This window comes from Bradyrhizobium guangdongense (genome assembly GCF_006483445.1).
Taxonomy (GTDB): Bacteria; Pseudomonadota; Alphaproteobacteria; order Rhizobiales; family Xanthobacteraceae; genus Bradyrhizobium; species Bradyrhizobium guangdongense_A.
Window position 1 is genome coordinate 1 of record NZ_PPPT01000164.1, and the last position, 56,732, is coordinate 56,732.

Here is a 56,732-nt window from a genome sequence, read left to right on the forward strand (position 1 = left end):
CGGCATCACCGTCAACGCGATCGCGCCCGGCTTCACGCTGACCGACGCCAGCCTGGGCCTGATCCCTGACGCTGCGAACTACGGCACGCAGCGCGGCGCGATCAAGCGCGCGGCCGTGCCCGACGATGTGGTCGGCGCCGCGCTGTATCTCGCTTCACCCCTGGCTGCCTTCGTGACCGGACAGACGCTCGTCGTCGACGGCGGCAAGCAATTCATCTGATGAGGAGGATTTTTCGATGATGGAGATCGAAACCCGGGTCGACCGTTTCGTACGGAATTGTTGGTATGTCGCCGGCTGGGAGGACGAGATTTCGGCCGATAGCGTGCTCGAGCGCACGCTGCTCGGCGAGTCCGTCGTGTTCTATCGCGCCGCCGACGGACACTTGGTTGCGCTCGAGAACCGCTGCTGCCATCGCGGTGCGCCCTTGCATACCGGTCGTCGCGAGGGCGACAGTTTGCGTTGCCCCTATCACGGCATGCTCTTCAATGCCGAAGGCCAGTGCACCGAGATCCCCGGGCAGGACATCGTTCCGCAGCGCGCCCGGGTGCGCAGCTTTCCGGTGGTCGCGCAGGACGAGATGATCTGGATCTGGATGGGCGATCCGGCGAAGGCCGACCCCGACAAAATCATCCGCTTCGCCTGGCACACCGACAAGGCGTGGCGCAAGAAGCGCTCCTATTTGCACTACCAGGCGCCCTACACGCTCATCGTCGACAATCTGCTCGACTTCTCGCACCTGACCTATGTTCACTCGACGACGATCGGGACACCGAGCACGGCAGCGACCCGCGCCCAGGTCGAGCCGATCGAAGGCGGGTTGAAGATCACGCGGCGCTATTACAACGACCAGATCCAGGCCAACCGCGCCAGCATCGCCACCTTCCACGGCCCGGCCGACCGCTGGCAGATCTACGAATGGTTCGCGCCATCCTTCGTGCGCCTCTACACCGGCTCGGCACCGGCCGGCACCGGCGCACATGAGGGACGGCTGGTCCCTGAGGCGATGCAGTACCGGCATTGCTCGGTGCAGACGCCGGAGACGGCGACCAGCACCCATTACTGGTTCACGCATGCGGCGAACTTCAAGACCGAGACTTCGGAAGTGATCGACGTCGTGTTCGACGGCGTCGCCCGCGCCTTCAAGGAGGACAAGGACATCATCGAGGTGCAGCAGAAGGCGTTGCAGAACGGCCAGCCGTTCCAGCCCATGATCATCGCGCATGACCAGGCGCTGGTGCTGGCGCGCCGGCTGATCCAGCGGCAGCTCGATGAGGAGGCGCTCGCGGCAAGCCAGCAGCCCGCCACATTGCAGGTTGCCGAGTGAGCTGAGGCCAAAGGATCTCTGTAATGTCGTCTCCTGAAGTGCCTGTCGCGCTTGTGCTGGATTATGGTGGCGTCATCTGCCGGACCACCTTCGAACGTCAGCCATCCATCGAGCGAAGACTCGGTCTCGCGCCCGGCACGTTGCGCTGGCGAGGTCCATTTGATCCTGAGAACGACGAGCTGTGGCGCGACATGCTCGCCGACCGCATCACCGAGCGGGAATATTGGGGCCTGCGCGCCGCCGAAGTTGGCCGCCTGATCGGCGAGGAGTGGACCAGTCCGCGCAAGCTGATGGCGCCAGCGCCAAACGATTCCGTCGACTCCACCACGCGCCCCGAAGCGCTCGCCACGGTGCGCGCGGTCCGTCAGGCCGGACGGAAGGTCGGCGTGCTCTCCAACGAGCTCGACCTGTTCAACGGGCCCGGCTTCGGTGCAAGACTTTCCGTGCTCAAGCTGATGCACGCGATCGTGGATGCCACCTATACCGGCATCATGAAGCCCGACCCGCGCGCCTATCAGGCGGCAGCGGACTCTCTGGGGACGCCGATCGAACGCTGCCTCATGGTCGACGACCAGCCGCGCAATATCAATGGCGCGCTGGCCGCAGGCATGCAGGCCGAATGGTTCGATGTTACGCGGCCGGCGGAAACCTATGCCCGCGTGCTCGCGCGGTTGGCCATTGATGCCGCGGAAAGCGTGAGCTGAACCCTCAGTTTCCCGGCGGATCAACCGATGCTCTGGAGCGCCGGAAAGGTCTCGAGCAGCCAGATGCTGACAGTGGTCACGGCCCCGGTGAGGAAGCCGATGCCGGTGACCACCATCAGCACGCCCATGGCGCGCTCGACATTGACGAGATGGCCCTTCATGCGCGCAAACAGCGCCGAGAACTGCTCCACCATGAAAGCCGCGATCAGGAAGGGAATGCCGAGGCCGGCGGAGTAGACCGCGAGCAGCCCTGCGCCCTTGGTTACCGTCGCTTCCGACGCGGCGATCGAGAGGATCGCCGCCAGGATCGGCCCGATACAGGGCGTCCAGCCGAAGGCGAAGGCGAGACCCATGATGTAGGCGCCCCATAGCCCCATGGGCTTCGGAATCGGCAGCCGCCCTTCCCGCATCAACAGGCCGATGCGCGTCAGCCCGAGGAAGTGCAGGCCCATGACGATGATGACGATGCCGGCCAGGATCGACAGCTCGGCCGACCAGGCACGGATCAGCCCGCCGATCAGCGAGGCGCTGGCGCCGAGCGCGATGAAGATGGTCGAGAAGCCCAGCACGAACAGCAACGCCGACATCATGACCGCGCGCCGCGAGGCCGCCGCCGGCTCATCGCTCTCGACATGCTCGATCGTGGCGCCGGTCAGGTAGATCAGATAGGGCGGAACCAGGGGCAGGACGCAAGGCGAGAGGAAGCTGACGAGGCCGGCAATCAGGGCCGCCGGAATCGAAACATTTTGCATGATGCAGTCGGAGCCATCTCGAGGCCCTTGAGCCCACACGCAAGGAGATGCGCGCAAGGCACGGGCCGAACGGCTCTGGTGTAACCGATGCTGGGGAATGCGCAACCGAGGGCGCGCCATGCCAGGCCCCGCCCGATGCCGCCTGTGATCACAGATGCGACATCGGGCCGCGCGCAATGCTCGCGAAGGCGAGATTGGGCGGCGTGGTTATTTCACCACGCGGAGCAGCGGACGCCGGGGCTGGTCCTGCGTCGGCTTGGCACGCGATGCGGGATCGCTGGCGACGCCCCGCAACATTTCGTCGCACAATGCCCGTAGCTCGGCATTGGCAATACCTTTGAGTTTCATTCGCAAGTCGAGGATGACGATCGACAGCAGCTCAGCCGTCTCGCGGCTATCGCTCTCGTTGAGAACCTTCCGGCACTCTTCGAGCGTCTCCAGCACCGCCTGCAATTGTTCGTCTGAATGAGACACCGGCGTTCTTTCCGTTAATTCAACCTGTAGGAAACGTTGACGATCATCCGCTCGGCCGATGATCGGGGGTGAGAATAGCACGGCGAGTCGGGGCGTTCGAACACGATTTCAGCGCGTTCCAGCCCAAAAATCGGGTTCCATTGCAAACAAGATGGTAAAACGAAACGGCCCGCGTGCGCGGCGTTCAATGTGCTTGGCGTGATCGAATGTCCTATCGACCGGGCAATGGCGACTGCTCCGGGCGGACCCGATATCTCGGCAACCGTCTCAAGGCTCGCAACGGAACGCACGCGATACCCCTCATTGCAGGCAATACATTGCCCGATTTCCAGCCCTTGGCGCACTCCGATACCTCCCAAAGCGCAGTAAGGATGGCGTTCAAAAGTCGCCGTTCCCCAACCCGCAGTGGTTGTGGTTTGCCCAAGATTCTGCCAGTTTATCTAGCCGAAAGGACTTGTATGCACCTCTTGGCGGAAAGGGGCGTTCCTCTGGAGGAACGCCAGAAGGCGATCCTCAGCGGCCTCTCGGATTGGGATGCGGCCAGGATATTCCTTGAGGTCGTGCGTTGCGGCAGCTTCCGTTCGGCCGCGGAGCGCCTTTCCCTCTCTATTAACGCCGTCCGCCGGAAGATCGACGATTTCGAGCGTCAGATCGGCGCCACGCTTTTCACCCGCGACGTCCACGGCACCCATCTCACCGATGAGGGCGCGCTCGTCGTCTCCGCGGTGGAGCGCATGGAGGCCGCCACCTTCGACGTGATGCGCGCCAGCGATTCGGTTGCGAACGCGCTCTCCGGCGAAGTCCGCGTCGCCATCACGGAAGGGCTGGGTACGTTCTGGCTCGCCCCGCGCATGGTCGAATTCCAGCAGGCCTATCCGCACATCCTGGTCGACCTGCATTGCGCGATGCGCTCGGCCGACGTCTCGCGCCACGAGGCCGACGTCGCGATCCATCTGTCGCGCCCCTCCGCGCTCGACATCAAGCTGGTGCGGCTCGGCCGCATGCACCTGATGTTCTGGGCCGCCGAGAAGTACATCGAGAAACACGGCGCGCCGCGCACGGCGCTCGAGCTGATCAAGCACCGCCTGGTGCTGCAGTTCGCCGACCAGATCGCTGCCAAAGAGACATTTGAGAGCTTCTTCCCGGGCGTTGCGGAGCGTGACCTTCTGGTCATGAAGACCAACGTCTCAAGCGCAAACTATTGGGCTGTCGCGAACGGCGCCGGAATCGGCGTGTTCCCGAGTTACGCGATCGCGCTTGGCGGGAAGTTGGTGCCACTGGAAGTCGAGCTGAACAGACCGCTGGATATCTGGCTGTCCTACCATCCCGGTAGCGGCCGGATTCCGCGCGTGCGGCACATGATTGACTGGCTGATCGAAGCCTTCAATCCAGCGCGCTTCCCGTGGTTCAAGGATGAATTCGTGCACCCGCGCGATTTCAAGGAAGTGTATATGGGCGAACCCCTGACCCAGCTCTTCGGGGGATTTTCAACCGAAGAACGGCGAGAACAAGTATGAAAACAGCGGCAAAGAGAATGAAGCAGCGCAGTGCCGGCAAGCCGGACATTGAGCTTGGCAAACGGATCAGGTTGCGGCGCGTCGAGATGAAGATCTCGCAGGCTGAGCTTGGCGAGAAACTCGGCGTCAGCTTCCAGCAGGTCCAGAAGTACGAAAAGGGCGTCAATCGCGTCGGCGCGGCTCGTCTGCAGCAGATCGCGTCCGCGCTCGATGTTCCCGTCACCTTCTTCTACGACGGCGACAACAAGGCCCGCGAGGTCGAGAGCCTCCTGTTCCTCGACAGTGCCTTCAGCCTTCGCCTGCTGCGCGCCTACAGCAAGATCAAGGACCAGACGGTCCAGCGCCAGCTCGTGTCGTTGATGGAATCGATCGCGGCCAACGAGGCCTGAGCCGATCGACGATCGGGGCCGCTTGACGGCCAATGTTCAATCGGCCGCGTCGCGGGGGCGCGGCCGGATTGGACAGCAGCTTGCCGCGCGCCCAGCCGCGCGGTTTTGCTTTTTCAGGGGCCCCCAACGTCCCGTTTCTTGGCTCCTCGTCGCGATTTTCGCGAACCCATCCAACCTCTTGCGCGACCTAATCGAGACGCCCCTGGCCGTGCGCTGAGGGCGCTCGCCGACATGCCGTGTTTAATCGGACCGCAACCGTCGTGAACTAGCTTCCGGCCGATTTGCGATTCGCAGAGGGGAAGACCAGAACCATGTTGATGCGCCACGCTGTCCTCGTTGCCGTCGGCCTGTTTGCAAGCGGCCCGGCCCTTGCCGATACCGAAAGCCAGACCACGGGACAGGCCAACCCCAAGCCCGCGACTGCGGCGCCGGCCGGCGCAAGCCCACCGCATCCGCCCGTGCCGACGGCCGCGACAACGCCGGGGTCGACCCCGGAATCCCGATCGGCCGCAGCACTCGCCTTGTCGCACGAACCGACCTTCGACGAAGGCTCGGCCCAGCGCATCAGGGACGCCGCCCTCAGCTACGCCGACCTCGCGGTGCGCGGCGGCTGGCCGACGATCCCGAGCGACGCAAAATTCACGCAGGGCACGCTGGGTCCCAGTGACGAATTGCTGCGCAAGCGTCTCATCATGTCCGGCGACCTCGCCCACGACAAGCCGAGCGGCGCCTTCGATCAGGACCTCGCCGAAGCGGTCAAGCGTTTCCAGGTCCGTCATGGCCTGGCCGCAACCGGCACGATGACGCCGCGCACGATCGCAGCGATGAACGTCTCCGTGCAGAAGCGCATCCGCCAGCTTGAGGCCTCGCTGGAGCGGCTGCAGCACATGAACTTCGCCTTCGGCCCGCGCTACGTCGTGGTCAACATCCCCGCCACCTTTGCCGAGGCGATCGAGAACGACGTCGTGGTGCGGCGCTATCGCGTAATCGTCGGCAAGACCGAAAAACCGTCACCGACGCTGACCGCCGACATCACCAGCGTCGTGCTCAACCCGACCTGGACGGTGCCCGCCTCGATCGCCAAGGCCGAGATTTCCGCGCATATGCGCAAGGACCCCGGCTATCTCCAGCGCATGCACATGGAAGTGCTCGATTCCCACGACAAGCCGATCGATCCGCATTCGGTCGACTGGTCCGGCACGCATACGCCCAACTTCACGGTGCGTCAGCAGAACGGCACCTGGAACGCGCTCGGCGCGGTCAAGATCGACATGCCGAACTCCTATTCGGTCTACATGCACGACACCAACATGCGGAACCTGTTCAGCAACGACTATCGCTTCGACTCCCATGGCTGCTCGCGCGTCGACAATGTCAGGGATCTCGCCGCCTGGCTCTTGAAGGACCAGCCGCAATGGAGCCGCGCTGCGATCGACGCTGCGATCGCCGGCGGGCAGCACCAGGAGGTTCGCGTCAGCAAGAAGATTCCGGTGGCCTGGATCTACCTCACGGCCTGGATGACCAAGGACCAGACGGTGCAGTTCCGCAACGACGTCTATAACCAGGACGAACAGTTGCTGGAGGCGACCGCCGAGGAAGCCGCCTTCTTCAGCAATGCCGCGAACCATCCGCTCTCAGCGCATATGGTTCAGTAAGGCATTTGCGCCAGATCGACGCCATGCAATCGCGGCACTGAGCTCAGCGCTTCGCCACGGTTGACGTTCGCATCGGGACGGCCACACAGTGCGCGCCAGCGAGGCGAGGTGCGCGATGTCAGACGTTTCCAATGAGACTTCATTCGCCGACGGCAAGATTCTGAAGGCCGTTTCCGACGGCGTCGGCACGGTCACATTCAACAATCCCGACAAGCGCAACGCAATGTCGCTGGAGATGTGGGAGGGATTTGGCCAGGCGCTGACGAGCTTGCGCGACGACGATGCGGTGCGCGTGGTCGTGCTGCGCGGCGCCGGCGGCAAGGCTTTTGTCTCGGGCGCCGACATCAGCCAGTTCGAAAAGACCCGCCACAACGCGGAGGCCTCCGAAGAGTATTCAAGGCGGAGCGAAGCCCAGCGCGCGCTGCTCGCCAATTATCCAAAGCCGACGATCGCCTGCATCCAGGGCTTTTGCCTCGGCGGCGGCATGCAGGTGGCGATGCTCACGGATATCCGCATCGCATCCGCCAGCAGCCAGTTCGGCATCCCCGCGGCAAAACTCGGCATCGCCTATGGCTATGACGGCCTGCGCCATCTGGTATCGCTGGTCGGCCCGTCCTGGGCGCGGCTCCTGATGTACACGGGCATGCGCATTGATGCCGCCGAAGCGCTGCGCATCGGGCTCGTCGAGCGCGTGATCCCCGACGACGAGCTCTGGGGCGCAGTGATGGAGATCGCGCACACCATCTCCGAGAACGCACCGCTCGCGATCAAGGCCGCGAAGATCACCATTGCGCAGGTGCTGAAGGACGAGAGCCAGCGCGACATGGCTGCGATCAAGGCGATCGGCGCCGCCTGCATGGACTCCGCCGATTTCCGCGAGGGACGGCAGGCCTTTATGGAGAAGCGCAAGCCGCAGTTTAAGGGGCAGTGATCCCCGTCATTGCGAGCGTAGCGAAGCAATCCAGACTGCCTCCGCGGAACGATTCCGGATTGCTTCGCTGCGCTCGCATTGACGAAACGGAAATAGCTGAGGCTACAAGGCCGCGAGCACGGCCTTGGTAATCCCAGCAGTGCCGTCGCTGCCGCCAAACTCCATCGGTTTCATGCCGCTGGCATAGGCCTTGTCCACCGCGCGATCGATACGTTCGCCGGCTTCAGCGGCACCTTCGAGCCCGTGCTTGTCCGCGAGCCAGTCCAGCATCATCGCCGCCGACAGGATCATGCCGGTGGGATTGGCCTTGCCCTGCCCCATGATGTCTGGCGCTGTGCCGTGGCAGGGCTGGAACACGGCGTATTTGTCGCCGATGTCGGCCGAGGGCGCCATGCCGAGGCCGCCGATCAGGCTCGCGGTGATGTCGGAGACGATGTCGCCGAACATGTTCTCCATCACCATCACGTCAAAGTCCCAGGGACGCTTCACCAGCATCGCCGAGCAGGCATCGACATAGAGCCGGTCGGTCTTCACGTCGGGATGCTTCCTGGCGATCTCGTCAAAGATGCCGCGGAAGAACGCGAAGGCCTTGAACACGTTTGCCTTGTCGACGCAGGCCAGTGCGCCAGGCTTGCCGCGCGCCTTGCGCCGCTCGGCGAGACGGAACGAGAATTCGAACAGCCGCTCGGAGGTCTTGCGCGTGATCACCATCGTCTCGCGCGCGTCCTCATGCGTAACGACGCCCTTGCCCATCGAGGCGAACAGGCCTTCGGTGGATTCCCGGATCACGACCATGTCGATGCCGCGCTTGTCGGCGCCGACGATCGGGCTCGGCACGCCGGGAATGAGACGCGCCGGCCGCACGCCGGCATAGAGATCGAAGATGAAGCGCAGCTCGATCTGCGGCGCGATCTCGGTATTGTCGGGGTAACGCACCGACGGCAGGCCGCAGGCCCCGAGCAGGATCGCATCCGCCTCCTCGCACAGCCTGATCGTCGTATCAGGCATCGACTTGCCCGTCGCGAGATAATTGTTGGCCCCGGCCGGCGCCTCGGTGAAGCGGAAGCTGAGGCCCGATTTCGTCTCGATCCTGCGCAGTACCTCCAGCGCCGGCGCCATGACCTCGGGACCGATGCCGTCACCGGCGAGCACGGCAATGTGGAAGGCGTTGTTTGCGGACATGGGAATTCCTGGCGAAGAACGGAGCCAAACTGTCATTGCGAGCGAAGCGAAGCAATCCAGAAATGCATCCGCGGAAACAGTCTGGATTGCTTCGTCGCTTCGCTCCTCGCAATGACGAGTTAAGGCGTCAGCACCGAGCGCCCGACCACGGCGCCCTTCTGCAATTCCAGCAGCGCGTCGTTGGCCTTGTTGAGCGGCAGCGGCGTGACGGGGATCGGCGGGATTTTCTTGGCGCGGACGAGATCGAGCAGCTCCTGCGTCTCGCGCAGATTGCCGACATAGCTGCCCTGGATCGTCACCGCCTTGATCGGGATCAGCGGCAACGCCCAGGTCGCGCCGCCGCCGAACAGGCCGACGATCACGAGCTTGCCGCCCTTGGTCAGGCAGTCAAAGCCGAGTTGCGTGGTGGCGGGATTGCCGACGAGGTCGATGACGGCGCGAATCGGCCCGCCGGCCTTATTCGCGAGCTGCTCCAGCGCGTCCGGCGCCTTGCCGTCGACGGTCGCGAGTGCGCCCGCCTTCTCGGCCGCTTCGCGCTTGCGGGAATCGATGTCGACGACGATGGCGCCCTTGCCGCCCATCGCCTTCAGGAGCGACAGCGCCATCAGGCCGAGGCCGCCGGCGCCAAAGATCACGATCGGCGTGTTGAAGTGCTGCTCGACCTTCTTCAGCGCGCTGTAGGTGGTGACGCCGGAGCAGGCATAGGGCGCGGCCGACGCGGGATCGAGGCCTTTGAGGTTGAGCAGATAGCGTGGATGCGGCACCAGCATGTGATCGGCATAGCCGCCGTCGCAATAGACGCCGAGCGAGCGCGGTGTCAGGCACATGTTCTCGTCGCCGCCGCGGCAGGTCTCGCATTTGCCGCAGCCGATCCAGGGATAGACCAGGCCGACGTCACCGAGTTTCAGTTCGCCCTGGTCGGACGGCTTGACGTCGGGCCCGAACGCCAAAACTTCGCCGACCGTCTCATGGCCCATGGTCAGCGGCAGGGCGATGCCGCGGTCTTTCAGCGACAGCGGCTTGCGGCCGTGACCGAGATCGTAGCCGCCTTCCCAGATGTGGAGGTCGCTGTGGCAGACGCCGGCCGCCTTGACCTTGATCAGCACCTGGGTGCCCGACGGCTGCGGCGTGGCCTCGTCGAACTCCTGCAGCGGCGCCTTGAAATCGGCGACCTTGAAACTCTTCATGAGCGTTCTCCCGCATGTTTTTTGTTGTCGCCCACGAGCATGCCATGCCGCCGGGGGCGAGACAAATGCGGGCCTGTCTTAGTTTAGACCAGCGGATGATGGCAAGCCACGAGCTGGCCGGGCACGACCTCACGCAATTCCGGCATCTCGGCGCTGCAACGCTGGTCGGCACGCGGACAGCGGGTGCGGAAGCGACAGCCCGAGGGCGGCGCAATCGGCGATGGCGGCTCGCCGGTCGCCACACTTTCCGCGGGCCGCACGTCGGGATCGGGGACCGGGATCGCCTCCAGCAGCAGCGCCGTATAGGGATGCGCGGGCTTCGCGAACAATTGCTCTGATGGCGCGACCTCGCAGAGCCGCCCGAGATACATCACCGCGACGCGGTCGCTGACGGCTTTGACCACCGCGAGGTCGTGGGCGATGAACAGCAGCGTCAGGCCGAAGCGCGCTTTCATCTCCTCCAGCAAATTGAGGATCTGCGCGCGGATGGAAACGTCGAGCGCCGAGACCGGCTCGTCGCAGACGATGAATTCGGGATTGAGCACGAGTGCGCGCGCGATGCAGATACGCTGGCACTGGCCGCCGGAAAATTCATGCGGCAGGCGCCCGACCACGAGTTCCGGATCGAGGCCGACCGCGCTCAGCACCTCCCAGACGACCTGCTTGCGCTTCTCGGGATCCTTGACGCCGGCGATGATCAGCGGCTCGGCGACGATGTCGCCGATGCGGCGGCGCGGATTGAGCGAGGCGATCGGATCCTGGAAGATGAGCTGCACGCGCTGGCGCATTTTTCGCAGCGTCTCGCCCTGCATCGCCGTGAGATCGTGACCGTCGAACAGCACGCTGCCGGATTTGGGCCGCCGCAATTGCAGCACGGCGCGGCCGAGGGTCGACTTGCCGCAGCCGGATTCGCCGACGAGACCAAGCGTCTCGCCGCGCGCGACCTCGAGGCTGACGCCCGACACGGCGTGAACGGTCCGGTTACCGAGGCCGTATTCGACGACGAGATCGTCCACCTTCAACAGCGGCCCATCGGATTGCGTGTGTGCAGGAACCTGCATCATGCGCCGATCCCCTCTGCCATCCGGATCGGATGGAAGCAGGCGTAGAAATGTCCTGCGGTCTCGGCGGCCGAAAGGTCGGGCTTGGCCTGATGGCAGCGGCCGGCGGCATAGCGGCAGCGCGGCGCAAAGGAGCAGCCGGGCACGGGCCGCGTCGGATCCGGCGGCCGGCCGGAGATCGCCGGCAATGGCGTATGCGGCGCAGTCTCGAGTTTCGGGATCGCCGCCAGCAGCGCCTCGGTGTAGGGCATGTGCATCCGCTTGAACAAGGCCGGCGTCGGCGCGCGCTCGACGACGCGGCCCGCATACATCACCGCGACCTCGTCGGCGCGCCCGGCGACGACGCCGAGATCGTGCGTAATCAGGATCATCGCCATGTGGCGGCGGCGCTGCTCGCGCGCCAAGAGATCGAGGATCTGCGCCTGGATCGTCACGTCGAGCGCCGTGGTCGGCTCGTCCGCAATGAGAAGCTTCGGCTCGCAGGACAGCGCAATCGCGATCGCGATGCGCTGGCGCATGCCGCCGGAACATTGATGCGGATATTGCGTCAGCCGCTGCTCCGGCGCGGGAATGCCGACCGCCGTCAACAGCTCGATGCTGCGCTTCTTCGCGGCCGCTGCGTCGAGCTCGAGATGCTCCTGGATCGTCTCCATCAACTGCGTGCCGATGGTCAGCACCGGGTTGAGCGACGTCATGGGATCCTGGAACACGACCGCGAGATCGCGCCCGCGCAATTTGCGCAGGCTTTCAGGTTCGAGCCGCGCCAGGTCCTGGCCGGCGAACATCACGCGTCCGCTAAGTCTTGCCTTCTTCGGCAGCAGTTGCAGGATCGCGCGCGACAGCATGGTCTTGCCGCAGCCGGATTCGCCGACTACCCCGAGCGTGCGCCCGGCCTCCAGCGTGAGGTTGACGCGGTCGACGGCGCGCAAATTTCCGCGCGGCGTCGGCAATTCGACCGCGACGTCCTGGATCGACAGCAAGGCCCCGCTCACAATGCCCCCTGACGCGGATCGGTGAGCGCCCGCAAGGTGTCGCCGACCAGGTTGAAGGCCAGCACGGTGACGAACATCGCAAAGGCCGGCAGGAAGGCGAGCCGCGGTGCGACCTCCAGGCTCTCGCGCCCCTCCCCGATCATGCTGCCCCAGCTCGCCATCGGCGGCGGCACTCCTAGCCCGAGGAAGGACAGCGAGCCTTCCACCACGATGGTGACGGCAACGCCAAGCAGGAAGAACGCGAACAGCGGCAGGAATACGTTTGGCAACAGCTCGCGCAGCAGAATGCGGGCATGCGTGGCGCCGAGTGCTTCGGCCGCGATGACGAATTCCCGTCGCGCCAAGGTCAGCGTCGCCGCACGCGACACCCGCATAAAGGCGGGGATGCCGAGAAAGCCGAGGATGAAGGTGAGGTTGGGAATCGACTGGCCGAGATAGGCGACCACGGCGAGCGCAAAGATCAGCGGCGGAAAGGCCAGCAGCACGTCCATGCTGCCAACGACCAGCGTCTCGAAGCGGCCGCGGAAATAGCCGGCGAGCAAGCCGAGCGCGCCGCCGACGGTGAGGCCAATCAGCGGCGCGCACAGGCCGACCGTCAGCGACACCCGCGCGCCAAAAATCAGCCGCGCCAGCTCGTCGCGGCCGAGCCCGTCGGTGCCGAGCCAATGCTCGGTCGAGAACCAGGCGCGGCGTTCCAGCATGTCCATGTCGACCGGGTTCTGCAGCGGCAGGATCGGCGCGAGGATCGCGAGCGCAAAGATGATCACGATCCAGCAGATCGCAAACCAGAACAGGAATCCGAGCCTGCGCTTCTTCTGCAGCGGCTGTTCGACCTCTTCGGGCAGCGAGAGTTCAAGCGTGGCCATGGCGAATCCTGGGATCGAGGACCGCATAGAGCATGTCGACGATGAAGTTCATGATCACGAAGCCGGAGGCGACCAGCAGCACCACGCCCTGCAGGATGATGAGGTCGCGGGTGTAGATCGCACCGACCAGCAGACGGCCGATGCCCGGCAGCGCAAAGATCGATTCCACGATCAGCGCACCGCCGATCAGGCGGCCGATATTGATGCCTGTGATCGTTACCAGCGTCAGCGACGACGGCTTGAGCGCGTGCACGAACAGGATGCGTGAGGGTTTCAGCCCCTTGGCCTTCGCCAGCGAGATGTAATCCTCCTGCAGCGTCGCGATCATGTCGGAGCGCAGCACGCGCATGATCCCCGGCCATTCCGCCAGCGCCAACGTCAGCGCGGGCAGCACGAAGAAGCGCAGGTTCGCGGCGGGGTCCTCGGTCAGGGGCACGTAGCCCGTGGCCGGCAGCCAGTGCAGCTCGACCGCGAACAGATAGATCAAGAGGATCGCGGAGAGGAAGGACGGCACCGACAGCATCGCAAACGCGCCGCCCGTCATGAAGCGGTCGAACGCGCCGCCGGCGCGCGCCGCGCAGGCGATCGCCAGCGGCACGCCGATCGCAAGCCCGATGATCTCGGCGAGCAGCATCAGCTCGATCGAAACCGGGATGCGTTCGGCAACCGCCTGCAGCACGGTCTGCCCGGTGCGGAAGGAGCGGCCGAGATCGCCCTGCACGACCTGGCCGAGCCAGCTCAGATAGCGCCACCACATCGGCTGATCGAGCCCCATGTCATGGCGAAGCGCGGCGACCTTTTCCGGCGTCGCCTGGTCACCCAGGATGACATAGGCGAGATCGCCCGGCAGCAGCGAGGCGATCAGGAATGTCAGCAACGAGACGGCGGCCAGCACGGGTATGAGATAGAGCAGCCGCCGCACCACGAAGTTGAGCATCGTGCCTTAGTCCAGCCAGGCGTAGGAGACATCGAGCACGCCATTGTACATTTTCGAAACGCCCTTCAGCTTGGTCGACGAGATCGAATAATAGGTGTTCTGGAACGTCCAGAACCAGATCGCCTCCTTGTTGATCAGGCGGCTGATGGCGCAGTAGTCCTCGGTGCGCTTGGCGACATCGGCGGTCGAGCGCGAGTGCTCGAGCAGGGCATCGAGCTCCGGGTTGGCGTAGTTGGCAAGCGCGACCGGGCTGCCGGACTTGAAATTGGCATACATCTGCGGATCGGGATCGGCGAGATCGACGATGCGCCACGGCGTCACCTGGAATTGACGCATGAAGGCGCGCGGCACGACGGTGGCCTGGTCGATCTGCTCGATCTCCATGTTGACGCCGACCCGCTTCCAGAACTGCTGCAGCACCTGGCCGACGGTACGGCCGCGCGGTGTTGCCGTGACGATCATCTTGAACTCGACCGGCTTGCCGTAATCCTTGAGCAGCGCCTTGGCCTTCTCGGGGTCTTCGGGCAACGCGCCATCGTCCTTGCACTTGACCCAGGAACCGTCGCCGTAAGGGTTGCTCGCGGGCTTTGCGAGACCATTGGTGATCGCCTGCGACATCTTCTTGCGGTCGAGTGCCATCACCAGCGCCTGGCGCACGCGGACATCGTCGAGCGGCGGCGATTTGGTGTTCATGGCATAGACCTGCGCGCCGGAGCCGGTATAGGCGTTGACGAACAGCTTGGAGTCCTTCTGCGCCTTCTGGATGTTGTCGGCGTCGTATTCGTCGTCCCAGATGATGTCGGCCTCGCCCGATTGCAGCGAGGCGAAGCGCGACTGCGCATCCGGCAGCGGCTTCAGGGTGATGCGGTCGAGATAGGGTTTGCCCTTATCCCAATAGTCCGGATTTTTTTCCAGGATCATGCGGTCGCCCGCGGTCCAGGATTTCAGGACATAGGGTCCGGTGCCGACCGGGTTGCGGTTATAGTCGTCGCCCTTGGTCTTCCACGCCGTCGGCGAGTGCATGACGTTGTTGGAGCTCTGGATGGTCTGCGTCCCCGGGAAGTTCACCGAGGGGGCGCTGAAATTGTAGACCAGTGTGAGATCGTCGACGGCCTGCGCGCTGATGATGGTGGAAATGTAGAAGGCGCAACGGCACTTGTTGGCAGGATCCTTCTGGCGATCAAAGTTCTCCTTGGCCGCCTGCGCATTGAACGGCGTGCCGTCGTGGAATTTGACGCCGGGCCGCAGCTTGAAGGTCCAGGTCTTGAAGTCGTCGGAATGCGTCCAGGACAGCGCGAGCTTCGGCTTCAGCTCGCCCTTCTCGTCGAGCGCGACCAGCGTGTCGAAGATCGATGCGGCCGCGGTGTTGGCCGAGGTGTCGTAGACGCCGACCTTGAGCGGATCGAAGCCGGGAATATCCAGCTCCTGGCCGACGGTGATGCTGCCGCCCGATTTCTGGGCCTGCGCGGGCTGAACCAGCACGCCAAGCGCAAATGCCGTGACAAGGAAAATCGGCGCGAGCCCGCGCGCTGCGGCAGCCGCATTCGTCATGGTGTCCTCCCGAAGTCGTCGTCCGATGTTTCGGATCGCTCGTGACTTCCGGCGAGATTGGCGAGATTCACCGGCGACGGCAAGAGGAACACGCGCACGAGATGAAACGCCGCAGCCTCGTTCGCTGTGCGGAATAAACCTAGCCCGAGGCAGCCTTGGCCGACACGTCGTCCGCGAGGCCCGCCTCCTGCAACAGATCCTGCGTATGCTCGCCGAGCACCGACATATGCCGGCCCGCACTGACATCGGCACCCGACATCCGGAACGGCACGTTCAGCACCTGGAAAGTACCTCCGCCATCCCTGACGTCGGTCAGCGCCTTCCGATGCGACAATTGCGGATCGCTCAGCGCCTCCGCGACGGTCCGGTAGGCCGATGCCGGCACGCCCTCGGCATCGAGCGCGGCGAGACACGCCTTGGTCGTCAGCGGTTTCGACCAGGCTTCGACCCCGTCCATCATGTCGCCCCAGTTCACGCGGCGCACGGCATAGGTGACGAAGCGCGGATCGGCGATCCATTCGGGCCGCTCGATCGCCTTCATCAGGCTCTGAAAGCTCTTCTCGCTGGAGATGGTGATCATGACATAGCCGTCGGCCGTCTCGGTCGGCCCGAACATCGGCCGCGGCGGCGGCGGCACCTCGAACTGTGCGTTCTGCAACTCGCTCAGCGTCAGCGACAGCATCGACTCCAGCATGGAAACGTCGATGTGCTGGCCAAGGCCCGTGACGGAGCGCTGATAGAGCGCCGATGCGATCGCGCCAAAACCATAGGTGCCGGTGACGACGTCGGCGTGATAGATGCCGCAATAGTCGGGCCGGTGGCGGCCGGGCTGATAGGCCAGATGCGCCATGTCGTAGCCGGAGGCGGCGTGGATCACCGGCGCATAGGCCGGCAGCTCGGATGACGGGCCGGTCTGGCCGTAGCCGGAGATCGAGCAATAGATCAGCCGCGGATTGAGCGGGCGGAGGCTGTCGTAATCGAGCCGCAGCCGCTGCATCACGCCGGGACGGAAGTTCTCGACCAGAATGTCCGATGTCGCGGCCAGCCGGCGGATGGCCTCGTTGCCCGCCTTCGATTTCAAGTCGAGCACCACGCTCTTCTTGCCGACATTGAGCTGGCCGAAGGCCGTGCTGCAGCCGTTGCGCAGCGGCGGCCGGGTTCGCATCGTCTCGCCCTCCTCGGTCTCGACCTTGATCACCTCCGCGCCCATGTCGGCGAGCATCCGCGAGCAATGGGGGCCGGCGATGGTGGTCGAAAAATCCAGCACCCGGAGCCCGGCAAAGGCCTTTGCCATCGCGCCGTCGTGCTTATCTGAAGCTTGCATCCCCGCCCCTGTCCTTCGCGTCTCTTTTTGGAACCACGCCTGCTCTGGCTTGTTGATGCGCCGACCCTAGAGGGCGGCGGCCCGACAGGAAAGTCTTTACCGGGACGGGAGCTTCCCGGGGATGCCTTGTACTTTACTGATAACTGGACCCGATCTTGCATAGCAGCAAATCGGGCGGGGCAGAGGGCAGCTGTTCTTGAGGGTCTTGTTCGTCACGACCGAGATGGACGACTTCGTCCGCGTGGGCGGACTTGGCGCTGTTTCCGCTGCGCTCCCTCGAGCCCTTCGTCCCTTCGCCGATATCCGGATCATGCTGCCCGGCTATCGCGACATCATCGAACAACTGACGCATCTTCAGATCGTTGGCCGCTGCCCGGCGTTTGCGGAGATGCCGGCCTGCACGCTCGGCCGTGCCGCAACCCGCGACGGCATGCCGGTCTATGTGCTGCTGTGCTCGCAGCTCTATGATCGTCCCGGCAATCCCTATGGCGATGAATCCGGACGCGACTGGCCCGACAACGACATCCGCTTCGCGCGCTTTGCCTCGGCAGCCGCTGAGCTTGCTGCGGGCAATCTGGACAAGAATTGGGCAGCAGACCTGATCCATGCCAATGACTGGCAGGCCTCGCTCGTGCCGGCCTATCTCGCCTGGCGCGGCTCGAAGCTGCCGTCGATCCTGACCATCCACAATCTCGCCTATCAGGGCCTCTTCCCGAAGGAATCGCTGCGGCGGATCGGCGCACCGGAAAGCTCATTCCACATCGACGGCATCGAGTTCTACGACCAGCTCTCCTTCCTCAAGGCCGGCCTGATCTACGCCTCGCATCTGACCACCGTCAGCGGCACCTATGCGCGCGAGATCACGACGGAAGAATTCGGCTGCGGTCTCGAAGGCCTGCTCCGCGTGCGCTCGGACGCATCCGAGCTGACCGGCATCCTGAACGGTATCGACGAGAGCTGGGATCCGCGCTCCTGCGCCCAGCTCGCGCAACAATTCGGCGCCGGCGATTGGGCCGGCAAGCGCGCCAACGCCGACTATGTGCGCAAGCAATTCGGGCTCGCGGTGTCGCGCGGGCCGATGTTCGGCATCGTCGCCCGTCTCGTGCATCAAAAGGGCATCGATCTTGTCCTGTCCGCGGCCGACGAGATCATCGACGCCGGCGGACAGATCGTGGTCACCGGCTCCGGCGAGCCGGCGCTGGAGCAGGCGCTGATCGACGCGCATCGCAGGCGGCCTGACGCCATCGGCGTTGCGATCGGCTTCAACGAGGCCCAGGCGCGGCGCATCTTTGCCGGCAGCGACTTTACCCTGATGCCGTCGCGCTTCGAGCCGTGCGGCTTGAGCCAGATGTATGCGCAGCGCTTCGGCTCGCTGCCGATCGGCCATCAGACCGGAGGGCTGGCCGAAACCATCACCGACGGCGAGACCGGATTCCTGTTCAAGCAGCCGTCACGGGACGCGCTGCTCGGCGGCATCCGCCGCGCCTTCTCGACCTTCATCGCCCAAGACCGCCTCGACACCATGCGCCGCAGCGCCATGTCGCGGTCGTTCTCATGGGATATTTCGGCGTCCTGCTACAACGCGCTGTACCGCAAGATCGCATCGGCTTAAGCGACCCGAGATGGTTTGGAGCCACCGTCGGCACTCTATCGCCCGTCACCCTGAGGCGGCCGCTTCTTCAGCGGCCCTCGAAGGGCGACGGCCCTGCTGCAGCAGCGGGGCCGTGCATCCTTCGAGGCTCTCTATGCGCCGCTTCGCGCCGCACGGCTCGCACCTCCAGCGACAACGGCTTCGCCGTTGCGCGGGGATGACGGTCGTGCCGTCGTAGCCCGGATGAGCGAAGCGACATCCGGGACTCTGCGGTTGCCGTTCTATCGACCGTCACCCTGAGGCGGCCGCTTCTTCAGCGGCCCTCGAAGGGCGACGGCCCGGCTGCAGCAGCGGGGCCGTGCATCCTTCGAGGCTCTCCATGCGCCGCTTCGCGCCGCACGGCTCGCACCTCCAGCGACAACGGCTTCGCCGTTGCGCGGGGATGACGGTCGTGCCGTCGTAGCCCGGATGAGCGAAGCGACATCCGGGACTCTGCGGTTGCCGTCCCGGATATCGCGGAGCCTGTCATCGGGCGGCGCTTTGCGCCGACCCGTTGGCTCACCCGGGCTACGAAGCTTCTAGCCCGGCGATTCCTCGCGCGTCAGCGCGAGCGACAACGACCGGATGGCCGGTGCGGCCAGCAGCACGATCGGCGACATCGCGATCCACGAAATCACCCAGGACACGAACCAGTGCCACAGGAAGTGGCCGCTCGCCAGCGACGGGACGCTCGCGATGCCGGCGGCGACAAAGGACGTCAGTCCCGACTGGATGACGCCAAAGACGAAATGGCTGTAACGGCGCGGGATGGCGAACATCGGGACCTCGATCCGGCGCGTGACGGGCCATACGACAAGCTCCCCTGCCCGCTTCAACGCGGGCAAGCCGAAAAATCAGATACGCACACTCGTGACCGAAATGGCCTTCTCGCCATGCCAGTCGATGCGCATGGCCTCGCGGACCAGCGCGCCGACCCCCGGCGTGTGCCGCCTGCCGCGAACGGTCACCAGGTTGACGTCGCGCCAAAATGCCGGCTCGCGCGTCGGGATCGCCACCAGCAGTGGATCGGTGACCGCATATTCGGGCATGAAGCCAAAGCCCAGCCCCGAACGCACCAGCGCCTGGATCCAGTCGTCGCGGTCGCTGCGATAGACGGTCTCGATCTCGACCCCTTGCTCCTCAAAAAAGCGGTCCGCATAGCCGTTGAATTCGCAGCTGCTACGGTTGAGGTAGCGCAGGCCGTGCAGCTCGCCCAGCCGCAGGGTCCTCCGCCGCGCCAGCGGATCGCCGGACGGCAGCACGATCATCATCCGCTCGCGAAACAGGGGCATGGTGTGCAGCCGGCTGTTCGGCGTCTCGCCCGGGATGCAATAGATCGCGACGTCGAGGCCGCCTTCGAGCAGCTCCTTGTCGATCTTGCGCGCGCTCGAATCCCTGATCTCGACCTCGATCCGGCCGTCGCGCTCGCGCACCGAGTTCAAGAGCTCGATCAGCATGGTCGGCGCGATCGTGCACATCACGCCAAGGCGCAGCTTGGTGTGTCCGTCGGCCTTGAAGCTCTCGGCGATCCGGCGCGCGTTGCGCGCCTCGTCATAGACCTGTTGCAGGTGCGGAAGAACGATCCGGCCGAGCTCGGACAGGCGCACATTCGGCCGTTCACGATGGAACAGCTCGCCGCCAAGTTCGTATTCGAGCTGCTTCATCGCGCGCGTCAGCGACGGTTGCGTGACGTTGCACTCGTCCGCCGCCCGGGTGAAGTTCAATCGCTTGGCAAGCGCCAGGAAATAGCGCACCTGGTGCATTTCCATGGCCAGATTCCTTCTTCGCCTCGGCGTCCGAAGGCGGTCGTCGTCACTCCGCCGCCATCGGAATTTCATCCCCGTGTTCGTGCAGCACCACGCCCGCGAGCGGATCGAACTCCCCCTCCCACGGTTTTCGCGCCAGCACCGACCGCGTATGCGCGTAGCCGGCGTCCCAGCGGCGCATGATGCCGGAGGGGCTGAAGTCGATGTCCTTGGTGTGGGTCTCGTGGTCGAGCTGCGGCGCGAGCAGCCGCACCACATGCATCCGCGTCGGGCAGCCATAGCTCGTCAATTCGCGCACGGCGGGATTGCTGCGCTCGCTCTCGGGCAGGCGCGCCGCCAACTGGTTGATGACGTGTCGCAGCCGATGCGCCTGCTCCTGCCGCGCGATCTGGCTGGCGATCCGGCTGGAATATTGCACGTCCTTGTGACGGTTCAGTACCTCCGCCATCGTGGTCGGCTCGGCGCCCAGGGGATTCCACAGATGCACGGCAAAGATCAGCGAGTTCTTGCGCGGATTGTCGTCGAACACGGCTTCCGTCGGCGTGTTGGAGAGAATCCCGCCGTCCCAATAGAGCTCGCCGTCGATGCGCACCGCGGGAAAGGCCGGCGGCAGCGCGCCCGAGGCCATCACGTGCTTCACCGTCAATTCACCGTCGCGGCTGTCGAAATAGCGCATCTGGCTCGAGCGCACATGCGCGGCACCGACCGTGAGCCGCGGCGTGCAGCGGTTGACCAGGTTGAAGTCGACCAGCTCGTTCAGCGTCTTCTCCAGCGGCGCGGTGGAGTAGAAGCCCGCATGATCGGCGCCGAGCGGATAGGAATCCCCGGCATGAGCCAGCGGATTGGGCCGGAAGAAGCCGGGAATGCCGCTGGTGATCGTCGACCAGTAGCTGAGCTTTTCGTTGAAGCCGGGGAATGCGGTGCGGAAGCTCCAGGCCGGGTTCTGCTCCATGCGCTTCCAAAACTCCTGCAGGCGCGCGAGCCGATGCTGCGGCTCATTGCCCGCGATCAGGCTGGCATTGATGGCGCCGATCGAGGTGCCGATGATCCAGTCCGGCTCGATGCCGGCCTCGTGCAGCGCCTGGTAGACGCCGGCCTGGTAGGAGCCGAGCGCGCCGCCGCCCTGCAGCACCAGCACGACCTGGCCTGGCAGGCTTTTGGACCTGATGCTCTCTGTATTGCCCTGCATGCCGTTCATGTCACGCTCCTGATGAGCTTCGATTGGTCGGATATTCGTCAGCCGCCGCGATTTGTTACGCCGGCCCATGTCAATGCGCGGTCCAGCCGCCGTCGACCGGCAGCGCGATGCCGGTGATCGAGGCTCCCGTTTCGGTCGAGAGGAACACCGTGAGTGCACCGAGCTCTTCGACCGTGGCAAAGCGCTTGTTGGGCTGCTGCGCCAGCAGCACGTCGCGGATCACCTGGTCGCGCGAAATGCCGTGCGCCTTGGCCTGGCCGTCGATCTGCGCCTCGACCAGCGGCGTGTAGACATAGCCAGGACAGATCGCGTTGCAGGTGATGTTCTCCTCGGCCGTCTCCAGCGCCGTCACCTTGGTGAGGCCGACGATGCCGTGCTTGGCGGCGACATAGGCTGCCTTGAACGGCGATGCGACGAGGCCATGGGCGGACGCAATGTTGATGACGCGCCCAAAACCGTTCTGGCGCATGGCCGGCAGGGCGAGCCGGGTGGTGTGGAAGGCCGAGCTCAGATTGATCGCGAGGATCTGGTCCCACTTCTCGACCGGAAACTGCTCGAGCGGCGCGACATGCTGGATGCCGGCATTGTTGACGAGGATGTCGAGCCGGCCGGACTGCGCCACGGTCGCCGCGATCATCTCGGCGATCGAACTTGGCCGCGTCATATCGGCCGGCGAAAAGCTCGCCTTGACGCCGAATTCGCTGGCGATCTGCTCGCGGACCCTGCCGATCTCGCTGGCAACGCCGAGGCCGTTCAGCACCACGTCGGCGCCGGCCGCCGCCAGCGCCCGCGCAATGCCGAGCCCGATGCCGCTGGTCGAGCCGGTGACGAGGGCGACCTTGCCGGCGAGCGCAGGCACGGCAGGCGACGTTTGCGGTTTGACGGGAATATTCATGGCAACTCCTCCAAATGCGAGGGCGGCCTGATGACCTACCCCTGGCTTTGGCGGACTGTGAGCGATGGCCTTGCGATACGGAAATGCCGGCTGGCTTCCGAAACGATACGTGGTCGCTATAGCTGCCGGGATGTCTTTCCCCGCGCCGATCGGCTAGGTTGCGGGTCGATCCTGCCCGGAGCCGATCCATGGAAATGCACCAGGTCCGTTACTTCCTCGCGGTCGCGCAACTCCTCAACTTCACGCGCGCCGCAGAGGACTGCAACGTGACGCAGCCGTCGCTGACGCGCGCGATCAAGCAGCTTGAGGCCGAGCTTGGCGGCGATCTGTTTCGCCGCGAACGGCCGGCCGCCCAACTGACCGAGCTCGGCCAGCGTATGCACCCGCTGCTGAAGCAGTGCTACGAGGCCGCCGCCGGCGCGCGCTCGCTCGCCTCGTCTTTTAGGAGCGGCGAAGTCGGCGCGCTGCGGATTGCGCTCACCCACGCCATCGATCTTTCGCTGCTCATCCCGCATCTCAACCAAATCCGGCGGCAGTTCAACCGGCTCGAATTCCGCTTTCTGCGCGGCAGCAGCCGCGAGGTGGCCGAATATCTGAAGAAGGGCGAGGCCGAGCTCGGCATCGCGGCCGAGATCGACGAAGCCTGGGAGCGGCTCGACGTCTGGCCGCTGTTCACCGAAGGCTTTGAGCTCGTGGTCGGCAAGGACCATCGGCTCGCAGGCCAGGACACGGTCGAGTTCGACGATCTCAGGTCGGAGCAATTGCTCAGCCGCGCCTATTGCGAACATTCGAAACGCATCTCGGCGAGCCTGCGCGAGCATGGCGTCGACATCGATCACAGCCACGAGATTTCCAGCGAGCGCGACCTGATCGAGCTGGTGGAAGCCGACATCGGCATCGCCATGGTGCCGCACACCTCGCCCCTGCCGGACGGCGTGAAGCGGACCACTGTGGCCGGCCTCGACACCCGCCGCACCGTCAACCTCTACGGCGTCGCCGGCCGCCAGCGCACCGCGGTCGCCAACGCCGTCATGCGCATGCTGCGCGGCGCCGACTGGCGCGAGATCGCGGGGTAGTTCTTTCTTCCTTCTCCCCTTGTGGGAGAAGGTGGCGCGAAGCGCCGGATGAGGGGTCTCTGTCCGCGAAAACCGACTGCAAGATGACTCGTGGAGAGAGACCCCTCACCCGGCTTCGCTTTCGCGAAGCCACCCTCTCCCACAAGGGGAGAGGGTGAAGCGGCGCAAGATGCTAACTCTCCCGTCCCGCCTTCTCCAGCGCCTCGAGCAAATCATCGATCTCCATCCGCTTGCGGAAATCGGGATCGACGAACCTCGCCTTCACCACTCCGTCGCGGCCGACGACGAACACCGCGGGGATCGGCAGCATCCAGCCGTCATTGCCGTGGAATTTGGCCATGTCCTGATAGGACAACAGCCCCTGGATCTCGGAGCCGAGCCAGATCGCCAGATTGAGCGACAGCGCATAGCCGTTGTCGAGATCGGTCAGCACCGGAAACGGCGCGCCGGAATCGTCCCTGAATTTCCCGGTGAACTCCTGCGTCTCCGGCATGATCGCGACGATCTGCGCGCCCATCGCATCGATCCGGTCCTTGGCCTGGATCACCGCGCGGACGTTGAGGCGGCAATAGGGACACCAGTGCCCGCGAAAAAACATCACCGCGACCGGTCCACGCTTGAGCAGCGTCGGCAGCGCGACCAGCCGCCCCTCCTCGTCGGGCAGCATGAAGGGCGGCATCATTTCGCCCGGACGCGGCGCGTTCTCGCCGCCGCCGTTCTGGGCGAGACGCTCGACCAGGCGATCGACCGCATCGCCGTAGGCCGGAAAAATCTCGCGGCCCGCGCTCGCATAGGCACGGAGCTGCTCGTTCAGCGTGCCCTCCATGTCGCGGCAGCGCTGGAAGGCTGATTTGAGCCGTTCGGCGTCGGCTGGTGTCAATGACGTCATCTTCCGCTCCGGCACCATGATCTAGAGAGACTATTTTGCGTTCCGGCCGCCCTGCAAGGGGCGATCGTCACACGACGGCGTGTTTCATCGGCATCGAACGCCGGATCCGTTGCAAGCGGAAATGCCCTTCCACAATCGGTTCGATAGCTGCCGCCTATCGCGTCACCATAGCGCAGGGCTATCGAATTCAGAGCCGCTTCGCATTTCTCCTCTTGGCGCGTTGCGTCCATCCTGCCGCCATCGAGAATTCCACATCGACAGGAGATCATCATGACCCGCCTCATCGTCCGGCGCCTTGCCAACCTCGCCGCCCCGCTCGTGCTGATGTGCCTCGTGCTGTCGGCCGCGACGTCGATCGCCCGCGCCGACAGCGACGACGGCATCGTGCGCGTCAAGAGCGCGGTGCCGATGGCCGACGCGATCAGCCGCATCAAGGCCGACATCGCCGCCAAGGGCATCAAGTTCTTCTCCGAGATCGACCAGTCGAAGCTCGCCGCAGATGCCGGCGTCAAGCTGCGGCCCTCGACGCTGCTCGTCTTCGGCAATCCGCCGCTCGGCACCCAGTTCATCACCGCCAACCCCAATGCCGGGCTGGACTGGCCGGTGCGCCTGCTGCTGACGCAGGACGACAATGGCGACGTCTGGGCTGTCTGGACCGACTTCGACTGGATCGCAAAGCGCCACAACATCACCAACCGCGAGGCGCAGTTCAAGATGGCGACGACGGTGGTCAGGTCCATCACGTCCACCATTACCGCCAAGTAGCACCACGATCATGGCGCGCGAGAGATATGACGTCGTCATCCTCGGCGGAGGCAATGCCGGCATCGGCGTGACCGGCCCTGTCAGGCGCGCCGGCCTTTCGGTCGCAATGATCGAGGCGCGGGATCTCGGCGGCACCTGTCCCAACCGCGGGTGCACGCCGAAGAAGGTCCTGGTCGCCGCCGGACAGGCCCTCCACGACATCGAGCGTGCCGCGGTCCACCACATCGCCGTTGAAATGCCCCGGCTCGACTGGGCCGCGCTGATCGACCGCGAGCGGGACATGATCAAGGACATCCCCGCCAATCTCGCCCGCGCCATGGCGCGGCGGGAGGTCGACGTCATCAAGGGATACGGCACCTTCGTCGCGCCCGACACGATCAGGGTCGGCGACCGCCTGCTGGAAGCCCGCCATATCGTCATCGCCACGGGATCGAAGCCGCGCCCGTTGCCGATTCCAGGCGCCGAGCACATGATCACCTCGGACGAGGTGCTGCGCCAGCGTGAGCTGCCGGCCTCGGTGATCTTCGTCGGCGGCGGCGTGATCTCGCTGGAATTCGGCCACGTCTACGCACGCGCCGGCGCTGCCGTGACCGTTCTCGAGGCGCTGCCGCAGCTCCTGCCCGCGATGGACACGGATGCCGTCGCCAGATTGCGGGCGGAGAGCGAGCGCATCGGGATCAGGATCAACACCGGCGTCAGCGTCCACCGCATCGAGCCGACGGGCCGGCGATTGCGCGTGACCTTCACCGAGGGCGGCGTCGAACGGACCGTCGAGGCCGACCGGGTCGTCAACGGCGCCGGGCGCGTCGCTGATATCGACAGCCTCGATCTCGCAGCAGGTCGCGTCGAACATTCCAACGGCCGTGTCGCGGTCGATCGCTATCTGCGCTCGACATCCAACCCCCAGGTTCACGTCTGCGGCGACGCCGTCCCGAACTCTCCGCAATTGTCGCCGATCGCGACCTATGAGGGCGACATCGTCGGACGCAACATCGTCTCGGGGCCAAAAGTCTCGCCCGACTATGCCGGCATGGCGACGTCGGTCTACACCGTGCCGGCGCTGGCTGCCGTCGGGCTCACCGAGTCGGTGGCACGCGAGAGCGGCGCCACGATCGACGTCCATGTCAACGACATGCAGGACTGGTTCTCGACGCGCTCCTACGCCGAAACCGTCGCGTGGTCGAAGATCGTCGTCGATCGGCACAGCGACTTCATCCTCGGTGCACACTTCGTCGGTCACGCCGCGCAGGAGCTCATCAACATCTTCGGCCTTGCGATCAAGTTCGGCATCACGGCCAGCCAGATCCGGGACAATGTCTACGCCTATCCGACGTTCTCGGCCGACATCAAGCACATGCTCGGGCGCGCATAGCGGCTCGCTATCGTCTCCAGAGACAGACGGCATTTCATCGCACACGCAACTTCGACGAAGCTGATGCCATAGCCGCCGACCACCGAGGTCGCGGTCAACCCAGGAGATCCGTCCATGCCCAAGCAGTCCACATTGTCACGCGCCATTCTCCCCGCCCTCACCCTCGCAGGCCTCGTCGTGCTCGTCGCGCAACCCGCCTTCGCCGGCGAATGCCCGGCCGACAAGATCAAGCCGGGCGCGCAGAAGATGGTCGACTTCAAGCCGGTCGGCGTCACCGACGTCACGCTCGGCGCCATCAACCTCGAAAAGCAGCCGGCCAACATCAAGGATCGCGAGCTGCGCTTCCGCAAGCTGACGATCGAGCCCGGTGGCATCGTGCCCTGGCACAGCCATGACGACCGCCCCGCGCTGATCTACGTGCAGCAGGGCGAGATCGTCGAATACGCCTCCAACTGTGTCGATCCGATCGTGCACAAGGCCGGCGATCTCCGCCCCGAAGTGTTCGGCACCTCGCACTGGTGGAAGAACCTCGGCAAGGAAACCGTCATCCTCTACGTCGGCGACGTCCGCAAGGATCCGCACGACCACAATATGTGACGAGCGCATCAGGCCCCAGCACTCGTTGCTGGATGTGACGCCCGGAATCTCCCCAGCCGGGCGTCACATCCCCCCGATCAGGAGACGCGTGGACATGACCGACCTGTCAGCACAGATGAAGCCCTCCGACATGGCGATGCACGGACATTCGCCCGGAATCATCCTCCGTTCGCTCGTCATCGGCCTCACCGCCTTCCTGACCGTCGTCGACCTGTTCGCGACCCAGGCGATTTTGCCGTCGCTGACGCGCCATTATGGCGTCACGCCGGCCGCGATGGGCTTTGCCGTCAACGCCAGCACCTTTGGCATGGCCGTCGCCGGCCTCGTGGTCGGCTTCTTCAGCCCGCATATCGACCGACGGCTGGGCATCCTGCTCAGCCTCACGCTGCTTGCGATCCCGACCAGCCTGCTCGCGGTCGCGCCGAACCTTGCCGTCTTCACGGCGCTGCGCGTCGCCCAAGGCCTCTGCATGGCGTCGGCCTTTGCGCTGACGCTCGCCTATCTCGGTGAGCAATGCAGCGCGATGGACGCCGGCGGCGCCTTTGCCGCCTACATCACCGGCAACGTCGCCAGCAACCTGATCGGACGACTAATCTCGGCTGCGGTCGCCGACGGCCTTGGGCTGTCGTGGAACTTCTACTTCTTTGCTGCGCTCAATCTGACGGGCGCAGTGCTGGTCTATTTCACGATTGCCCGCGTCCAGCCGATGCATGCGATGACCGAGCCTGCGTCACCGCTTGCCGCGATGCTCGCGCATTGGCGCAATCCGCGGCTGCGCGCCGCCTTCGGGATCGGTTTCTGCATCCTGTTCGCCTTTATCGGCACGTTTACGTTCGTGAACTTCGTGCTGGTGCGCCCGCCTCTGTCGCTGGGCATGATGGACCTCGGCTTGGTCTATTTCGTGTTCCTGCCCTCGGTCGTGACCACCCTGCTCGCCGGCCGGGTCGCTTCGCTGATCGGAACGCGGCCGACGATCTGGGGCGCGCTGATCGTCGCTAGCATGGGCCTGCCGCTGATGCTGAGCGCGCATCTGGTCGACGTGCTCGCCGGCATGGTCATGGTCGGCGTCGGCACCTTCTTCGCGCAGGCGGCTGCGACCGGCTTCGTCGGGCGGGCCGCAGCCGAGAACCGCGGCGTTGCCAGCGGCACCTATCTCGCCTGCTATTTCGGCGGCGGACTGGTCGGCACGGCCGTGCTCGGTCGTCTGTTCGATGCTTTTGGATGGACCGCGTGCGTGGCCGGTGTCGGAATTGCACTGATTGTCGCGGCTTTGCTGGCATTCAGCCTGCGGGATGCAGAATAAGCACGGATTTGCACGATCGGCGCGCGCCCCGCTATTTTGCCAATATACACCCGATTTGCCCGACGGGTCAAGCGGATTTCGGAAAAACAACACACCCCGATTGTCGCCGGTTTCTACTGTGCATGGGGTTGTTTTCAATTCCGGACGGACGACCCACCCTAGCGCTTCGCCTGTGCGAGATCAGCCTGCGGTTCCGGCGGCGGATCGTCGTCCGCAATCGCCCGCCAGGCGGCGCCGTCGAGATCGTCATACTGGCCGCTCCTGAGCGACCAGAGGAAGGCCACGAGGCCGGCGAGCCCCAAGGCGAGCGCCAGCGGAACCAGGATGACCAGGATTTCCATCAGACCCTCCGCGAGGCGCTGCGCGCCCGCAGCGCGTTCAGCATGACCAGGATGGACGAGCCGCTCATCGCGGCCGCAGCAATCAGGGGCGTGACGATGCCGCTGATGGCGATCGGCACCGCCAGGAAGTTGTAGCCGATCGCCAGCCACAGATTCTGCCGCATCAGGTGCAACGCCTTGCGCGAATAGTCGATCGCGGCCACGACCGGCGCCAGCGGCTTGCCGAGGAAGACGAGATCGGCCGTCGCCTGGCTCAAATGCGCCGCCGAGATCGGCGACATCGAGACATGCGCGGCCGCAAGCGATGGGGCATCGTTCATGCCGTCGCCGACCATCAGCACCTTGATGCCCCGCGCCTTCAGCTCCTCGATCCGCGCGATCTTGTCGGCGGGCGTGACGCCGGCGCGCCATTCGGGAACGCCGAGCGCCTGGGCTGCTGCGGTCACAGCCGCCTCGCGATCGCCGGACAGGATCTCGACGCCGATCCTGCGCGCCTGCAGGGCGGCAATGACGGCCTTGGCGTCCGGGCGCAGGCCCTGCCGCACGGAGATGACAAACCTTTCGGCGCCCCTGGAGAAGGCGACGACGGACGCTTCAGCGTCGAGCTCGGCATCCCTCACCAACTGCTCGGCGCCGCAGAAGGACGGGCGCCCGAGACGAAGCTCGACACCATCAACGCTCGCACGCACGCCCTGCCCGGCCTCCTCGACCGCGCCCACGATGGGCGATTTTGCCCCTACGGCTGTTGCAACGGCTGCGGCGACGGGGTGATGGCTCGACAGCGCCAGCCGTCCGGCGAGCGCGAAGGCGTCGGCGGGGATCCCCGATGCGTTGACCACTTCGAGATCCGGCAGCGTCAGCGTCCCCGTCTTGTCGAAGATGACGTGATTGGCCTCCGCAAGCCGCTCGATGGCATCGCCCGAGTTGAGCAGCACACCCGATTTGAACATGGCACCCGAGGCGACGGTCTGCACCGTCGGGATCGCGAGCCCGAGCGCGCAGGGACAGGTGATGATGAGCACGGCAACGCCAGTGACGACGGCATCGTGCCAGCTCGCGCCCCAAAACACCCAGCCGAGAACCGTGAGGAGTGCAGCGGCATGCACCACCGGCGCATAGAGCCGCGAGGCACGATCGGCGAGCCGCATGTAGCGCGAGCGCGCCTGCAGCGCATTGTCGAGCAGGCGCGTGATCTCGGCGAGCAGTGTCGCTTCTGACGCCGCCGACACCCGCACCCGCAACGTGCCTGACACGTTCATCGAGCCGGCATAGACCGGCGTGCCCCGATCGGCCGTGACATAGAGCGTCTCGCCGGTGATCAGGCTCTGGTCGATTTCGGAACGGCCCTCGATCACGGTGCCGTCGACCGCCGAGCGCTCGCCGGGCCGCAGCAGCACGATGTCGCCGGGATGGATCGCCGCGACCGGCACTTGAGATATTTCATCAGGACCGACGAACTTTGCCGCCGTCTCGGCCTTCAGCGCCGCGAGGTTGCCGGCGACCGCGCGGGTCCGCCGCCGCATGTTCTGGTCAAGGAAGCGGCCGACCAGCAGGAACGTCAGCAGCATGATCGCTGCGTCGAAATAGGCGTGCTCGGCGTGGTGGATGGTCTCGACCACGGACATGCCGAGTGCAAGGCACACACCGATCGAGATCGGCACGTCCATGTTGGTGGTCTTGTTCGACAGCGCGCGCCAGGCGGAGCGGAAGAAGGGCTGGCCGGCATAGGCCGCCGCCGGCAGCGCGATCAGCGCCGACAGCCAATGGAAGAAGTCACGCTGCTCCGGCAGCATGTCCGAGACGTTGCCCGACCACACCGGGATCGACAGCATCATCACGTTCATGGTGGCGAAGGCCGCGACCCCGAGGCAGCGCAGCAGGAAGCGCGATTCCGCGACCTCGGTCGCTTCAGCGCTCGCCGTCTCGAACGGATAGGCCTTGTAGCCGAGCTCGGCGAGGCGATCGATGAAGCGTGCAGGGTCGAGCGTGCCCTCTTTCCATTCCAGCGCGACGCGCTTGTTGGTCAGGTTGACCCGCGCCAACGTGACGTCAGGCATTGCCGAGAGGCCGCGTTCGATCTTCGCCATGCAGCCGGCGCAGTGAACGCCTTCGACGGCGAGATCGATGTGCTGCAGGCCGGGGCCAGCCTCCTTGACGTAGTGTGAAAAGTCCCGCGTGACCTGCATGACCGCCACCTCAGTTCAGGATCACGCGATTGCGCGACTGGAACATGCGCTGTCCCCGCGCGTCAGCCTCGATGACGAGATCCCACTGCCCTGCCGCGACCGCGCCGGCGCTGCCGCGATAGACGCCGATGCCGACTTCCGACAGCTCCACGGCCAGGTCCGCGCGCTTGTCGGTCGGCCGCTCCAGCGTGCCCTTGAAGCTCAGGCCGGTCATCGGCCGGCCGGTGGCGTCGCGGGCCTCGAGCTGGACCACGGCGCCGCCATCGCCCTGGCGCTGGACGCGGGCCTCGACCTGCCATTTGCGTGCGGCCTGCTCATGCGCGGCCGTGATTTCCTTGCCGTAAGCGAGGCTCGCGCTGTAGGCGCTGTCGACCTCGGTGCCCGGTAGCGTCGCGATCGCGAGCTTCATCATGGTGACGTTGACGCCGATCACGAGGCCGAAGAAGGCCACCAGCATCAGGAATACCTTGGTTCCGGTCAGCGGCTTCTGGGCAGCATTTGCCATCGCAAACTCCTCAAGGCCTCACGGCGAGACAAAATTGTCGGTGGCGGACGCAGCGACGCCGAGCCCGATATCGGTGACGTGGAAGCGGACGGGGATCGACTTTTCGGGATTGTTGTCGGCCGGTGCCGTCACCAGCAGCCGCAACTCGCTGGTCGCGTCGCGGGGGATGACGATCATCGGCCGGTCCGGCGTTACGGAATCGACGCCAACGACGTGAACGGTCGCGTTCACGGGACCATCGATGTCGATCGCGATGACGCGGTCATAGCCGCTCTTGTTGAGCAGGCGGACGGTGTAGGCATTGCGGATCGAGCCGTCGCTGAGCTTGACCGCGATCGGGTTGCGGTCGTGCAGCACGTTGACGTCGAGCAGGCTGCGCGTCGCCAGCGTGTAGACCATGATGCCGCCCACGACCGCGATCAGCGCGCTGTAGACGATGGTGCGGGCGCGGACGATGCGGTAGATCGGCGCCTTGCCGGCCTGCCGACGCTCGATATTGATGTCGTTGTCATAGCCGATCAGCCGGGTCGGCCGGCCGATCTTGGTCATCACGGTGTCGCAGGCGTCGATGCACAGCCCGCACTGGATGCATTCGAGCTGCGGCCCGTTGCGGATGTCGATGCCGGTCGGGCACACCGCGACGCACTGGTAGCAGTCGACGCAGTCGCCGACTGGCTGCCCGAGCGCGCGCAGCTCGGCCGCCTTCTTGACCGAGGTGCGCTTCTCGCCGCGATCGTAGCGATAGGTGACGTTGAGCGCCCATTCGTCGGTCAGCGCAGCCTGGATGCGGGGCCACGGGCACATATAGGTGCAGACCTGCTCGCGCATGAAGCCGGCGAGCACATAGGTGGTGCAGGTGAGAATGCCGATCCAGATATAGGCGATCATCGGCGCCTGGAAGGTGACGAGCTCCGTCACCAGCGTCGGCGCATCGTTGAAATAGAGCACCCAGGCGCCACCGGTCCACCAGGCGATCAACAGCCAGATCGAGTGCTTGAGCACGATCTCGGAGACGCGCTCGAGCTTCATCGGGTCGGCCGACTTGTCCTTCTTCATGCGCTCGCGCCGATCGCCTTCGATCAGGCGCTCGACGGCATAGAACAGGTCGGTCCAGACGGTCTGCGGACAGAGATAGCCGCACCAGATGCGGCCGCCGATCGAGTTCATCAGGAACAGCGCGATCGCGGCGACGATCAAGAGGCCGGTGAAGTAGTAGACCTCCTGCGGCCACAGCTCGATGAAGAAGAAATAGAAGCGGCTGTTGGGCAGGTCGATCAGCACCGCCTGGCTTGGCGCGCCGAGGCCGCGATTCCAGCGCACGAAAGGCAGGAAATAATAGACGCCGAGGCAGAACGCCATCAGCGCCCATTTGATGCGACGGAAGGTGCCCGAGACGCTCTGCGGGTACACCTTCTTCTGGGCCGCATAGAGCGGTCCGTAGTCGTCGTCCAGTTTGAGCTCTTTGGGGTTCACGGTCTTGTTCATTGCTGAATCCGTTGCGTGCGCCGACCCTAGAGCCAAATACCGGCGGTCGCTTGATCCAACTCAAACGAGGGCAAGTTCCCCTGCCCTCGTTCGACCGCCGTCCGGTTACCTCTTGTTACTTTCCACCGCCCAGCGAGTGGACGTAGACCGCCATCGCCTTGATCGTGGCGGGGTCGAGCCGGCCCTCCCAGGCAGGCATGACGCCGGAGCGGCCATTGGTGATGGTCTCGATCAGGGCCGCCTCGTCGGAGCCGTAGAGCCAGATCTTGTCGGTCAGGTTGGGGGCGCCCATCTCCTGATTCCCCTTGCCGCCCTCGCCGTGGCAGGACACGCAATTGTCGGCGAAGAGTTTTTCGCCCTTGGCCTTGTCAAAGCCCTGCCCCGTCGGCAGCCCCGCCAGCGAGCGGACATAGTTGGCGACCGTCACGATCTCGTCGGCCTTCAACACACCGTCCTTGCCGAAGGCCAGCATCTGGCCCTCATGGGTCTTCGAGTGGCCGGAGCGCACGCCGTACTGGATGGTCTGCATGATCTGGTCGAGCGATCCGCCCCACAGCCAGTCGTCGTCGTTCAGGTTGGGGTAGCCTTTCGATCCGGACGCACCGCTGCCGTGGCACGGCGCGCAATTGTCGCCGAACACGGTCTTGCCCTTGGCGCGGGCGAGCGCCAGCAGCGCCGGATCCTTCTCGATGTCGGCCAGCGGGGCTTTGCCCAGCGCCACCATCTTGTCGCCGCGGATCTTCTCGAGGCTTGCAAGCTCGACCGCGACGTCGGCCCGGGACGAGTAGCCGAACCAGCCAGTCGTGTTGCTGGAGATCAGCGGCCAGGCCGGATAGACGATCCAGTAGCCGATCGCCCAGATGATGGTGAGATAGAAGGTGATCACCCACCAGCGCGGCAGCGGCGTGTTGAGTTCCTTGATGCCGTCCCATTCGTGTCCGGTCGTGGACCTGCCGGTGACGGTATCGACTTCGCTATGATCGGTCATGATATCTTACTCCTCCCGCAGCGGCAGGCGCGCCGCTTCGTCGAAAGCGGCCTTGTTGCGGGGCCAAAGTGCGTAGGCGATGATCGCGAGGAAGATCGCGACGAAGGCCGGCGTCCAGATGGTCGTCACGAGGTCGGACGCGAGATTGTGGACTGTCAGGATAGCTTTCATCGGTGATGCCTTCTCAGCGAAGATTGGCTTTCTCATTGTAGAGTTTGAAGTCGACGAGCGTACCGAGCATCTGCAAGTAGGCGATCAGCGCGTCCATCTCGGTCGGAGTGCCCGGCTTGCCGTCGAAATTGCGGACCGATGCCTTGGCATAGCGCTTGGTGAAGGCGTCGGTTCCGGCGTTGTCCGGATCGGCCTGCGCCTTCATGTCGGCGGCCGCGTTGGCGATCTGATCGTCGGTGTAGGGCGTGCCGACGGTCTTCAACGTCCGCATGTGGTCGGTGATCGCAGCCGGATCGACTTCGGTTTCCTTGAGGAACGGATAGCCCGGCATCACCGACTGCGGAACGATGGCACGCGGATTGGTCAGGTGGGTGACGTGCCAGTCGTCGGAGTATTTGGCGCCGACGCGGGCGAGATCCGGCCCCGTCCGCTTCGAACCCCATTGGAACGGATGGTCGAACATGCTCTCGGCCGCCAGCGAGAAGTGACCGTAACGTTCGACCTCGTCGCGGAGCGGGCGGATCATCTGCGAGTGACAGAGATAGCAGCCCTCGCGGACGTAGATATTGCGGCCCGCGAGCTCGAGCGGCGTGTACGGCCTGACACCGTCGACGACCTCGATCGTGCTCTTCAGGTAGAACAGCGGCGTGATCTCGACGAGCCCGCCGATCGCGATCACCAGCAGGATGCCGACGACCAGAATGATCGAGTTCTTTTCGAAGATTTGGTGACGTGTCCAGAACGACATTGTTGAACTCCTCATTCCGCCGGCTGAAGAGCGACGGGCGCCTGGACTTCTGCCTCGCCTGCGCGAACCGTCATCCAGAGATTGTAGGCCATGATCAGCGCGCCGATCAGGAACAGTCCGCCGCCGGCCGCACGGATGATGTAGAAGGGATGCATCGCCTCAACGGTCTCGATGAAGGAATATTCGAGGAAGCCGAGCGAGGTGTAGGCACGCCACATCAGGCCCTGCAGGATTCCGGACACCCACATCGCGGAGATGTAGAGAACGATGCCGAGAGTGGCGATCCAGAAATGCCAGTTGACGAGCTTGAGGCTGTAGAGACCCTTGCGGTTCCAGGCCCACGGCACCAGGCAGTACAGCGCGCCGAAGGAGACGAAGCCGACCCAGCCGAGCGCACCGGAGTGCACGTGGCCGATGGTCCAGTCGGTGTAGTGGCTGAGCGAGTTGACCACCTTGATCGACATCATCGGGCCCTCGAAGGTCGACATGCCGTAGAAGGCGACGGAGACCACGAGCATGCGCAGCACGGGATCGGTACGAAGCTTGTCCCAGGCACCCGACAGCGTCATCAGGCCGTTGATCATGCCGCCCCAAGAGGGCATCCACAGCATGATCGAGAAGGTCATGCCCAGCGTCTGGGTCCAGTCCGGCAGCGCGGTGTAGTGCAGATGGTGCGGACCGGCCCAGATGTAGAGGAAGATCAGCGCCCAGAAGTGGATGATCGAGAGGCGGTAGGAGTAGATCGGCCGCTCGGCGCGCTTGGGAATGAAGTAGTACATGATGGCGAGGAAGCCGGCGGTCAGGAAGAAGCCGACCGCGTTGTGGCCATACCACCACTGGAACATCGCATCCTGGATGCCGCCCCAGGCGATGTAGGACTTGGAGCCGAACACCGAGACCGGGAGCGCAGGATTGTTGCCGAGATGCAGCACGGCGATCGTCACGATGAAGGCGAGATAGAACCAGTTCGCCACGAAAATATGCGGTTCCTTGCGCTTGATGATCGTCACGAGGAAGACGAGCAGGTAAACGACCCAGACGATGGTCAGCCAGAGGTCCGAGTACCATTCAGGCTCGGCGTATTCCTTGCCTTGCGTGACCCCGAGCAAATAGCCGGTGCCGGCGATCAGGATGAAGAAATTGTAGCCGACCACGACAAACCAGGGTGCGAGATAACCCGCAAGGCGCACGTGGCAGGACTTCTGCACGACATAGAACGAGGTGGCGAGCAGCACGTTGCCGCCGAAGGCGAAGATCACCGCCGACGTATGCAGCGGCCGCAGACGGCCGAAGCTGATCCAGGGCAAATCGAAGTTCAGCGCCGGCCATGCGAGCTGCGAGGCGATGATCAGGCCGACCAGGAAGCCGGCGATGCCCCAGAACATCGCCATGAAGGCCGAGAACTTGATCGGTCCCATATTGTAGTTGGGCCGGCCGTTGATCTCCGCCGGCGGCAGCGCCGCGGGGCGCTCGAAATAGCGATTGAGGATGACGAAGACCGCTGCGAGGCTCGCCGCGGCACTCAGCGAAGCGTGGAACGCGAAGGGCGCGTCGAGCGCCTTGGCTGCTGCGATCACGCACAGGAAGGCGGTGACCGCGAACAACGCCGCCAGGCCGCTTTCACCGACGGTCATTGACTTGGACATGGAGGGCTGGCTCATGCGGATTCTCTCTGAAAGAACACGAGGCCAGAAACCACATTCGACCTCGCATTAAATTGATCAAGATCAAGACAAGAAAATTGCTTCAGCACAACGAGCGCAGGCGCAACGCGCGCCAGCGCAAATCTTCCGCGAAACCACGGACCTAGCACCGACTTTCGAAGTCGATACCGACTTTGGAACTAGATTCAGTCGCGCGCAGTTGCCTTCAGCGCGGTGATGACGTCCTCGCGGGCGATGATGCCAACCAGCCGCTGGGCTCCGTCGAGCACGATAATGCTCCTGATCCGGTGCTCCACCATGAGCTGGAGCACGCGGGTCAAGCGCGTGTCCGGATGCACATAAATGAACTCGGGCGTCATCACGTCGCCGACCTTGCGGTTCATCAGGTCGAGATAGCGCGGCACCATCTGGCTCGGCGTAAAGGCAAAACACTTCAGGATGTCGAACTTGGTGACGATCCCGACCACCTGCCCGTCGTCCTCGACCGGATAGCTGTTGAAATCGTCACGCTCGAACATCTCGCTGAGCTCGAGCATGTTGAGGTCGCGTGCCACGGTCTTGACGTTGCGCGTCATGTGGCCGTCGGTGGTCTGCTCAAGAAATCTGTACACGGCGCATCCTCATTGACGTTCGTCTTGCTGCTTCGCGCTAGTGCGACAGCAGCACGCAGCGAGCGGACTGGTTGATCAGGTATTGCGTGAAGCCGCCGAGGATCATCTCGCGGAAGCGCGAATGCCCGTAGGCCCCGGCGACGACGAGGCCCGCGCCGACGTCGCCGGCAACCTTCCCGAGCTGATCGGCGGCCGTCGCCCCCTGAGCTGCTTCCAACACCCGCGCCGTCGCGGTCACCCGCTGACGCGCGAGCCAGCCGACGACATCGCTCAAGCCGGCCGTCACCGCCTCACGGTCGTCATCACGTTCGACGATCTCGACCACCGTCACCTCCTTGGCCTTGCGCAACAGCGGCAGCGCATCGCTCACCGCCCGCCTTGCTTCCGGCGTGTCCTTCCACGCCACCAGCACGCTGCGCAGATCGAGCCAGTTGACGCCGTCGGGCACGACCAGAACGGGCCGGCCGGCCTGCATCACCAGATCCTTCGGACTTGCAAGCGCGAATACATCGGAAAAGGCCGGGCTGCGTCCGCCGCTGACAATGATGTCGGCGCAGCGAGCCTGCTGAAGGATATGGCGCACCGGAAAGTCGACCGCACCGCGCCACTCCACATGGCCGCCGCGATTCCGCGTCGCACCGCGGAATTGCGTCTCCAGATCCGCAAGGCGCTGCTTGACCGAGGCCTCGCCCTCGTCGATCACCCTCTGGGCCGCGGCGCCGTCGGCGAAATACAGCGGCGGGGCGTATTGTGCGGCCGCAACCCCGATGACGGCGGCCTCGAACCGCTCGGCGAGCTCGCCCGCGACCTGAAGGCGCGCCTCGTTGGCCTGGTTAACGGCCAAGCTGACCATCACGGTCGCGTAACTCATCTCGTTTCTCCGCTGCAGTCGAATTGTTATGAAACTGTAGGCGGCTCGACGCGCGGCGGGATGAGATAGATCAAATCTGCGCGCGGGTCGTACCCCGGGAATTCGGCAATGGAATCAGATATCGGAACTTGCCTCCGCCGCTCCCATGCGCGAAAATCAGGGCGACCGAATTGGCCCCGCACCTGCAAGAGAAGGATGAAACAGCTTGAGCCCGACCCGCGTCACGCATCCCGCAGATGACGGCCGGGGCGAACATTTTCGGATCCGAATCGAAGGGTTCGGCGTCGGCACCTGGGATCTCGATCTTGGGTCTCGCGATTTGGAATGGTCGGAGGCGGCAAAGGTCCTGTTCGGCGTCTTCGGCGACCAGCCGATCAGCTACGACTTCTTCCTCGACCGCCTGGATCCGAAGGATCGCGCGCGGGTCGAGGAAGCGATCCGGCATGTCACCGAGCATGGCGGCGGCTTCGACATCTCCTTCCGCGTGCCCGGCCCCGGGCAATGGATTCGGGCGCGTGCGGGCGTGATTCGCGACGATGCCGGCGTCGCGCGCCATCTCAGCGGTATCTTTCTCGACATCGGCAAGGAGAAGCAGGTCGAGGAGGCTCTGCGGACGCGCGAGAGCCATCTGCGCTCGATCCTGCACACCATTCCGGACGCCATGATCGTGATCGACGGCCACGGCATCATCCAGCTCTTCAGCACGGCCGCGGAGCGGCTGTTCGGCTATCCCGAGCACGAGGCGATCGGCCAGAACGTCAGCATCCTGATGCCGGAGCCCGACAAGTCGCGGCACGACGGCTATATCGCGCGCTACCGGACGACGCGGGATCCGCACATCATCGGCATCGGCCGCATCGTCACCGGCAAGCGCCACGACGGCACGACGTTCCCCATGCACCTCTCGATCGGCGAGATGCAGTCCGGCGGCGAGCCTTATTTCACGGGCTTCGTGCGCGACCTCACCGAGCACCAGCAGACCCAGGCGCGACTGCAGGAATTGCAGTCCGAGCTCGTGCACGTCTCGCGTCTGAGCGCGATGGGTGAAATGGCGTCCGCGCTGGCGCATGAGCTGAACCAGCCGCTGGCTGCGATCAGCAACTACATGAAGGGCTCGCGGCGGCTGCTAGCCGGAAGCGCGGACCCGAACATCGCCAAGATCGAGAGCGCGATGGATCGCGCCGCCGAGCAGGCGGTGCGCGCCGGCCAGATCATCCGGCGGCTGCGCGACTTCGTGGCGCGCGGCGAATCCGAGAAGCGGGTCGAGAGCCTGTCCAAGATGATCGAGGAAGCCGGCGCGCTCGGCCTTGCCGGGGCGCGCGAGCAGAACGTCCAGCTCCGCTTCAATCTCAACCCGGAGGCCGATCTGGTGCTGGCCGACCGGGTCCAGATTCAGCAGGTGCTGGTCAACCTGTTCCGCAACGCGCTCGAGGCCATGGCGCAGTCGCCGCGGCGCGAGCTCGTCGTCGTCAATGCCAGGGCTCCTGACGACATGATCGAGGTCGAGGTCTCCGACACGGGGTCGGGCTTCCAGGACGACGTGATCCCTAACCTGTTCCAGACCTTCTTCACCACCAAGGAGACCGGCATGGGCGTGGGATTGTCGATCAGCCGCTCGATCATCGAGGCTCACGGCGGCCGCATGTGGGCCGAGAGCAACGCATCCAGCGGCGCAACATTCCGCTTTACCCTGCCAGCAGCCGACGAGACCTGAAGCGATGACGATCAAAGGACATATCTACGTTATCGACGACGACGAGGCGATGCGGGACTCGCTGCATTTCCTGCTGGATTCGTCCGGCTACAGCGTGCGGCTGTTCGAGTCGGCGCAAGCCTTTCTCGATACCCTGCCCGACCTCGTGTTCGGCTGCGTCGTCTCGGACGTGCGCATGCCCGGGATCGACGGCATCGAGCTGCTCAAGCGCGTCAAGGCGCAGGCGAGCCCCTTCCCGATCCTGATCATGACCGGCCATGGCGACGTGCCGCTCGCGGTCGAGGCGATGAAGCTCGGCGCGGTCGACTTCCTCGAAAAGCCGTTCGAGGACGACCGGCTGATCGCGATGATCGACGTCGCGATCCGCCAGGCCGAACCGGTCGCCAAGAACGAGGCGATCGCGCAGGACATCGCGGCCCGCGTCGCCTCCTTGAGCCCGCGGGAGCGCCAGGTGATGGAGGGGCTGATCGCCGGCCTCTCCAACAAGCTGATCGCCCGCGAATACGACATCAGCCCGCGCACCATCGAGGTCTACCGGGCCAATGTCATGACCAAGATGCAAGCCAACAGCCTGTCGGAGCTGGTCCGGCTGGCGATGCGGGCCGGCATGCTCAAGGATTGAGGCAGGTCAAAGGGCTGGCCGTCGCCGCGTGCTACTAATGCTGCATGACCGCGATGAGCGCGCAACATGAGCGGCGGCCGATGGCATCTACCGCAAAACCTGTCGTCTATGTCGTCGATGACGATGCGGCCGTGCTGGGGTCCCTGCGATTCCTGCTGGAAACCGACGGCTTTGCCGTGCGCACCTTCAAGAACGGCACGGCCCTGCTCAACGCCGCCGGAAGTCGTGGCGCAGACTGCTATGTGATCGACTACAAGATGCCCGACATCAATGGCATCGACCTCGTCACGCGCCTCCGGAAATCAAATGTCGACGCCCCCGTGATCCTGATCACCGGCTATCCCGACGAGAACATCTCGACCCGCGCCGCCGCTGCCGGGGTAAGAGACGTGATTTTGAAGCCGCTTCTGGACGAAAACCTGATCAAGCAGATCCGCCACGCGATCCGGGATCGGCGGTCCTGACGACCTACGGGAATCTACGTAGGTAGACCTCCTTAAGATATCGCTCGAAATTTTCAGCCCGCAGAATCCCCGGTACCCATGTGCCATCACAAACGGAGATGGCTCACATGCTCACCCAGACGCTCAACACCAAGATCACCGGCAGCAAGATTGCTCCCGCCGTCATCTATCCCGTCTCCGACCAGTTTGGCGCAGTCACTGGCCATGTCGGCTTGGTCGCCACCGAGTTTTCCTTTGGCAAGGACGAGGAGATTTACGGCGAGGACGAACCCGCCGAGTACGTCTACCAGGTCGTCTCCGGCGCGGTGCGCAGCTACAAGCTCCTCTCCGACGGCCGCCGCCAGATCGGCGCCTTCCATCTTCCCGGCGACGTGTTCGGCCTCGAATCCGGCGCTACTCATCGCCTCGCCGCCGAAGCCATCATCGACACCACCGTGCGTCTGGTGAAGCGCTCGAGCCTCGAAAAAGCCGCCGGCACCGACGTCCTGGTCGCCCGCAAGCTCTGGGCCATGACCGCCGGCGAGCTGCGTCATGCCGAAGATCACATGCTGCTGCTGGGCCGCAAGACCGCTATGGAGCGCGTTGCCACCTTCCTGCTGGAAATGGACCGCCGCCTCGCCGTTGCCGGCATGATGGCGCTGCCGATGTGCCGCCGCGATATCGGCGACTATCTCGGCCTGACGCTCGAAACCGTGTCGCGCGCGCTGTCGCAACTCCACACCCAGGGCATCCTCGGCTTCTCCGGTGCCCGCCAGATCGTGCTGCGCAACCGCCAGCGCCTCCACAATCTCGACGCCTGAGTTCCTAACTCCCCTGCCATCCATCTTCCTCGCCTGGCCGGCCGAACCTGTTTCGGCCGGCATTTTCTTTATGTCGTGCGTCGGGTCTCCGGCATCACCAGAAACACCAGCAACAACCCGGTCGCGGCAACGCAAGCGAGCCCGGTAAAGGCGGTGCTGCTGCCGAACTTGTCGCTGATGTAACCGCCGAGCACGGTCGAGAGCGACGCGCCGATGCCGGTCGCGGTGCCGACGACGCCCTGCGCCAGGTTGAAATGGCCGCTGCCGAAGGCGACGTCGGCCACGATCAGCGGAATCATCACCGCAAACACGGCGGCCGTGATGCCGTCGAACACCTGCACCAGCACCAGCAGATAAGGGTCGCGCACGGTCGCGAACAACAGGCCGCGAATCGCCAACGCACCGAATCCGACCAGCAGCAGCGGCCGCCGGCCCCATTCCTGCGCCTTGCGCCCGACCGTCGGCGACATCAGGGCGACGATGGCCTGGGGAACGATGATGCAGCCGGCGATCAGCACGGTGGCCCACTGGCTCGACCGCGTCGTCACCACGCTCGCCATCAACGGCAGCATCGCCGCGTTGGCGAGCTGTAGCAGCAGCACGCTCGCTGCGAAGATCAACAGCGGCCCCTGCCGCACGAGATGCCAGATGTTGGTATCGGCCTTGTCGGCCATTTCGCGCGGCATCGCGCCATGACTGCGCCTGATGTCGACCTCCTCCTCGCGGATGCGCGAGAGCGCGATCAGGGTCGGGATGACAAGCAGGAAGGTGACGAGGAAGACCGAGCGGCTCGACAGCAGATAGCCGGCCGTGCCCATCACGGCGGCGGCGACGCCGTTGCCGAGCGAGGCGAAGCGCGCGTTGCGGCCGAGCCGTTCGCCGATCGCGAGCGGTCCGACCAGGCCGAGGCTGATCGCGGCGATCGCCGGCCCCAACACGCAGCTCGCCGCCGCATGCAGGGTCGCGGCCGCAACGACGACCGGAAACACCGGCATGGCCGCATAGGCCAACGCGACGCAGCCGATGGTGGCGATGGCAAGCCCCGCGACCAGCCGCTCGGATTTCGCGGCATCGATGATGGCGCCACCCGGCATCTGGCCGATCAGCCCGACGATGCCGCCGATCGACAGCACGAGTCCGATCTCGACCTGCGTCCATTTCTGCGTCGTCAGGTAAACCGCAATGAAGGGGCCAAAACCGGTCTGGACGTCGGCCAGGAAAAAAATGAACCAATCGAGCCCGCGCAGGCTCTGGCGCGACGGGGTCGGCGGCTCCCGCGGGGCGGAAGACACAGGTTCAGCGCTGCGGCGTTCGCCGTGGTCGTCAACCGGAGGGATCGGTTTCATGGACAAGCGCACCGGCAGCCAGCCTCCCCTTCTCCTCAAGGCATGATCTGAAGTGGTTGCAGGGTGCCGGATGCACCAAGCACGACGATCGGGGTATCCTCCTTGTACTCGGGGGCGGCGGCGACCTGAGCCTTCGTGAGCTCGAGCCAGATGCTGTCCTTCTTCTTGGCGATGTTGCCGAAGCGCAGCGCGCCCCAATCGACCACGATCTTGCGGCTCCCGACGCCGAGAAAGCCGCCGAAGTCGATCACCGCAGCCCGCACCTTACCGACGCGATCGACGATGACGTCGACGATTCGCCCCATGTCCTCATCGGCTGCGCTTCGGACGTCGCGGCCGAGCACACCGTGCGCGTCGCTGGCACCGATGATGGTGACGGAGGGCGGCGGCGCCGCGTCCTTCGGCACCGCCGGCACCTGAGGTGGTGGCGGTGGCGGTGTATTGGGCTCGGTCTGCGCCGCAGGTGGTTCGTCGGCGGCACGCAAGCCGACCGTCGTGACACTCGCGACAATCATCGCACTCAACACGAACCGCCCGATGATACGCATGCGGCTTTCCTCCGGCTTTGACAGCTAGCGCGCCAGCACGATCGAGACCTGGATCTGGCCACGGGTGCGCAGCACCTCGAGCGCGACGTCGTCGCCGTGACGACGAACCCTGAGATCGACGCTGGATTCGCCGAGCCTGAGATCGTGCAGCACCACTTCGTTCAGGAATGCCGGCAGATGCGGATTGCGCAGGCGGATCTCGTTGCGCGCGACGTCGAACTCGATACCGAGGGCTGCTTCCAGCAGGGTGAAGGGCGTTGCACTGGCCCAGGCCTGCGGCGCGCACGCGACTGGATACAGCGTCGGGCCGCGCCGCTTCTCGCGCCGGAATCCGCAGAATAGTTCCGGCAATCGCCGCAGATCCATATAGGTCGCGGCATCGAACAGGCCCTTGAAGACATGGGCCACCGAATGTTTCAGGCCGTAGCGGGCAAGTCCAAGCGCGATCAACGCGTTATCGTGTGGCCAGATCGAGCCGTCATGATAGGACATTGGATTGTAGCGAACCTCACCGAGCGCGACAGTGCGAATGCCCCAACCGGAGAAGAAGTGCGGCCGCATCAGGTCGGCCGCGACTTTTCGCGCGCGGTCCTCACGGATCATGCCCGAGAACAGCAACTGCCCCGCATTCGATGTCCGCACCTTGCAGGGTCGCTTGGCCCCGTCGAGCGCGAGGGCATAGGTGCCGAGATCATCGCACCAGAACGCCTGCTCAAATCGTTCGGCCAACCCCGTCGCTTCGCCCATGAGCTGTGCCGCCTTCTCCGGCTTGCGAAGCCGCAGCGCGCAGCGGGCGGCCAGTTGCTTGGCCGCGAAGACGTAGCCCTGCACTTCCGCCAGCGCGATATAGCCTTCGGCGAGTGTGCCGTCGGCATGAAAGATCGCGTCGTAAGAGTCCTTCCAGCCCTGGTTCGCGAGCCCCTGTTCGGACGCCCGCTGATACTCGACAAAGCCGTCGCCATCGGGGTCGCCGGGCCCGTCGATCCAGGACAGGGCCAGCTCGATCGCCGGCCATAGTTCGGTCAGCGTCGCCTCGTCGCCAGTGCGCTCGAAGTAGCGGCCGGCCAGCAGCACGAACAGCGCGGTGGAATCCACGCTGCCGTAATATTGCGCGAACGGCACCTCGCGCAGCGCCGCCATCTCGCCGCCGCGCATCTCGTGCAGGATCTTTCCTGGGTTGGCGTCGGCGAGCGCATCGTCGCGCTGAGCCTGGAAATGCGCCAGCCGCCGCAGCACGCCCTTGGCAACCCGCGGGTCGATCCACAGCATCTGCAACGCGGTGATCAGGCCGTCGCGGCCGAACGTGGTGGAATACCAGGGGATGCCGGCATAGGGGTAACGACCCTGCGGCGTGTCGGTCATCAGCATATTGAGGTCGGCCATGGCCTGGCACAGCACCTCGTTGAAAATGTTGTTGGAGGTCTCGATGCTGGCGGCGCCCATGGTCGACTGCCGCATCTCGCGGCGATGCGCCAGCAGCCCGGAAAAGAACCGCGCGGGCTTCAGCGTCGGCGGTCGGTTGCAGGAGACGGCGACGAATAAGGACTTCGACTGATGGGGATCGAGCTCCAACTGCCACGTCGCGGCATTCACCGACAAGCGGCTTGGGCGCGGATCGAAATGCAGCGCCGCGGTGCGTTCGGACTCGTCCAGCCCGTGATAGTCGAACACGACGTCGGTAGGACCGTTCAGGCGGCTCGCCCCGGTGCCGCGGCGCTTGCGCTTTTCGCCGCGAACCTCGAACAAGTCTGCGAAATCGCTGTCGAACAGCAGCGTCATCTCGAAACTCGCCGGACGGTCGCCGTGGTTCTGCACGCCGATACGCTGATAGGCCGTGCCGCGCCACAGGAAGATCGTACGCACGATGTGCAGCATGTCCTTCTGCAGGACGATGCGGCCCTGACGGTAGATGTCGGGATTTGTCAGATCGACGGTCAGCGCCGAATTGTCGTCGCGCAGATTGGAGCCGAGCAGCAGGGGCTGGAGATCGTCGAGCACGAGCTCGAGCCGCGCCAGATAGCGGGTGTCGCAATGAAACAGCCCGTCCGGGCCGCCAGCGGACGCACCGATATCACCGTGGCTGTCCAGCACGATAAACGTGTCGTCGTGCTTGAGCGATCGCCGCGGCCGCGCCGCGGGGCCGGTCATCGGAATATAGAACGGCTGCTCGGCGACCACTTCCAGGGTGCGCGAGGCCAGGGCGATCTGGGTTACGACTTCGGCTGACATGCGGTCATCCCCTGCGCTCATGATCGAAGACGCATTCGGTCGGGACGCAACTGACTGAACTACGCGGCGAACTTGGCCAGACGGTTCATCTCCTGGGTCACCAGCTCGCGATACGGGCCATGGGCCTGCATCAGGCGGTCGGGCGAGCCGTCCTCGATGATCTTGCCGGCCTTCAGCACCAGCACGCGATCGAAGTTGCGCAGGGTCGCCAGCCGGTGCGCAATCGCGATCACGGTGCGTCCGCGCATCAGTCGCGACAGCGACTCGCGGATCGCCTCCTCGGACTCGCTGTCAAGCGCGGCGGTCGCCTCGTCGAGCAGCAGAATCGGCGCGTCCTTCAGGAAGGCGCGTGCGATCGCGATGCGCTGGCGCTGACCGCCCGACAGTTTTACGCCGCGGTCGCCGACCATGGTCTCAAATCCCTCCGGCAGGCTTTCGATGAAGTCGCAGCGCGCCGCGATCGCCGCGCGCAGCACCTCGTTGTCGGTGGCGTTGGGTCGGCCGTAGCGGATGTTTTCCCGGATCGAGCGGTGGAATAGCGAGATGTCCTGCGGCACGACCGAGATCGCCTCGCGCAAGCTGAGCTGCGTGACCTTCGCGATGTCCTGACCGTCGATGGTGATGTTGCCGTCATCGACGTCGTAGAAGCGCTGCAACAACGTGAACAACGTGGACTTGCCGCCGCCGGACTGGCCGACCAGCCCGACGCGCTGCCCGGGTTGAAGGCGCAGGCTGAACCGCTCGAAGATCGCTTCGGTGCCGGGATAGCCGAAGGTGACTTTGTTGAAGGCAATCGCGGCACCGCTCTTCACCAGCGGCTCGGCCTCGGGGTGATCGCGCAATTCGTGCGGCACAAGCAGCGTCGCAACGGCCTCCGTCAGGCGCGCGACATGCTGGGTGACGTCGACGAGCGCGACGGCCAGGTCGCGCGTGGCGTTGAGGATGGAAAGCCCGAGCGTGCAGACCAGCACGACGTCGCCCGTCGTCGCCTGCCCGCGCTGCCACAACGTGATCGCCCAGGCGAGAAGCCCGATGGTCAGCAGGACAGTGACGGCGGCATGGGTCAGGCGCAGCTTTTCCAGATAGCGCAGGCTTCGCCCGCGCGCGGTGAGTTCCCGGTTCACGGTGGCGTCAAAACGTTCGTGCTCGTGACTGATGCCGCAGAAGGCGCGGACCAAGGGCATGTTGCTGATGACGTCGATCATCTCGCCGTCGACGACCGCGGCCTTGTCGGCGAAATCATCGTGCAGCGGCTTGCCGCGAGCAGCGAGACGGAACATCGCGATCACCATGCCGCCGGCGACCACGATCAGACCCGCCGCCATTTGCGGGCTCACGGTTCCGATCAAGAGGATTGCCGCAATTGTGGCAATGCACGGCGGCAACACGTTCCAGACAAACATGTTCTCGACGGTGAAGACCGCATTCGACGTTGCCGTGATGCGACTCGTCAGCATGCCGGGCATGCGATCGGAGAAATAGCTCGGCGCATGTCCCGTCAGGTGCCGGAAGATGTCGCGGCGGAGATCGCCGGTGACACCGACAAAGGTGAAACTCGCTGTCCAACTCGCGATACGCCACAGAAAATTGTCGGCAGTGATGAGCGACATGAGGAAAACGAATGCCAGCCATACACCGCCGCTATGCGAAGCGCCGCCGGACAAATTATCGACGAGATATTTGACGCCATATTGCGTGCCCACCGAACAGGCAACAGCGGCGACGACGGCGCCGAGGATCACCAGATGCGATGCGAGTCGCCCGCGGAGATAGCGCAAAACAAAGGCAAACGGCCGTCTCGCATAGCCTGAAAGTTGATCCATGTGGATGCCACCCCGTCGTGAGAATTGTAAGTGTTTGCTATTGGCCGATTGAACATCGGCGGCTTCGCCTCGGTTCCATCGCTGGCACATCACGACATGGGGATGCGGACGTTCTGAGAAGAGCTGATGGCATCATCAAGACGCGAGCGCGATGTGTCGAAGAAGTAACGTTTGTTGAGAGGAACTTCGCAACTGCGGGAACGTTCCCTCACTTGGCATGCCGGTGCCGACAAGCGCTGGGGGTTTTCAGACGCTCAAGCAGACTAAGGAGATCGTGAGATGCGCATCGCGCAGGTAGCTCCGTTGACGGAGGCTGTTCCACCCAGGCTTTATGGCGGCACCGAGCGGGTGGTGCATTGGTTGACGGAGGAACTGGTGGCGCTCGGCCATGATGTCACGCTGTTCGCGAGCGGCGACTCGCAGACCTCGGCAAAACTGGACGCGCTATGGCCCAAGGCCTTGCGTCTCGACGGTGCGGTCCGCGATCCGAATGCGCTCCATATGGTGATGCTCGAGCGCGTGCGGCAAAAATGTGACGACGAGGAGTTCGACTTCCTCCACTTCCATCTCGATTATTACCCGTGGTCGCTGTTCTACCGTCAACCGACGCCCTTCCTCACCACGCTGCATGGCCGGCTCGACCTCCCCGAGCACCAGCCCGTCTTCAACACTTTCTCTAAAATCCCCGTGATCTCGATCTCGACAGCGCAGCGGCGGCCGGTACCGCAGGCGAACTGGCTGCGCACTATCCATCACGGGCTGCCGGAACATTTGCTGATGCCGCGACCGGCAAAACAGGAATACCTCGCGGTGCTTGGCCGCATCGCACCGGAAAAGGGCGTCGACCGCGCCATCAAGATCGCGACCCATTGCGGGATCCCGCTCAAGATCGCAGCCAAGGTCGATCGCGCCGACCAGGACTATTATGACGAGCTGATCAAGCCGCTGATCGAGAGCAATCCGCTGGTCGAGTATATCGGCGAGATCAGCGACAGGGAGAAGCCGGAGTTTTTGAGCGGCGCGCTCGGCCTGTTGTTGCCGATCGACTGGCCCGAGCCGTTTGGGCTCGTCATGATCGAGGCGATGGCCTGCGGCACGCCGGTCGTTGCGTTCAATCGCGGCTCGGTACCGGAGATCATCGACGAGGGGCTGACAGGCTTTGTCGTCGAGGACGTGCTCAGCGCCGCCGCCGCGGTGGGCCGCCTGTCGGAATTGAGCCGTACCGCCGTCCGCAAGCAGTTCGAGACGCGCTTCACGGCGCGACGGATGGCGCTGGATTATCTCGCCGCTTATCGCAGCCTGATGGAGGCGACAGCACCGCGGATCAAGCTGGTAAGCAGCGCAGAGTAGGTTGCCATCCGCCAACTCTCGCGTCCCGGACGCGCTGCAACGCCCTTAGCGTTGCGGCGCAGAGCCGGGACCCACGCGACAAAGCATACTCTCGGAAACATGGGCCCCGGCTCTGCAGCGCACCGCTAAAGGAGCGCTGCGCTGCGTCCGGGGCACGAGAGGTCGTTGCCCCAGCACCGCCCTACGTCACCACCGTCCGCTTCGGCTCCACAATCTCGAACATTCTTGGGAATTCGTCCATCAGGCTCATCAGCTCGGCAAGCCGCATCGGGTTGCCGGACAGCTTGACCTTCCCCGCTGCAACGGCCTCCGGAAAACTCGTCAGTTTTGCGATAACTTCGTCGAGCGTGGAGCGCGCCAGCGTAAAACTCGCGTCGGCGCCTTCGGCCTGCACGCCCTCGGTGTAGGTGAGCGCCGAGTTCTCCAGGTTGAGGACGAACGTCTCGCCGGTATCGGTAAAGCTCCAGTTCAGCACGATGCGCTTGCCCTCCGCCTTGGGGCCGTTGAGGCGGATGCCGAGGACGTCCCAGAGCTGCTCGGTGCGAAGGGCTGCGAGAGTTTCGCGCGGCATCGGCGGACGCGGCGGCGTTTTCGGCATGCCCTGGCGCAGCTCCTGCGCGCCGAACAGATAGGCGTTGCGCCATGTCGAGCTTTCGGCGGCATAGCCGAGCTGCTCAAACGTGTCGGCGAGCAAGGCGCGCGCCGCCTGATTGTCGGGCTCGGCGAACACGAGATGACTCACGGCCTGCGCGACGAAGCGGAATTCGCCCTTGTCAAAGTCCTTGCGGGCACGGGTCAGGATCGCGTCGGCGCCGCCCATATACTCGACATATTTCTTTCCGGACTCGGCCGGTGGCAACGGATCGAGATTGACGGGGTTGGCGTCGTACCAGCCGAGATATTTTTGGTAGATCGCCTTCACATTATGCCTGATGTGACCGTAATAGCCGCGGCCGTGCCATGCACCGTCGAGGCTTTTCGGCAATTGGATCGTCTCCGCGATCTCGCTCGCGGTCAGGCCGTGGTTCATGAGGCGGATGGTCTGGTCATGCGCGAACTTGTAGAGGTCGCGCTGCTCGCGGATCATGGTGTCGATGCGCTCGCGGCCCCACACCGGCCAGTGATGCTGGCCGCACATCGCCTCCGCCTTGCCGCCCCAGAGCTGCAGCGCCTCGTTGAGGTATTTTGACCAGGCGAGCGCGTCGCGCACGTCGGCACCGCGGAACGGCAGCAGATTGTGAAAATTGTGCGTGCAGTTCTCGGCGAGGTTCAACAGCTTGTAGCGTGGGATGAAGAAGTGCATCTCCGCCGGCGCTTCCGAGTTCGGCGCCATTTGGAATTCGAATTCGACGCCGTCGATCACGCGCTTGTCGCCGGTCGCCATGATCAAGTCGGTCGGCCGCAGCAGCGCCACCGATCCCGCGGCCATCGTCTTGCCGAGCCCGCAATCGACCTGTCCGCGCACGCCCTTGGCGAGGAACGGACCGAACTGGTATTGCGCGCGGCGCAACATCGCCGGGCCCGCAATAATGTTCTCGGAGACGGCATGTTCCATGAACAGGTTCGGTGCGATGATCGGCACGCGGCCGGAGGCGAGCACGTCCTCCGCCAGCACGCCCCGTACCCCGCCCCAATGATCCGTATGGGTATGGGTGAAGATGACGGCCGCAACCGGGCGCAGACCACGGTGCTTGAAATACAGCTCCATCGCCGCGCGCGCTCCCTCGATCGAGGTCAGCGTGTCCACGACGATGACGCCACTGTCGCCTTCGATCAGCGTCATGTTGGCGATGTCGAGGCCGCGCACCTGATAGATACCAGGCACGACCTCGAACAGGCCGTGATGCATGTTGAGGCGGGACTGCCGCCACAAGCTCGGATTGACGGTCGGCGGCGCCTGCTCCGCCGACAGGAAGCCGTACGGCTCCAGGCTCCAGACCGTGCGACCGCCTTGATTGGTGATCTTGGCGTTCTCGATGGTACCGAGGAAGCCACGCGCCGCCTCGTCGAAATCCCTGACATCGGAGAAAGGCAGGGCGTCCAGGATCGCCTTGTTCTGGGCGATGACGGAAGCGGACGCATCCTTCGGGGTTTCGGCGGTCTCGGTCATGATTTTCCCTCCCTCACGTCAGATGGCGTTCTTGCTCTTGGGACTTCAACGAAACGCCAGCCCGTCGAACTGGCCGCTTTCGCGCCATTCATCGATGTATTTGAAATACGCGTTGGGGCCGGCGGGATAGCCGACATTGAGCCGGGCCTGCGGACCGGGCTCGCGTCCCTCATTGTTGTAGTAACCGGGCGTGCAATCGGGCGAGCCGATCATGCGGCCGACGCCGGTGAGCAACAGCTCGATCCAGCGATCCTCGGCCTCCTTGGTGACCTCGACCTCCTTGAAGCCGTTCTTGCGCGCGTGACTGACCGTCAGTGCGATGGTACGGGCGGAATCGGTCAGATTATGCGGCACGTTGGAGATCAGATTCGCGCCCTGCGCGGGCTGCACGAAGAAGGCGTTGGGGAAGCCGTGGACGTGGACCCCGTGCTTGCTGCGCATGCCTTCCGCCCAATAGTCCGACAGTTTCACGCCTCCCCGCCCCGTCAGGTCGAAGCCGGAGCGACGTTCATAGGCGGTGCCGACCTCGAAGCCTGACGCATAGATGATGCAGTCGAGCGGATATTCCTTGCCCGCGACGACGACACCTTCTTCGGTGATCCTCTCGACACCCTTGCCGTCGGTATCGACCAGATGCGCGCCGGGATTGTTGAACGCCTGAAGATAGGAATCGTGGAAGCAGGGCCGCTTGCAGAGCTGGCGATACCACGCCTTGAGCTTCGCAGCAGTCTCGCTGTCGCCCACGATACCGTCGATGCGGGCGCGGATCTCCTCCATCTTGTCGAAGTCGGCGTCCTCGAAGGCCGCGAGCATGTTTTGCGGCGTCCGTTGCTCGCGGGGCAGCTCGATGATCTTTGCACGGATGCGCCGGTTCAGGTCGGTCCAGCCGTCCTGGACAAGGTCGATCTCAGCGGTGCCGCCGGCCTGATTGGCCGTAAAGTTCTCCAGCCAGCGCTGCTGCCAGCCTGGCGTCGCAATTCCGGCAAACCAGTCCGGATCGATCGGCGCGTTACCGCGAACATCGACCGACGAGGGCGTGCGCTGGAAGACGTAGAGCTCCCTGGAAGCCCGCGCCAGATGCGGCACGCACTGCACGGACGTCGCCCCCGTGCCGATGATACCGACGCGCTTGTCCGCGAGCTTGTGCATCGGCGCGCCCAAGGGATCGCCGCCGGTGTAGTCGTAGTCCCAGCGGCTGGTGTGGAACGAGTGGCCCTTGAACGTCTCGAGGCCGGGAATGCCCGGCAGCTTTGGCACATGCAGCGGCCCCGTCCCCATGCCGACGAACTGCGCCGTAAAATCGTCGCCGCGATTGGTCTTGATCCGCCAACGGGAGCCCGCTTCGTCCCACACAATGCTCGCGACCTGGGTATGCAGCAGCGCATGGTCGTAGAGGTCGAACTGCCTGCCGATGCGCTGACAGTGCGCGAGGATCTCCGGCGCATGCGCATATTTTTCCGACGGCATGTGGCCGGTCTCTTCGAGCAGCGGCATGTACACCATCGACGCCGTGTCGCATTGCGCGCCGGGATAGCGATTCCAGTACCAGGTGCCGCCGAAATCCCCGCCCTTCTCGATGATGCGGACATCGTCGATGCCGGCTTCCTTGAGTCGCGCGGCGGTCGCCAGCCCCGCAAAGCCGCCGCCGACGAAGGCAAAGGTGACGTGATCGGTCTTCGGCGCGCGCGGTGTAACGGGCGTATAGGGATCGTCAAGATAATGAGCGAGCTGGCCCTTGATCTCGATATACTGGTCATTGCCGTCGGGCCGCAGGCGCTTGTCACGCTCCTCCCGGTACTTGTTGCGCAGCCACTCCTTGTCGACAGAGGCAGCCTGCGGGGCCCGGGATTGATCCGTCATCGTCATCGGGGAAATGCCTCTCCTGGGGCGTCTGTCGCGCCTTGTTGTCGTTGTTGACCGCATCTAACCGCATCTTAACCGCTGTTCCAACCGCTCCCTTGTGTCTGCCGCTGCACGCGATACCATCGGATCATAAAATAAGCCGACCGCGGAGGAAGGCATGGGCTGGACAAGAGGCGCTCTCGGCATCATCGCATGCCTTGTCGCGGAATTTTCCGCGCCCGCCGCACGCGCGCAAAGTGACTATCCCGACCGTCCGATCCACATCATCGTGCCGTACCCGGCCGGCGGCATCGTCGACATCGTCGCGCGCACCGTCACCGAGCAGATCGGCCGCGACCTCAAGCAGTCGATCGTGGTGGAGGCGCGCCCAGGCGGCAACGGCAACATCGCCATGGCGGCCGCCGCGCGCAGCGCGCCCGATGGTTACACCTGGCTCATCACGGGGCCCGCGGTGCTGGTCAATCCCACTCTATACAAGGACGCGGGCTGGGATCCGCTCCGCGACTTCACCTGCGTCGGGCTTGCGGTCTGGAACGAGAGCGTAGCCGTCGTGCCGCCCTCGCTGAAGGTGAAGACGATCGCCGAGCTCGTGGCGCTGGCGAAAGCAAAGCCCGGCGAGCTCAACTTTGGCAACCCCGGCGTCGGCACCTCGATCGACTTGACGGCGCAAAAATTCTTCCAGGCGGCAAATATCAAGCTCGCCAATGTCGGCTACAAGGGCCAGCCGCCGGCGCTGATCGACCTGATCACCAGCCAGATGCATTTTGAGATCGTCTCGCTGGCTCTCGCCTTGCCGCACATCAAGGACGGCACGGTGACGCCGCTTGCCGTGTTCACGGACAAGCGCGTGCATCAGCTTCCGGATGTTCCGACGATCGCGGAGGCCGGTTTTGCCGCGGCGACCTATGTGCCCTGGTACGGCATCTACGTGCCATCAGCGACGCCCCAGCCGGTCGTCGACAGAATCAACCAGGCGATCAACAAGGCGCTGAATAATCCGGCCGTGCAGAAGAAGCTCGCGGTCGCCGACATCCCGGGCAAGCCGATGGCGCTGGGCGAACTCGCCACGCTGATGAAGAGCGACCAGGAGAAGCTCGCCGCCATCGTGAAGGCGAGCGGCATGACCGGCCAGTAAGGCCGGGCCACGCTTCGCACTACATCCCGAGCAACCTCGGCAGCCACAGCGACAGGCCCGGCCAGTAGGTCACGATCACCAGGAAGCCGAGCATCGTCAACAGCCACGGCCAGACCGCGACAGTGAGCTCGGTGATGCCCATCTTCGCGATGCCCGAGGCGACATAGAGGTTGAGTCCGACAGGCGGATGGCAGAGGCCGACCTCCATGTTGACCGTCATCAGGATGCCGAAATGGATCGGATCGATGCCGAGCTTGATCGCCACCGGAAACAGGATCGGCGCCATGATCAGGATGATCGAGGACGGCTCCATCACGTTGCCGGCGATGAGCAGCAACAAATTGACGATGAGGAGGAAGCCGATCCAGCCAAAGCCCTGGTCGATCATCCACTGCGCCAGTGCATGCGGAACGTTCTCGTAGGTCATCAGGAAGGAGAACAGCACGGCGTTGGTGATGATGTAGAGAAGCATCGCGGACAGGTTCGCCGACGAAAGCAGCACCCGCGGTACGTCGCTCAGCTTCAGGTCCTTGTAGATGAAGACCGCGACGATGAAGGCATAGACCGCGCTGACCGCAGCAGCTTCGGTGGGCGTGAACAGGCCGCTATAGATGCCTCCGATCACGATGACGATCAGCAGAATACCCCAGATCGAGTTGCGGAACGCATCGATACGCTCCCTGAACGTCGCCTTGGGCATCCGGGGGTAATCGTTACGCCAGGCACGGTAGAAGGTGGTAGCGCCGAGCAGACTGGCCAGGGCCAACCCCGGCACGATGCCGGCGATGAAGAGCTTGCCAACCGAGCTGTTGGTCGACACCGCGTAGAGCACCATCGGGATTGACGGCGGGATCAGAATGCCGAGCGAGCCCGACGTGGTGATCACACCCGCGCCGAACCGTTTCGGAAAGCCCTGCGCCACCATGGCCGGCAGAATCACGGACCCGATCGCGACCACGGTTGCGGGGGAAGAGCCGGAGATCGCCGCAAACAGCGCGCAGGCCACGACGCCGGCCAGCGCGAGGCCTCCGTACCAATGGCCGACCAGCGCAGTTGCAAATGCGATCATGCGCCGTGCGACACCGCCGTGGGTCAGGAAGTTTCCGGCAAGGATGAAGAACGGGATCGCCATGATCTCGAAGCTCTCGATGCCGGTGAACAGCTTCAGCGCCACGGATTCCGTGCGCACGTCGGTGAGCGTGAACATGAAGCTGAGCACGGTGAGACCGAGCGCAATCGAGATCGGCATGCCCGTGAGCATCAACGATAGCAGCAGCGCGAAGACGACGACGACGCGCAGGCCCTGTGGCAGCGTAATGATGTGGCTCGCATGCGCGAAGCAGAGCGCGACGACAAGGATTGGCACCAGGATCAGTATCCAGCCGAGCGGACTGCGCTCGTCCCGCACCACCTGGCTGCGGGTGACTGGCGCCGGATGTGCGGCGTCCTGGTCAACGCCCTCGACGCCGGCGACGTCGTGATGCGGCAATTCTCCGGTCCGATAAAACGACCAGGCGACCTGAAGGAAGCGGAAGCACATCAGGCCCGAGCCGAGCGGAATGGTGAGGTAGACCATCCACATCGGCGCTTCGAGATCGTTGGACTGCTGGCCGGTGTGCCACATCTGGTTGACGAAAGCCGCGCCGAAATACGCGACGATCGCCGTGAACAGCGCGCCGCACAGGAGCCCAAAGGTGATGACGCGGCGACGCGAGCCGCCTGGCAGAAGGTTGACCAGCACGTCGACGCCGACATGGATGCCGGTGCGCACGCCATAGGCGGCACCGAACTTCGCCATCCAGATGAACATGTAGATGCAGAGCTCCTGCGCCCAGGACAAATCGAGCGAGGCAAGCCAGGTGAATAGCGCGTTGGCCGGAACGGCGATAAACGTCAGGCCACGTGCCGCCGCCCATTTGGCGATGTCGATCGACAGGCCGGCGCCGTAGCGATGCAAGACGGCAACGAAGATGAGCGACGTCGCGGCGGCGATCAAGGTCGCGATCAGCCATTCCTCGAGATGATTGAGCACACGGTTCAGCACACGAAGCAAAGTCGTCCCCCCAGATTAGCCCGCCATCTCAGACCGAAACGGTCGGGAGTGCGATCACTCCCGACCGTTGTCTTGTTTCCCGGCCGTCGTGCGTCAGTTCATCTTGACGTCGAGTTCCTTGGCAAGGAGGTCGAGAACCTCCTGCCCGACACGGCCCTTGGCCCATTTGTAGGTCGGCTGCATCGCCTCTTGCCACGCCTTGCGGTCGGCGTCGGTGAGATAGTGCAGCGTGGTCCGGCCGGTCTTCTTGATCTCGGCAAGCGCCTCGTCGTTTTCCGTGCGCGCGATCGAATTGGTGTACTCGGTCGCGTCAGCCATTGCCTTCTCGAGCTGGGTGCGGATGTCGGGCGGCAGGCCGGACCAGAACTTCGAGTTGACGATGACCGCGTACTGCAGATGCGCGTGATAGGACACCGTGATGTCCTTCTGCACCTCGTAGAATTTTTGAGTCAGATAGTTCGACGCGGTGTTCTCGCAGCCGTCAACCACGCCCGTTTGCAGCGCCTGGTAGACTTCCGAGAAGGCCATGATCTGCGGGATCGAGCCGACCAGACGGAAATACTGGTCGGCGATCTTCGATCCGGAAATGCGGAACTTCAGGCCCTGGAAATCCGTCGGCTTCATCAGCGCCCGGTTGGAGGAGACCATGTGAAAGCCATTGTCCCAATAGGCGAGGCCCGTGATGCCCTTGGCTTCGAGCTTCTGGAACAGCCACTTCCCGACGGTGCCCTTCATCGCGTTCGAATAGGTCGCTTCATCCTTGAACA

53 protein-coding genes and 1 pseudogene (1 of these 54 running past the window's edge) are annotated in these 56,732 nt (G+C 64.5%); 19 read left to right on the top strand and 35 right to left on the bottom strand.

The window, feature by feature from the left end; translation table 11 throughout:
• From C2U70_RS23135 to C2U70_RS23145, 3 genes are all read left to right on the top strand, one after another.
• On the top strand, positions 1-220 hold a 220-nt coding region (locus C2U70_RS23135), incomplete at its 5' end, for an SDR family oxidoreductase (RefSeq protein WP_140980726.1).
• A gap of 16 nt (positions 221-236) precedes the next feature.
• Complete coding sequence (locus C2U70_RS23140) at positions 237-1,325, top strand: aromatic ring-hydroxylating dioxygenase subunit alpha (protein ID WP_210243917.1); 1,089 nt, start codon at positions 237-239, stop codon at positions 1,323-1,325.
• A gap of 23 nt (positions 1,326-1,348) precedes the next feature.
• Entirely contained in the window at positions 1,349-2,029 is a 681-nt protein-coding gene (locus C2U70_RS23145) for an HAD family hydrolase (RefSeq protein WP_140980727.1), read from the top strand.
• Positions 2,030-2,049: 20 nt separating this feature from the next.
• Here C2U70_RS23145 and C2U70_RS23150 read toward each other — a convergent pair whose 3' ends face one another.
• The 3 genes from C2U70_RS23150 to C2U70_RS33115 all read right to left on the bottom strand — a co-directional run bounded on the left by C2U70_RS23150 (position 2,050) and on the right by C2U70_RS33115 (position 3,599).
• Positions 2,050-2,781, bottom strand: coding sequence for a cytochrome c biogenesis CcdA family protein (locus C2U70_RS23150; protein WP_140980728.1), 732 nt, complete (start codon positions 2,779-2,781; stop codon positions 2,050-2,052).
• A 207-nt stretch (positions 2,782-2,988) separates the two neighbouring features.
• Positions 2,989-3,225 (bottom strand): hypothetical protein, encoded by a 237-nt coding sequence (locus C2U70_RS23155; protein ID WP_246666838.1) that lies wholly within the window; start codon positions 3,223-3,225, stop codon positions 2,989-2,991.
• Between the two features lie 44 nt (positions 3,226-3,269).
• Positions 3,270-3,599: a hypothetical protein gene (locus tag C2U70_RS33115; RefSeq protein ID WP_186294426.1), complete on the bottom strand. Its 330-nt coding sequence runs from the start codon at positions 3,597-3,599 to the stop codon at positions 3,270-3,272.
• A 114-nt stretch (positions 3,600-3,713) separates the two neighbouring features.
• Here C2U70_RS33115 and C2U70_RS23160 point away from each other — a divergent pair, with 114 nt between their 5' ends.
• The 4 genes from C2U70_RS23160 (at position 3,714) to C2U70_RS23175 (ending at position 7,747) form a co-directional block, all read left to right on the top strand.
• On the top strand, positions 3,714-4,772 hold the full coding sequence (locus C2U70_RS23160) for a LysR family transcriptional regulator (RefSeq protein WP_140980729.1): 1,059 nt from the start codon (positions 3,714-3,716) through the stop codon (positions 4,770-4,772).
• A 17-nt stretch (positions 4,773-4,789) separates the two neighbouring features.
• On the top strand, positions 4,790-5,161 hold the full coding sequence (locus tag C2U70_RS23165; RefSeq protein WP_027546544.1) for a helix-turn-helix domain-containing protein: 372 nt from the start codon (positions 4,790-4,792) through the stop codon (positions 5,159-5,161).
• A gap of 317 nt (positions 5,162-5,478) precedes the next feature.
• Positions 5,479-6,816, top strand: coding sequence for a L,D-transpeptidase family protein (locus C2U70_RS23170; RefSeq protein WP_246666837.1), 1,338 nt, complete (start codon positions 5,479-5,481; stop codon positions 6,814-6,816).
• A gap of 115 nt (positions 6,817-6,931) precedes the next feature.
• The gene (locus C2U70_RS23175) at positions 6,932-7,747 is read left to right on the top strand and encodes an enoyl-CoA hydratase (protein WP_140980732.1); all 816 of its coding nucleotides are present in this window, start codon (positions 6,932-6,934) and stop codon (positions 7,745-7,747) included.
• Between the two features lie 102 nt (positions 7,748-7,849).
• On the opposite strand, the gene C2U70_RS23180 is transcribed toward C2U70_RS23175, so the two are convergent.
• The 8 genes from C2U70_RS23180 to C2U70_RS23215 form a co-directional block, all read right to left on the bottom strand.
• Positions 7,850-8,929 carry an isocitrate/isopropylmalate dehydrogenase family protein gene (locus C2U70_RS23180; protein ID WP_140980733.1) on the bottom strand — a complete coding sequence of 360 codons (1,080 nt, stop codon included), beginning with the start codon at positions 8,927-8,929 and terminating at the stop codon, positions 7,850-7,852.
• Positions 8,930-9,048: 119 nt separating this feature from the next.
• A complete protein-coding gene (locus C2U70_RS23185; RefSeq protein WP_140980734.1) occupies positions 9,049-10,116 on the bottom strand; it encodes an alcohol dehydrogenase in 1,068 nt (355 codons plus the stop codon).
• Between the two features lie 83 nt (positions 10,117-10,199).
• The gene (locus C2U70_RS23190) at positions 10,200-11,180 is read right to left on the bottom strand and encodes an ABC transporter ATP-binding protein (protein ID WP_140980735.1); all 981 of its coding nucleotides are present in this window, start codon (positions 11,178-11,180) and stop codon (positions 10,200-10,202) included.
• Positions 11,177-12,169 (bottom strand): ABC transporter ATP-binding protein, encoded by a 993-nt coding sequence (locus C2U70_RS23195; RefSeq protein ID WP_140980736.1) that lies wholly within the window; start codon positions 12,167-12,169, stop codon positions 11,177-11,179. The genes C2U70_RS23190 and C2U70_RS23195 overlap by 4 nt, the downstream gene beginning before the upstream one ends.
• The gene (locus C2U70_RS23200; RefSeq protein WP_140980737.1) at positions 12,166-13,035 is read right to left on the bottom strand and encodes an ABC transporter permease; all 870 of its coding nucleotides are present in this window, start codon (positions 13,033-13,035) and stop codon (positions 12,166-12,168) included. The genes C2U70_RS23195 and C2U70_RS23200 overlap by 4 nt, the downstream gene beginning before the upstream one ends.
• Complete coding sequence (locus tag C2U70_RS23205) at positions 13,022-13,972, bottom strand: ABC transporter permease (RefSeq protein ID WP_140980738.1); 951 nt, start codon at positions 13,970-13,972, stop codon at positions 13,022-13,024. Before C2U70_RS23205 ends, C2U70_RS23200 begins: the two co-directional genes overlap by 14 nt.
• 6 nt (positions 13,973-13,978) lie before the next feature.
• Complete coding sequence (locus tag C2U70_RS23210; RefSeq protein WP_140980739.1) at positions 13,979-15,523, bottom strand: ABC transporter substrate-binding protein; 1,545 nt, start codon at positions 15,521-15,523, stop codon at positions 13,979-13,981.
• Between the two features lie 139 nt (positions 15,524-15,662).
• Complete coding sequence (locus C2U70_RS23215) at positions 15,663-16,847, bottom strand: CaiB/BaiF CoA transferase family protein (RefSeq protein ID WP_140980740.1); 1,185 nt, start codon at positions 16,845-16,847, stop codon at positions 15,663-15,665.
• Between the two features lie 196 nt (positions 16,848-17,043).
• Between C2U70_RS23215 and glgA the strand changes: the two genes are divergently transcribed.
• Positions 17,044-18,459, top strand: coding sequence for a glycogen synthase GlgA (gene glgA / locus C2U70_RS23220; RefSeq protein ID WP_140980741.1), 1,416 nt, complete (start codon positions 17,044-17,046; stop codon positions 18,457-18,459).
• Between the two features lie 557 nt (positions 18,460-19,016).
• Here the strand turns inward: glgA and C2U70_RS23225 are convergent.
• The 4 genes from C2U70_RS23225 to C2U70_RS23240 all read right to left on the bottom strand — a co-directional run bounded on the left by C2U70_RS23225 (position 19,017) and on the right by C2U70_RS23240 (position 22,336).
• Positions 19,017-19,256, bottom strand: coding sequence for a DUF2798 domain-containing protein (locus C2U70_RS23225; protein ID WP_140980742.1), 240 nt, complete (start codon positions 19,254-19,256; stop codon positions 19,017-19,019).
• A gap of 75 nt (positions 19,257-19,331) precedes the next feature.
• Positions 19,332-20,246: a LysR family transcriptional regulator gene (locus C2U70_RS23230; RefSeq protein ID WP_140980743.1), complete on the bottom strand. Its 915-nt coding sequence runs from the start codon at positions 20,244-20,246 to the stop codon at positions 19,332-19,334.
• A 43-nt stretch (positions 20,247-20,289) separates the two neighbouring features.
• Positions 20,290-21,441 carry a patatin-like phospholipase family protein gene (locus C2U70_RS23235; RefSeq protein ID WP_186294420.1) on the bottom strand — a complete coding sequence of 384 codons (1,152 nt, stop codon included), beginning with the start codon at positions 21,439-21,441 and terminating at the stop codon, positions 20,290-20,292.
• A gap of 70 nt (positions 21,442-21,511) precedes the next feature.
• Positions 21,512-22,336: a 3-hydroxybutyrate dehydrogenase gene (locus C2U70_RS23240; RefSeq protein ID WP_140980744.1), complete on the bottom strand. Its 825-nt coding sequence runs from the start codon at positions 22,334-22,336 to the stop codon at positions 21,512-21,514.
• A 188-nt stretch (positions 22,337-22,524) separates the two neighbouring features.
• Here C2U70_RS23240 and C2U70_RS23245 point away from each other — a divergent pair, with 188 nt between their 5' ends.
• Positions 22,525-23,412, top strand: coding sequence for a LysR family transcriptional regulator (locus C2U70_RS23245; protein WP_140980745.1), 888 nt, complete (start codon positions 22,525-22,527; stop codon positions 23,410-23,412).
• A gap of 172 nt (positions 23,413-23,584) precedes the next feature.
• Here the strand turns inward: C2U70_RS23245 and C2U70_RS23250 are convergent, their stop codons facing one another.
• On the bottom strand, positions 23,585-24,301 hold the full coding sequence (locus C2U70_RS23250) for a peroxiredoxin-like family protein (protein ID WP_140980746.1): 717 nt from the start codon (positions 24,299-24,301) through the stop codon (positions 23,585-23,587).
• Between the two features lie 270 nt (positions 24,302-24,571).
• Between C2U70_RS23250 and C2U70_RS23255 the strand changes: the two genes are divergently transcribed.
• The 4 genes from C2U70_RS23255 to C2U70_RS23270 all read left to right on the top strand — a co-directional run bounded on the left by C2U70_RS23255 (position 24,572) and on the right by C2U70_RS23270 (position 28,338).
• Positions 24,572-25,066, top strand: a complete 495-nt coding sequence (locus C2U70_RS23255; protein WP_140980747.1) for a DUF302 domain-containing protein — start codon at positions 24,572-24,574, stop codon at positions 25,064-25,066.
• Positions 25,067-25,076: 10 nt separating this feature from the next.
• Positions 25,077-26,438, top strand: coding sequence for a dihydrolipoyl dehydrogenase family protein (locus tag C2U70_RS23260; RefSeq protein ID WP_140980748.1), 1,362 nt, complete (start codon positions 25,077-25,079; stop codon positions 26,436-26,438).
• Between the two features lie 114 nt (positions 26,439-26,552).
• Entirely contained in the window at positions 26,553-27,035 is a 483-nt protein-coding gene (locus tag C2U70_RS23265) for a cupin domain-containing protein (protein ID WP_140980749.1), read from the top strand.
• Positions 27,036-27,129: 94 nt separating this feature from the next.
• A complete protein-coding gene (locus tag C2U70_RS23270) occupies positions 27,130-28,338 on the top strand; it encodes an MFS transporter (protein ID WP_140980750.1) in 1,209 nt (402 codons plus the stop codon).
• A 158-nt stretch (positions 28,339-28,496) separates the two neighbouring features.
• Here the strand turns inward: C2U70_RS23270 and ccoS are convergent, their stop codons facing one another.
• The 10 genes from ccoS to C2U70_RS23320 form a co-directional block, all read right to left on the bottom strand.
• Positions 28,497-28,679, bottom strand: coding sequence for a cbb3-type cytochrome oxidase assembly protein CcoS (gene ccoS / locus C2U70_RS23275; protein WP_140980751.1), 183 nt, complete (start codon positions 28,677-28,679; stop codon positions 28,497-28,499).
• Positions 28,679-30,865, bottom strand: a complete 2,187-nt coding sequence (locus C2U70_RS23280; protein WP_140980752.1) for a cation-translocating P-type ATPase — start codon at positions 30,863-30,865, stop codon at positions 28,679-28,681. Before C2U70_RS23280 ends, ccoS begins: the two co-directional genes overlap by 1 nt.
• A 10-nt stretch (positions 30,866-30,875) precedes the next feature.
• The gene (locus C2U70_RS23285; protein WP_140980753.1) at positions 30,876-31,370 is read right to left on the bottom strand and encodes a FixH family protein; all 495 of its coding nucleotides are present in this window, start codon (positions 31,368-31,370) and stop codon (positions 30,876-30,878) included.
• A gap of 18 nt (positions 31,371-31,388) precedes the next feature.
• Entirely contained in the window at positions 31,389-32,855 is a 1,467-nt protein-coding gene (gene ccoG, locus C2U70_RS23290) for a cytochrome c oxidase accessory protein CcoG (RefSeq protein ID WP_140980754.1), read from the bottom strand.
• A gap of 115 nt (positions 32,856-32,970) precedes the next feature.
• Entirely contained in the window at positions 32,971-33,843 is an 873-nt protein-coding gene (gene ccoP / locus C2U70_RS23295) for a cytochrome-c oxidase, cbb3-type subunit III (RefSeq protein WP_140980755.1), read from the bottom strand.
• A 6-nt stretch (positions 33,844-33,849) separates the two neighbouring features.
• Entirely contained in the window at positions 33,850-34,014 is a 165-nt protein-coding gene (locus C2U70_RS23300) for a cbb3-type cytochrome oxidase subunit 3 (protein WP_140980756.1), read from the bottom strand.
• A gap of 13 nt (positions 34,015-34,027) precedes the next feature.
• A complete protein-coding gene (ccoO, locus tag C2U70_RS23305; RefSeq protein WP_140980757.1) occupies positions 34,028-34,762 on the bottom strand; it encodes a cytochrome-c oxidase, cbb3-type subunit II in 735 nt (244 codons plus the stop codon).
• An 11-nt stretch (positions 34,763-34,773) separates the two neighbouring features.
• Positions 34,774-36,423: a cytochrome-c oxidase, cbb3-type subunit I gene (gene ccoN / locus C2U70_RS23310; RefSeq protein ID WP_140980758.1), complete on the bottom strand. Its 1,650-nt coding sequence runs from the start codon at positions 36,421-36,423 to the stop codon at positions 34,774-34,776.
• Positions 36,424-36,611: 188 nt separating this feature from the next.
• A complete protein-coding gene (locus C2U70_RS23315; RefSeq protein ID WP_140980760.1) occupies positions 36,612-37,037 on the bottom strand; it encodes a CBS domain-containing protein in 426 nt (141 codons plus the stop codon).
• A 37-nt stretch (positions 37,038-37,074) separates the two neighbouring features.
• Complete coding sequence (locus C2U70_RS23320; RefSeq protein WP_140980762.1) at positions 37,075-37,908, bottom strand: universal stress protein; 834 nt, start codon at positions 37,906-37,908, stop codon at positions 37,075-37,077.
• 205 nt (positions 37,909-38,113) lie between these two features.
• Between C2U70_RS23320 and fixL the strand changes: the two genes are divergently transcribed.
• The 4 genes from fixL to C2U70_RS23340 all read left to right on the top strand — a co-directional run bounded on the left by fixL (position 38,114) and on the right by C2U70_RS23340 (position 41,508).
• Positions 38,114-39,622 carry a sensor protein FixL gene (fixL, locus tag C2U70_RS23325; RefSeq protein ID WP_140980764.1) on the top strand — a complete coding sequence of 503 codons (1,509 nt, stop codon included), beginning with the start codon at positions 38,114-38,116 and terminating at the stop codon, positions 39,620-39,622.
• Positions 39,623-39,626: 4 nt separating this feature from the next.
• Positions 39,627-40,244 carry a response regulator FixJ gene (fixJ, locus tag C2U70_RS23330; protein ID WP_140980766.1) on the top strand — a complete coding sequence of 206 codons (618 nt, stop codon included), beginning with the start codon at positions 39,627-39,629 and terminating at the stop codon, positions 40,242-40,244.
• A gap of 80 nt (positions 40,245-40,324) precedes the next feature.
• Positions 40,325-40,708 (top strand): response regulator, encoded by a 384-nt coding sequence (locus C2U70_RS23335; RefSeq protein WP_186294425.1) that lies wholly within the window; start codon positions 40,325-40,327, stop codon positions 40,706-40,708.
• 107 nt (positions 40,709-40,815) lie between these two features.
• The gene (locus C2U70_RS23340; RefSeq protein WP_186294421.1) at positions 40,816-41,508 is read left to right on the top strand and encodes a helix-turn-helix domain-containing protein; all 693 of its coding nucleotides are present in this window, start codon (positions 40,816-40,818) and stop codon (positions 41,506-41,508) included.
• Between the two features lie 68 nt (positions 41,509-41,576).
• On the opposite strand, the gene C2U70_RS23345 is transcribed toward C2U70_RS23340, so the two are convergent.
• The 4 genes from C2U70_RS23345 to C2U70_RS23360 are packed head-to-tail and all read right to left on the bottom strand — an operon-like array spanning position 41,577 to position 47,454.
• Positions 41,577-42,854, bottom strand: a complete 1,278-nt coding sequence (locus C2U70_RS23345; RefSeq protein WP_433960700.1) for an MFS transporter — start codon at positions 42,852-42,854, stop codon at positions 41,577-41,579.
• Between the two features lie 35 nt (positions 42,855-42,889).
• Positions 42,890-43,402: a PRC-barrel domain-containing protein gene (locus tag C2U70_RS23350; protein WP_186294422.1), complete on the bottom strand. Its 513-nt coding sequence runs from the start codon at positions 43,400-43,402 to the stop codon at positions 42,890-42,892.
• Between the two features lie 24 nt (positions 43,403-43,426).
• A complete protein-coding gene (locus C2U70_RS23355) occupies positions 43,427-45,631 on the bottom strand; it encodes an amylo-alpha-1,6-glucosidase (RefSeq protein ID WP_140980773.1) in 2,205 nt (734 codons plus the stop codon).
• A 59-nt stretch (positions 45,632-45,690) separates the two neighbouring features.
• The gene (locus C2U70_RS23360) at positions 45,691-47,454 is read right to left on the bottom strand and encodes an ABC transporter ATP-binding protein (protein WP_140980775.1); all 1,764 of its coding nucleotides are present in this window, start codon (positions 47,452-47,454) and stop codon (positions 45,691-45,693) included.
• Between the two features lie 279 nt (positions 47,455-47,733).
• Between C2U70_RS23360 and C2U70_RS23365 the strand changes: the two genes are divergently transcribed.
• Positions 47,734-48,804: a glycosyltransferase family 4 protein gene (locus tag C2U70_RS23365; RefSeq protein WP_140980777.1), complete on the top strand. Its 1,071-nt coding sequence runs from the start codon at positions 47,734-47,736 to the stop codon at positions 48,802-48,804.
• A 181-nt stretch (positions 48,805-48,985) separates the two neighbouring features.
• On the opposite strand, the gene C2U70_RS23370 is transcribed toward C2U70_RS23365, so the two are convergent.
• Positions 48,986-50,914: an alkyl/aryl-sulfatase gene (locus C2U70_RS23370; RefSeq protein ID WP_140980779.1), complete on the bottom strand. Its 1,929-nt coding sequence runs from the start codon at positions 50,912-50,914 to the stop codon at positions 48,986-48,988.
• A gap of 45 nt (positions 50,915-50,959) precedes the next feature.
• Positions 50,960-52,780, bottom strand: a complete 1,821-nt coding sequence (locus tag C2U70_RS23375) for a flavin-containing monooxygenase (RefSeq protein ID WP_140980780.1) — start codon at positions 52,778-52,780, stop codon at positions 50,960-50,962.
• 154 nt (positions 52,781-52,934) lie between these two features.
• Here C2U70_RS23375 and C2U70_RS23380 point away from each other — a divergent pair, with 154 nt between their 5' ends.
• The gene (locus tag C2U70_RS23380) at positions 52,935-53,912 is read left to right on the top strand and encodes a Bug family tripartite tricarboxylate transporter substrate binding protein (RefSeq protein WP_140980782.1); all 978 of its coding nucleotides are present in this window, start codon (positions 52,935-52,937) and stop codon (positions 53,910-53,912) included.
• Between the two features lie 19 nt (positions 53,913-53,931).
• On the opposite strand, the gene C2U70_RS33815 is transcribed toward C2U70_RS23380, so the two are convergent.
• The 3 genes and pseudogenes from C2U70_RS33815 to C2U70_RS23390 all read right to left on the bottom strand — a co-directional run.
• Entirely contained in the window at positions 53,932-55,212 is a 1,281-nt protein-coding gene (locus C2U70_RS33815; RefSeq protein WP_246666840.1) for a TRAP transporter large permease, read from the bottom strand.
• Positions 55,213-55,431: 219 nt separating this feature from the next.
• Positions 55,432-55,956: pseudogene (locus tag C2U70_RS33820) on the bottom strand (TRAP transporter small permease); the annotation flags it as partial.
• 102 nt (positions 55,957-56,058) lie between these two features.
• Positions 56,059-56,732, bottom strand: partial view of a DctP family TRAP transporter solute-binding subunit gene (locus C2U70_RS23390; RefSeq protein ID WP_140980786.1) — the 3' portion only. 328 nt of this gene lie beyond the right edge of the window; 674 of the gene's 1,002 nt are visible here — the last part of the coding sequence; the start codon falls outside the window, past its right edge; the stop codon is at positions 56,059-56,061.

Excerpts from the sequence above, each read along its gene's own strand:
- C2U70_RS23210 (WP_140980739.1), bottom strand. The coding sequence starts at position 15,523 with ATGACGAATGCGGCTGCCGCAGCGCGCGGGCTCGCGCCGATTTTCCTT.
- C2U70_RS23345 (WP_433960700.1), bottom strand. The coding sequence starts at position 42,854 with ATGAAACCGATCCCTCCGGTTGACGACCACGGCGAACGCCGCAGCGCT.
- C2U70_RS23365 (WP_140980777.1), top strand. The coding sequence starts at position 47,734 with ATGCGCATCGCGCAGGTAGCTCCGTTGACGGAGGCTGTTCCACCCAGG.
- C2U70_RS23180 (WP_140980733.1), bottom strand. The coding sequence starts at position 8,929 with ATGTCCGCAAACAACGCCTTCCACATTGCCGTGCTCGCCGGTGACGGC.
- C2U70_RS23190 (WP_140980735.1), bottom strand. The coding sequence starts at position 11,180 with ATGATGCAGGTTCCTGCACACACGCAATCCGATGGGCCGCTGTTGAAG.
- C2U70_RS23225 (WP_140980742.1), bottom strand. The coding sequence starts at position 19,256 with ATGTTCGCCATCCCGCGCCGTTACAGCCATTTCGTCTTTGGCGTCATC.
- C2U70_RS23185 (WP_140980734.1), bottom strand. The coding sequence starts at position 10,116 with ATGAAGAGTTTCAAGGTCGCCGATTTCAAGGCGCCGCTGCAGGAGTTC.
- C2U70_RS23355 (WP_140980773.1), bottom strand. The coding sequence starts at position 45,631 with ATGTCAGCCGAAGTCGTAACCCAGATCGCCCTGGCCTCGCGCACCCTG.
- C2U70_RS23285 (WP_140980753.1), bottom strand. The coding sequence starts at position 31,370 with ATGGCAAATGCTGCCCAGAAGCCGCTGACCGGAACCAAGGTATTCCTG.
- C2U70_RS23145 (WP_140980727.1), top strand. The coding sequence starts at position 1,349 with ATGTCGTCTCCTGAAGTGCCTGTCGCGCTTGTGCTGGATTATGGTGGC.
- C2U70_RS23250 (WP_140980746.1), bottom strand. The coding sequence starts at position 24,301 with ATGACGTCATTGACACCAGCCGACGCCGAACGGCTCAAATCAGCCTTC.
- C2U70_RS23170 (WP_246666837.1), top strand. The coding sequence starts at position 5,479 with ATGCGCCACGCTGTCCTCGTTGCCGTCGGCCTGTTTGCAAGCGGCCCG.
- ccoS (WP_140980751.1), bottom strand. The coding sequence starts at position 28,679 with ATGGAAATCCTGGTCATCCTGGTTCCGCTGGCGCTCGCCTTGGGGCTC.
- C2U70_RS23165 (WP_027546544.1), top strand. The coding sequence starts at position 4,790 with ATGAAGCAGCGCAGTGCCGGCAAGCCGGACATTGAGCTTGGCAAACGG.
- C2U70_RS23340 (WP_186294421.1), top strand. The coding sequence starts at position 40,816 with ATGCTCACCCAGACGCTCAACACCAAGATCACCGGCAGCAAGATTGCT.
- fixJ (WP_140980766.1), top strand. The coding sequence starts at position 39,627 with ATGACGATCAAAGGACATATCTACGTTATCGACGACGACGAGGCGATG.
- C2U70_RS23175 (WP_140980732.1), top strand. The coding sequence starts at position 6,932 with ATGTCAGACGTTTCCAATGAGACTTCATTCGCCGACGGCAAGATTCTG.
- C2U70_RS23375 (WP_140980780.1), bottom strand. The coding sequence starts at position 52,780 with ATGACGATGACGGATCAATCCCGGGCCCCGCAGGCTGCCTCTGTCGAC.
- C2U70_RS23335 (WP_186294425.1), top strand. The coding sequence starts at position 40,325 with ATGGCATCTACCGCAAAACCTGTCGTCTATGTCGTCGATGACGATGCG.
- ccoP (WP_140980755.1), bottom strand. The coding sequence starts at position 33,843 with ATGACCGATCATAGCGAAGTCGATACCGTCACCGGCAGGTCCACGACC.
- C2U70_RS23230 (WP_140980743.1), bottom strand. The coding sequence starts at position 20,246 with ATGGAAATGCACCAGGTGCGCTATTTCCTGGCGCTTGCCAAGCGATTG.
- C2U70_RS23140 (WP_210243917.1), top strand. The coding sequence starts at position 237 with ATGATGGAGATCGAAACCCGGGTCGACCGTTTCGTACGGAATTGTTGG.
- C2U70_RS23300 (WP_140980756.1), bottom strand. The coding sequence starts at position 34,014 with ATGAAAGCTATCCTGACAGTCCACAATCTCGCGTCCGACCTCGTGACG.
- C2U70_RS23370 (WP_140980779.1), bottom strand. The coding sequence starts at position 50,914 with ATGACCGAGACCGCCGAAACCCCGAAGGATGCGTCCGCTTCCGTCATC.
- C2U70_RS23200 (WP_140980737.1), bottom strand. The coding sequence starts at position 13,035 with ATGGCCACGCTTGAACTCTCGCTGCCCGAAGAGGTCGAACAGCCGCTG.
- C2U70_RS23160 (WP_140980729.1), top strand. The coding sequence starts at position 3,714 with ATGCACCTCTTGGCGGAAAGGGGCGTTCCTCTGGAGGAACGCCAGAAG.
- C2U70_RS23240 (WP_140980744.1), bottom strand. The coding sequence starts at position 22,336 with ATGAATATTCCCGTCAAACCGCAAACGTCGCCTGCCGTGCCTGCGCTC.
- ccoG (WP_140980754.1), bottom strand. The coding sequence starts at position 32,855 with ATGAACAAGACCGTGAACCCCAAAGAGCTCAAACTGGACGACGACTAC.
- ccoO (WP_140980757.1), bottom strand. The coding sequence starts at position 34,762 with ATGTCGTTCTGGACACGTCACCAAATCTTCGAAAAGAACTCGATCATT.
- C2U70_RS23255 (WP_140980747.1), top strand. The coding sequence starts at position 24,572 with ATGACCCGCCTCATCGTCCGGCGCCTTGCCAACCTCGCCGCCCCGCTC.
- C2U70_RS23280 (WP_140980752.1), bottom strand. The coding sequence starts at position 30,865 with ATGCAGGTCACGCGGGACTTTTCACACTACGTCAAGGAGGCTGGCCCC.
- C2U70_RS23320 (WP_140980762.1), bottom strand. The coding sequence starts at position 37,908 with ATGAGTTACGCGACCGTGATGGTCAGCTTGGCCGTTAACCAGGCCAAC.
- C2U70_RS23270 (WP_140980750.1), top strand. The coding sequence starts at position 27,130 with ATGACCGACCTGTCAGCACAGATGAAGCCCTCCGACATGGCGATGCAC.
- ccoN (WP_140980758.1), bottom strand. The coding sequence starts at position 36,423 with ATGAGCCAGCCCTCCATGTCCAAGTCAATGACCGTCGGTGAAAGCGGC.
- C2U70_RS23260 (WP_140980748.1), top strand. The coding sequence starts at position 25,077 with ATGGCGCGCGAGAGATATGACGTCGTCATCCTCGGCGGAGGCAATGCC.
- C2U70_RS23380 (WP_140980782.1), top strand. The coding sequence starts at position 52,935 with ATGGGCTGGACAAGAGGCGCTCTCGGCATCATCGCATGCCTTGTCGCG.
- C2U70_RS23265 (WP_140980749.1), top strand. The coding sequence starts at position 26,553 with ATGCCCAAGCAGTCCACATTGTCACGCGCCATTCTCCCCGCCCTCACC.
- C2U70_RS23350 (WP_186294422.1), bottom strand. The coding sequence starts at position 43,402 with ATGCGTATCATCGGGCGGTTCGTGTTGAGTGCGATGATTGTCGCGAGT.
- C2U70_RS23150 (WP_140980728.1), bottom strand. The coding sequence starts at position 2,781 with ATGCAAAATGTTTCGATTCCGGCGGCCCTGATTGCCGGCCTCGTCAGC.
- C2U70_RS23235 (WP_186294420.1), bottom strand. The coding sequence starts at position 21,441 with ATGAACGGCATGCAGGGCAATACAGAGAGCATCAGGTCCAAAAGCCTG.
- C2U70_RS23215 (WP_140980740.1), bottom strand. The coding sequence starts at position 16,847 with ATGCAAGCTTCAGATAAGCACGACGGCGCGATGGCAAAGGCCTTTGCC.
- C2U70_RS23245 (WP_140980745.1), top strand. The coding sequence starts at position 22,525 with ATGGAAATGCACCAGGTCCGTTACTTCCTCGCGGTCGCGCAACTCCTC.
- C2U70_RS23205 (WP_140980738.1), bottom strand. The coding sequence starts at position 13,972 with ATGCTCAACTTCGTGGTGCGGCGGCTGCTCTATCTCATACCCGTGCTG.
- C2U70_RS23360 (WP_140980775.1), bottom strand. The coding sequence starts at position 47,454 with ATGGATCAACTTTCAGGCTATGCGAGACGGCCGTTTGCCTTTGTTTTG.